Origin of the sequence: Pseudomonas sp. RL_5y_Pfl2_69, from assembly GCF_963970465.1 — a bacterium.
Taxonomy (GTDB): Bacteria; Pseudomonadota; Gammaproteobacteria; order Pseudomonadales; family Pseudomonadaceae; genus Aquipseudomonas.
On the sequence record NZ_CAXAOU010000002.1, the window covers coordinates 55,972 to 112,407 of the forward strand.

Genomic DNA, 56,436 nt, shown 5'->3' on the forward strand with positions numbered 1-56,436 from the left:
CTTTGCGTTGCTCGCTGTTGGGGGTGTCGGAAAACAGCTTTTGCAGGCCCTTGTTGTACCATTCGTAAGACCATGACAAACCGGTCAGGGCCGCCAGCAGGTAAAAGATCATGCACCAGGTGCCTGCGACCGCGTGCAGGTCCCAGTTAAAGCTGCGACCTTTTTTCGCCCAGTCCAGCGTCAACCAGGCACGCCAGTTCAACGCTTTGCGCGGCCAGCGCAAGTACAGCCCCGACAGGCAGAAGAAAATCAGCATCAGGGTACAGGCGCCGGTGATCTGGCGACCGGTTTGGCCCATGGCCAGAAAACGGTGCAGTTGCAGCATCAGGTCGAAAAAGCCCTGGCCGTTGGCCTCACCCTGATAGGTGCCGGTATAGGGGTCGACATAGCGCATCTGGCCACGCCGCTCGCCCGGTGGCGGGGTGAAGAAAATTCGCGCAGCAGTGCCGCTGTCCACGCCCACCCATAGCATTGAAACCTGTTTGCCTTCAGTGGCCTCGACCCTGCGCACCAGCTCGGCGGGTGGCAGCACGCCGCTGTCGAGTTTTTCGACCTTGAGTACCGAAGGGTTGAGCAAGTTCAGCAACTCGTCCTGGAACGACACCGTGGCGCCGGTTATCCCCATCAAGGCCAGAACCAGCCCTGCGGTGATCCCGAAAAACCAGTGCAGCTGAAAAAGTGTTTTCTTAAACACGACGACCGCCTTGCTTGCTCAATTGAATGCTTCACGGCGCATTAGGCCGTGTACGTCATTTAACACACAAAAGCCCCGACCATTGGATGGGCGGGGCTCTGTACAGCTCAACTTCGAATTAGAAGTGGAAGCTGGTGGTCAACAAGGCTGTACGGCCCGCCGCCTGGCTTGCGAAGTGCGAAGCATAGGCTTTGTCGTAGTAGGTCTTGTCGGTCAGGTTTTGCACGTTCAGTTGCAGGTCGATATTTTTGGTCAGTTTGTAGCTGGCCATGGCGTCGTAGCGGGTGTAAGCCGGGACGTAAACGGTGTTGGCAGTGTCGCCGTACACTTCGTCAACATAGAACGCGCCGCCGCCAACGGTCAGCTTTGGCATCACTTCATAAGTTGTCCACAGGCTGAAGCTGTTTTTCGGCGTGTTCGGCATTTCGTTGCCTTTGTCCGACAGGGCAGTGGCGTTGACGCTGCCGTTACGGTTGCCCTTTTTGCCTGGATCAACCAGCTCGCTTTTCAGGTAGCTGTAGCCTGCAAACACTTGCCATTTTTCAGTGATCTTGCCACTGGCTGACAATTCCAGGCCGTCAACGCGGGACTCACCGGCGTTTTCGTAGGTAAAGGAGTCAGTCAGGACCCGAGTGTTTTTCTTCTCGGTACGGAATATTGCAGCCGTCAGCGACAGGCGGTCGTGGAACACATCCCACTTGGTGCCCAACTCGTAGTTAACGGTTTCTTCCGGCTTCAGGTCGCTGGTAATAGTGCTGCCAGGAGCAACCAGAGCGTTGCCTTCAACGCCTTCACCCACAATGCCGCCTGGTGGGGAAGCAGAGGTCGCGTAGGAAACGTAAACGCTACCGTTATCCAGTGGCTTCCAGACCAGGCCGGTTTGCCAGTTGAAGTAGTTGCTGTCGTTAGAGGCTTTAGTACGGCCCGTGGCAGCGTTGGTGTTCGCTGTGGTGCTGAACGAGTCGTAACGCAGACCGGCGTTCAACAGCCATTGTGGATCAAGTTCGATCGTGTCGAAAACGTAAGCTGCCTTGGTCACGCCAACGGTGTTGGTGCCGTTGTAATTGCGCGCCTCAGTACCGGTCCACACGTCGTTTGGATTCGGGTTGGACAGAGAGGTGCACTGGCCGCCGCTGTTGCCGACTTTGTCCAGTGTGCAATTAGGGTTGCTGTTTGGCGAAACGGTATAGCTGCTGGCGCGGGTTTCTTCACGGGTGAACTCGACACCGGTGGAGTAGGTGTTCTTGAAGCCCATGACCTGGAAGTTGCCAAACAGATCAGTCTGGTTAGTCGTGGTTTCGGTGGTCGAAACACGGGTGTTGGCACGACGCCACACAGTGCCGTACTGGTTAACGTTGTGCTGGCTGTCGTCCGGCTGGGTCAGGATGTAGTCCTGGCCGGTGTTGCCGTGACGCAAGGTGTTTTTCAGAGTCATCGCGTCGTTGAAGTCATGCTCGAACGAGATAGTGCTGATATCGACGCGGGTTTTGCGGAAGTCACGGTCTTTCAAACCGTAAAAGTTGCTGCTGTTGCCGCCATCGTCTGGCTTGTCATGACCGTGAACCGCTGTTCTTGAGCTGTTGCTGTAGCCATATGGAATGCCCGAGTCCGGCAGGTCGTTGCTTTCGAGATGGTAGTAGCTGACGTTCAGGCGGTTTTCAGTGCCCAGGCCGAAGGTCAGAGACGGTGCAACGCCCCAGCGGTCGTAGTTGACCGCGTCACGGCCGGATACATTTTGCTCGTGGCTCATCAGGTTCAGGCGAAACGCTGCGGTGTCCAGGAACTGGCGGTTTACATCCACGGTGTAGCGGCGGGTCTGGTCGGAGCCGTAGGTGAAGCCACCGTTGAGGAAGTCACCCATTTTAGGGGTCTTGCTCACCATATTCAGGCTACCGCCTGCCGAGCCACGACCACCAAAGGAAGAGTTGGGGCCTTTGCTGACTTCGATCGACTCGATGTCGAAAATTTCGCGGGTCTGGCCGCCAGCGTCACGCACGCCGTCAAGGTACATATCGGCCTGAGCATCAAAGCCGCGGATGAATGGGCGGTCGCCCTGCGGGTTGCCGCCTTCGCCTGCGCCGAAGGTGATACCCGGAACGGTGCGCAATGCATCTTGCAGCGAAGTGGCTGCAGTGTCTTGCAGCACTTGTTGTGGAATTACGGTGACGGAACGAGGCGTATCGATCAGCGGTGCGGTGTACTTCTGGGAGCTGGCTTTCTCGACCTGATACGACTTTTGATCTTGAGCTTCGCCAGTAACGGTAGTCGCGCCAAGGGAAATACTGTTGCCCTGTGCCTTGCTCTCAGTGCTTTCAGCGGCCTGAGCCATATGGGCTGCAGAGCTCGCAGTGATAGCAACACCGATGGCCGAAGCCAGCAAGCGTGGTGAGCTGACGGGTATTTTTAATTGTTGGCGCGACATTTTAAGATCCCTTCCCCCAGAATTTGAGCCGCGAAATATATGGCAAACAATTCTGACTATCAATTGAGAGGCATTACTATTAGCGCTAAATTTACAATCTTTACAAATTGCCTTTACGGTTTTTTCACACTCGTTCGTCTACAGGGGCGCAACAGGGTTTTACACATTCAATAAGAATCAATACCATTGCCATCCCTTTGCTATCAGGTGCTGCGTAATGTTGCTGCATATCCCCGGCTTGTTCTCCCGTGAAGAGGTGCAGCGCATCCGTGAGGCGCTGCAGCAGACTGAATGGGCTGACGGCAAAATCACTGCCGGCTTTCAATCCGCCAAGGCCAAGCACAATCTGCAACTGCCCGAAGACCATCCGTTAGCCAAGGAAATTGGTGCAGCGATGATGGACCGGCTCTGGAAAAATCCGCTGTTCATGTCGGCAGCGTTACCGCACAAAGTCTTTCCGCCTTTGGTGAACTGCTACACCGGGGGCGGCAGCTTCGACTTTCATATCGACAATGCTGTGCGTCAGCCCAGAGGCAGCCCCGAGCGGGTACGCACGGATCTGTCGGCCACCTTGTTTTTCAGCGATCCCGAAGACTATGACGGCGGTGAACTGGTGATTCAGGACACCTACGGTGTGCAGCAAGTCAAACTGCCAGCTGGCGATATGGTGCTGTACCCCGGCACCAGCTTGCACAAGGTCAATGCGGTTACTCGGGGAGCGCGCTTTGCATCGTTTTTCTGGACCCAAAGCCTGGTGCGTGAAGACAGCCAGCGCACCCTGCTGTTTGAAATGGATGGCGCGATCCAGCAACTGACCCGCGACGTACCCGATCATCCCTCCCTCATCCAGCTCACAGGCACCTATCACAACCTGTTGCGCCGCTGGGCCGAGGTCTAGCCATGAACTTTCAACTGCGCCGTGAAGAAGTGCTCGATGGTGACCAATTGCGCGCCATGCTGGCTGAAAACCCGGCGAAAGCTGCCCAGGCCATCTTGATGGCGGCCAAGGAGGGCATTGTGGACGGTCAGGCCTTGCTGGGTCAGATTCTGCTCGACGGCCAGGGCATTGAGCGCGACCCGGTGCTGGCCAAGCGCTGGTTTCAAATCGCGGCCAATGGCGGCCACCTCATGGCCCGCAACATGCTCGGACGTTGCTGGGAGCATGGCTGGGGCGGGCCTGTGGATTGCACGCTGGCCAGCCTGGAATATCGTCAGGCAGCAGAGGCCGGGCTGGATTGGGCGCTTTACAACTACGCCAACTTGCTGGCTACCGGTCGCGGTGTGGCGCAAGACCAGGGTGCAGCGTTCACCTTGTATGGAGTGGCAGCACAGGCTGGCCATGCCAAGTCGATGAATCTGCTGGGGCGTTATCTGGAAGAGGGCGTGTATTGCCCGGCAGATAAAAAGGCGGCGTGCCTCTGGTACGAACGCTCAGCCCTTGGCGGTGATTTTCGTGGCCAGTTCAGCCATGCCTCGGTACTCGCCGAGTCCGGTCATGTTGATGAGGCCTTGATCTGGTTTGAGCGTGCATTGGCGCAAGGCAACCTGAACTTCTTGCGCGTGAGTTACCTGGCCCTGCAGGAGGCCAGGGAGCCGCGTGTCAGGGCAATGAGCGACCTTTGGCAAGCGCGCATCCATACGCTGCAGGAAAGCGGCGACTGACAGTCATTACGCCGCGGCGGGTAATGCTCGTACGCGGTGTTTTAGAAGATCTGAATGGGCCACGGATTGTTAGGGTACGTATTCTTTTTTGTTTTTATCGTTGTCTTACGAGTTGCCGGGTAATAGTGTAATTGATTGATGCCCTTTGAAGATTGATCCTGTTTTGGCAGGATAATTATTTAAAGGGATTTAATATGCAAGGTGATAATTACGCCCTCTTTGAGAGTGTTGAAGATGCCAGGCCGCTTGAGGAAATGACGTCCTTGGAAGCGGCCATCTACTTGCCCTCGCAATATATTCAGGTGTTGGCGGGTGAAAAGAACGCCGCGGTTTCAAAAAATGAGCTGGGGTTTATTATTCGGCGCAGTGATATACACAGTGTCCGTGCTTATGTGCGTGAATCTCGAACATTACCGGTCGATTACAATAAGATCGTGGCATGGTTCGGGGCGAATACAGAGAGCGTGCCGGGGCTTGAGCCTGCAAGTATCCAGTTGTTTCATCAGCGTGTTGTGCAACACGCCGGTACATGGTCGGCGCTGGAGCGTGATACAAAAGAGCTTAGTCGGCAACTTAACAGGTTTTCGGACAGTTTTATTACAACGGCCAATGGCATTATTGAACTGATCAATAAGATCGAATTCGAGCGCTTTCTTACGGGGACCCTTGATGAGTTGACCGAGTCAGAAGAAGCCGAGTTGAAGGCGATTGTTCTGAACTCAACAGAACTCAAGGCCGTCCGTATTATCAGGGAATACGTACTGCTGATTAAAAAAGACACCGACGCTTATATCAATAAAGCCACGGCGGTGGGTGCCTTGGCAGCCGAGTTTGAGCGGGTGTTGTCTGACGAGTTGATTCACGAAGTCAACGGCAAGCTAGATGCGTATGCCAAGAGAGGGCACTCCAGGGAGCGCGAAGTGCTGGTCGAGCGTATTAAAGAGCTGGACAGTGAAATTGATCAGTTGATCAAGGACTATAAAACCCAAGTGTTGTATGGCCATTCAGGGATTTTTCTGGGGCCTGTAGGCCTGGCCATCACGGGCGGGATATTTGGTGCGAAAGCCGAAGCGACGCGGGCCCGAAAAAACAAGCTGATTGCCGAGCGCGAAGTCGCAAGACAAGGCAGTCATGAGCAGGAAAGGCTGGCCATTGTGCTGGATGCCACTCAGCAGCGCTTTACAGATTTGCGCAGCCGTATGCTCGGCGCCGAACAGGGAGCCAAGCAATTGGCGCAAGTCTGGGGCTACATTGCCAAATACCTCGATGAAGCAGCCTATCAGTTGGAGGGAGTGGATGACCTTGCCCGGCTACACCGGTTCAAGCTGGATTTTTCACAACTGTTGAATCCCTGGACGCGTGTTAAAGACTACAGCGTGCAGATATCCAACGCGTTTAATGAAATTATTGATGGGCGTCATTGAGTAAAGGGACTTAATTCATGAATAGGGACAGTGGACTCATGGTGTTTGAAAATCCTGATATGCCGGGTGTGTTTGCCGGGCTGAGAAAGTTCAATGCGGTGGCGGTGAATCGTGAATACGATTTTATTCCATCTTTACAAGAACGTTTGAACCTGGCCGCCAAAAACCTGAGCAATAGTGCGCGCACTATTGTCGATCAAGTACGCCATCTGGAAGTGGTGGTGGACAGCGCGGGTTTCGATGGGCTGCTGGAACAGTGGGGGGCCATTCATGCTCATACCGAGTTGGCCGTTGAAGTGCAAGCCTCTGCATTAAGTGCGCTCAATGATACCTGTGCCCTGCGGGTCGGTCGCATTGTAAGTGCTGTTGGGGCCGCCAAACATCAAATAGCATTATGGGTCGATGAAGGTGAAGGGCTCAACCTGGAACATTATTCTGATCCCTTGCTGGCGTATGATGCAGCCAGGCTTGATGAGTTGGAACAGCAGGCGGTCATGCTGCAAGTACAAAAAGATAAGTTGAGGGCAGATAAACAGGTTATAGACGCTGCCGTCACTATTCTTCAATCCCGAACCTGGCTGGATCACATAAGGGATTTACTGCCGACCGCCGAGCACATCCAGACGCTTTTAACGTCGGCACTGGTTGGAAAAGCAGAGGCGGATGTGGTCGTGGCGGCTCTTGAGCGCCTGACGCAGTACCTTGGCTTTTTTGACGGTGGCTATCGCTTGTTTGCCTTGACTCAGGCACGCAACAAAATAACCGACACGTTATCTGACGTGAGAGTGCTGCAAAACCAAAACGTGACAGATGCTCGGGTATTGAAAGAGCGTGCAGAGAAAATCAGGCGTCACGCTGAACTGGTTGAGGCTCGGGCGTACTGGGTTGACAACATGAGGTTGGTTGTCAGGGGGCTTGGGGTGTTTATCAGCCGTGCTCATTCGACCACAGAGGTCAACGCTAACGCGATGCAGCAGGCATCGGCAGAGGTGGCAGGGTTTCAGCGTTTCTTGCGGCGGATCAGTCGCTAGACGGTAATGACAGCCCCCCGGACACTTGGCCGGGGGGCCTGTTTTTACAGGTAGAAAGACTTCAGCGGCGGGAAGCCGTTGAACTCAACCGCGCTGTAGCTGGTGGTGTAGGCACCGGTCGATAGCCAGTACAGACGATCACCGATCGCCAGGTTCAGCGGCAGGCCGTACTTGTAGTTTTCGTACATGATGTCGGCGCTGTCGCATGTTGGGCCGGCAATCACGACTTCTTCCATTTCGCCTTTCTTTTCAGTCCAGATCGGGAACTTGATGGCTTCGTCCATGGTTTCGATCAGGCCAGAAAATTTGCCCACGTCGGTGTAAACCCAGCGCTCCACGGCGGTGCGGGATTTACGGGCTACCAGTACCACTTCACTGACCAGGATACCGGCGTTGGCAATCAGCGAACGGCCCGGTTCCAGGATGATTTCCGGCAGGTCGTCACCGAAGTCTTCCTTCAGGAAGCGAATGATCTCTTCGGCGTAGGTTTCCAGGCTGTTGGTGCGGGTGATGTAGTTGGCCGGGAAGCCGCCGCCCATGTTGATCAGCTTGAGAACGATGCCGTCTTCTTCTTTCAGGCGCTCGAAGATCACTTTGACCTTGGCGATGGCCGCATCCCATACGCTGATGTCCCGTTGCTGGGAGCCCACGTGGAACGAAATGCCGTACGGCACCAGGCCCAGGTCACGGGCCAGGATCAGCAAGTCCATGGCCATATCGGTCTGGCAGCCGAATTTGCGCGACAAAGGCCAGTCAGCCGTGGTCGAGCCTTCGGTCAGAATACGAACGTAGATCTTCGAACCTGGAGCCGCCTTGGCGATGTTGCGCAGGTCGGCTTCGGAGTCGGTGGAGAACAGGCGCACGCCTTTGTCGTAGAAGTAGCGAATGTCTTTGGATTTCTTGATGGTGTTGCCGTAGCTGATGCGATCCGGGCTAACACCTCGGTCCATCACTTTGTCCAACTCGTAGATCGAAGCGATGTCGAAGCTCGAACCCTTGTCGCGCAGCAGGTCGATGATTTCGACGGCTGGGTTGGCTTTGACTGCGTAGTACACCTTGGCAAATTCGAAGCCTGCACGCAGGTCATCGTAAGCCTTGCTGATCATGGCGGTGTCGATCACCACGAACGGGGTTTCCTGGGTGTCAGCGAAGGCCTTCATTTTGTTGAAGGTATCGCGCGCGTAATAGTCTTCGACCTTGATCGACATGCTGAGGGACTCCTAGTGGCAAACGTCATAAATAAATGGGCGCAACTGAACATCCTCCGTATCCCCACTTTGGTTCGCCTACTTCCCAAGGCATGTCCGCCGAAAGCAAAAAAGGTAAATGGACCTTGCTGTCTCGTCGTCAGTACTTGAGCCGGATGGATCGTTTCCAGCATGGATGTTCGGCGCGAACTTTAGGGGGTGAGTGCGTTGAGAGCAACAAAAAATGTCGCGTTTTTGTACGCGTTCGTCGTGGGGCCAGGATCAGCTATCTAGGTAACCGACACTGAGGTCAGCGTGACGTTCCCTGGCATTCCTCATTTCATGAACCCAGACGCCTGATTTTGCACCTTAGGACCAATAACTGAGCGTTCGGATGCCATGCGGGGGTGATGCAGTTGCACACCTGCTCCTGAAAGACGAACCCGTGTTTTAGTAACGCATGACAATAGGGAACTACATTGACTTTAAAACTTCATGCCGTAAAGGCGTCTAACGAGTCTTTGTTTATAGCGAATGATTATAGCGTAACTGTTATAAGTGACAGTTTTATATCGGCAATTAGGTTGTTAGTGTGCGGTCATCAAATATGAGGGTTGGAAGTCAAATCTCTGTTTGTAAGGCGCGGGCCTTATATTTTTATTGGGTGAGAAAATTCATCATTTTAAAAAGGATATTTAAGTATGGAAAATGCAGAAGCTTTTATTTTTCGCAACGTTGAGTTTGATGGTCGTGTATATGTAAAAGTCATGGGGCTCTCTCCCGATCAATCCTGCATGGTCACATTATATAAAGAGGGTCAGGTGCTGCGTTCGTTAAGCGGTCAAGTCGTCATGTTTGATAATCAGCAAGCTGGGCGTTATCAGGCTGAGGTGAACTACACCGGGGGGGCAGGTGTTTCCGGCCTGTTAAAGACCCGCGAAATCACTATTTCAGCGGTGGGGAAAACCCTGCCGTCGACGGTGAAACCCACGACCAAATCCACGCCGGAAGTATTCAGTCCTGTTAAAGGGGTAACTCGTTACTATTTACAGATAAAGCTGGATCATGACGATTCCCTGGCGCGTCTGAAGCAGGGCGCGTTAACGCAGTCACCGTTGTTCTCCAGGGTAAGAGGTCGCGCCACCTATGAGAAACTGCCTAATAATAAGTTAATGGGCGATATTATACCCCGTACTTACTATGTCGATCCGGGGTGTACGTTTGACGAGTTGGTAGCCATTGTCACTGAGCTCGAGCAGTTGGACTATGTTGTTTATTGTACTGTCGTCCCGGATACCACAGGAATGGCTGCTCCTGATCTGCCTCCCAGGGAAACCCCTTCATCTTTAACACTAGCCCCCCATGTCACTGAGCCCACGCCCCTGTTTCAGAGTTTGCAGACGTATCTAGGCGATGGTGTATCTAGCCGCCAACTAGGGATGAATGTTTTGGAGGCTTGGGGGATAGGGGAATATGGCAAGGCGGCCACGGTCCGGCACTTGGACTTTGGTGTGTACCGAAATCATGAGGACTTGAGAAACAATATTACAGTGGTCAGCAGCCGTCCGGAAACTGAGGACTGTAATCACGGCACCGCTTCAACGGGTTGTATAGCTGCTAGTAAAAACACGATAGGAGTGGTTGGGATCGCACACGGTTGTCATTTCAATTTCTACGATACCGGTTCTCTTGACTTGATTATCAGAGATGCAGTGCCCGGAGATATAGTGAGCTTGGATATACAGCTTCAGGGACCTTCTAATTTCCTTCCAATGGTGCATAACAGGTCGTGGTGGGACAAAATCAAGTCCTTGGTAGATAAGGGAGTGGTGGTCATAATGGCGGCGGGGAATGGTGGTCTTGATCTCAGTGTGCAGGCTGGGAATATGAATCAATTTGGTGACAGCGGTGGTTTTTTGGCGGGAGCTTGTTATCACACTAACGGGCGAAAGGTGTATTTTTCAAATTATAAATACGCAGGGGCAACTATAAATTCATGGGGGGACTGGAGTGTAGTGACCACGGGGTATGGCTCCTTACAAAAAATGGAGGGCAATAATAGAAACTATTCCAAAGATTATTCGGGCACTTCCAGTGCGACCCCGTTGTGTGCGGGTGCCCTAGCGTTAATTCAATCTTATATGATTACCCATTTTGGCACGTTCCTTAACGCCTCGTGGATGCGGCACGTGCTGTCGGTGACCGGGTACAATGAAGGCAGTGCTGATGCTATCGGTCGTCGTCCAAATGTAATGGCGGCATTGAGGTTTGTACGAACGCATTTCGCTTGAGCGGAACTTGTCAAATAAGAGTGGTGCGCGTTCTGCGTTTGGGTGTTAATCCATGCCGTGCATCGTTATAAAATATCGATCGCGGACTTATATACACCCGCAATTAATCCTGCGGGTGTATATAAGTGCTTGGGTAATTAGTCTATTACGCCAACGCAATATCTGCCGGCGAGACAATGCTGGTCTTGGCCCCACGTGAGCGGCCCGAGCTCAGGTAGGCGGCAATCGATTCTTGCGTCACTTCACCCTGGAACACACGCTCGGTGTCCATGACCGGCAACCACGAACGGTTGAACTCATACATGCGCGACAGCAGGATGCGCAAGTGTTCCTCGGACGCGGCAGTGGCGGTGAATTCGCGCAGGTACTGGCCGCACGTACCGCTCTGGCGGTGCAGGTCACGACGGCGCACATAGCCCAGGGCTTTGTTGTCGGCACATGTCACGACGACATAGCGACGGTCGAGTTCGTCCATCAGTTCCAGCGCTTCGGCCACCGGGGTTTCCGGGCTCACCGACGGCGCGTTGTCCGCCGCGTCTTCGGCCTTGACCAGCAGCAGGCGCTTGAGCGTGCTGTCCTGGCCCACGAAGTTGCTGACAAAGTCGTCGGCCGGGTGGGCGAGCAGGGTGTCGGGATGATCCATCTGCAACAACTTGCCGCCACGGAAGATCGCAATCTTGTCGCCCAGCTTGATCGCTTCGTCGATGTCGTGGCTGACCATGATCACGGTCTTGTTCAGCGCCCGTTGCATCTCGAAGAATTCGTTCTGGATCATCTCGCGGTTGATCGGGTCAACGGCACCAAACGGTTCATCCATCAATAGCAGCGGTGCGTCAGCGGCCAGGGCGCGAATCACCCCGATCCGCTGTTGCTGGCCACCCGACAGTTCGCGCGGATAACGGTTGAGGTACTGCTTGGGTTCAAGCTTGATCATGCTCATCAGCTCGCGGGCACGGTCATGGCACTTTTGCTTGTCCCAGCCCAGCAGGCGCGGCACGACGGTGATGTTTTCCTCGATGGTCATGTTGGGGAACAGGCCGATCTGCTGGATCACATAACCGATATTGCGACGCAGGGTCACCGGGTCGAGGTCGGTGGTGTCTTCGCCGTTGATCAGGATCTTGCCGGAAGTGGGCTTGATCAGGCGGTTGATCATTTTCAGCGTGGTGCTTTTACCGCAACCCGAAGGCCCGAGGAACACACAGATCTCGCCTTCGTTGACGGTCAGGCTTACCGAGTCCACGGCTTTTACGTCTTTGCCGTTGCTTTGGAATGTTTTGCTGAGGTTTTGAAGTTCGATCATTTGAGCAGTCCTTTTGGAGTCAGCGAGCGTTGCAGCCATTGCAGAAGCAGGTCGGCGATGATGGCCAGAACACTGACCAGCACGGCGCCGACGATCAGCATCGACATGTCGCTACGGCTGATTGCAGCAAGAATAAGTACACCCAGACCGCCAGCACCGATGGTGGCGGCGATGGTCATGACGCCGATGTTCATCACCACGGCGGTGCGTACGCCGGCGAGAATCACGGGTACCGCGATGGGCAGTTCAACCATGCGCAGGCGCTGGCCAAAGGTCATGCCGATGCCGCGGGCGGCTTCGCGAATACCCGGTTCCACGCCGGTGAGGGCCAGGAACGTGTTGCGCATGATGGGCAGCAGTGAATAAAGAAACACCGCCGTGATGGCCGGCATCGGGCCCAGGCCCTGGCCGAACTTGGAGTAGAACGGCAACAGCAGGCCGAACAGGGCAATGGACGGAATGGTCAGCAGCACGGTGGCGCTGGCTTGCAGAGGGCCGGCCAGTGTCGGGAAGCGTGTCATCAACACACCCAGCGGCACGCCGATCAGGATCGCCAGAATCACGGCGATGCCGACCAGGCTGATGTGCTGAAGGGTCAGTTGTAAGACTAGCGACCAGTCCATATGGGAAAAGGCGTTCAAAAATTCCATGTCTTTTCCTTAGTTGAGTGGATGCTGGCGCAGGAAATCTGCGGCCACCGTGGAGGGGCTTTCGTGGTTCACGTCGACCCGCGCGTTGAGCTGGCGCATGGTTTCGTCGTCAAACAGATCGGCCAGGGGTTTGAGCAGCGCTTCCAGGTCCGGGTGGGCATCGAGATAGGCTTTGCTCACGACCGGCGCGGCGGTGTAGTCCGGGAAGTAATGCAGGTCGTCGTCCAGCAACTTGAGGTTGAAGGCACTCAAGCGGCCGTCCGTGGTGTACACCAGCCCGGCAAATACCTGGCCGTTTTTCAGCGCGGTGTAGACCAGGCCTGCGTCCATCTGACGGATATTGCGGCGGGTCAGGTCCATGTCGTAGAGCTTGACCATGCCCAGCAAACCATCGGAGCGGTTGGCGAACTCGGTGTCCAGTGCCACCAGTGCGCTTTTGTTTTCCGGGTCACGCAGTGCCTTGTTCAGGTCACTGATGCTGTTGATGTCCGGAAACGCCTCGGCCACTTTCTGTGGCAGGGCCAGCGCGTAGGTGTTGCTGAACTTGGACGGATGCAGCCAGATCAGTCCTTTTTTTGCATCGACCTCTTTAACCCGGTCGTAGGATTGCTGGCTGTCGAGTTTGTCGGTGATGTGGTTGTAAGCCACCAGCGATACGCCGGTGTATTCCCACACCATGTCCAGTTGCCCCGACTCTTGGGCCGAGCGCGCCAGGCTGCTGCCCAGCCCGCCAGTCACCTTGGCGTTGTAACCTTTGCTATTGAGGTATTGGGACGTGATTTCAGCGAGCAGGGTTTGCTCGGTAAACACTCGCGCCCCGATACGAATCAGGGGTTTTTCTGCGGCCTGGACAACTCCTGCGCACAGCAGGATGCAGCCTAGTAAGAAGCTTATTTTTTTCATGGGTATTCCTTTGCTCAGCCGGACCTTAAACAGGTCGCAGACCGCGTTCCAACCATCGGCGGCTGATGAGTATCACCAGGCCATCGAGCAGCAATGCCAGCAGCGCGGTACAGGCTGCGCCGAGGATCAGTTGCGGCTGATTGTTGAGGGCGATGCCGGGGAAAATCAGGCTGCCCAGGCTATTGGCGCCGATCAGGAACGCCAGGGGTGCCGTACCGACGTTGATCGCCAGTGCGACCCGTACACCGCCCATGATGATGGGCACGGCGTTGGGCAATTCGACTCGCCACAGCACCTGGCGTGGGGTCATGCCGATGCCGACGGCGGCTTCCTTGAGCGAACCCTGTACGTTTTTCAAGCCTTCATAGGTGTTGCGCACGATGGGCAGCAACGAGGCCAGAAACAGGGCGAAGATGGCAGGACCGCTACCGATCCCCAGAAAACCCAGGGCAATGGCCAGTACGGCCAGCGGAGGGACGGTGTTGCCGATGTTGAAGACTTGCATGAAGCGTTCCGCACGTCCGGCCATGTTCGGTCGGCTGAGGAAAATGCCGGCGGGTATCCCTACAAGAAGGGCGGCGAGCATTGAAGCGAGTACCAGGTACAGGTGGGCTTGCAGGTAGAACAACAAATCATCTTGATAGTGTTCGATAGTGCTGATGCCGATCCAGTGGACCAACAGGGCCAGGAGCGCGATCACAACCGCACCTCCAATAAGCCCTTTTCCATAGCGATTTGCCACAGACGGACTCCTTTTTTTCAGTCGGCGAACACATCGTCTCGTGGCATTACCATTTCTGGCTGCCGACAATCATGTTCGCGAAGAGCAACAGGGGAGTGCGAAAAGCGCCCTCATCACCTGTCATTAGCGCAGCCTCGTCAGGCTAACTTGCTGATATTTCAGCCCCTGACGGTTTGTCGTATCAGGAGAGTGGACGCCTCCACTGTTTAAAAGGTTCACATTATTTACGGCACATTGCCACCCTTGTCCGACGGGCAAGGGTACCAACGGTGGCTGTAGTGCCCGGTTTTAGGCTATAATCCGCGCCCTTTTTTGAATCAATCGTCAGGCGATTTCCCATGACCAACCAGGCCGCCGAAGTCGCGAAACGCCGCACTTTCGCTATTATTTCCCACCCCGATGCGGGTAAGACCACCATCACCGAAAAGCTCTTGCTGATGGGTAAGGCGATTGCTGTCGCCGGTACGGTGAAATCGCGAAAGTCCGACCGCCATGCCACCTCCGACTGGATGGAAATGGAGAAGCAACGGGGTATTTCGATTACCACGTCGGTCATGCAGTTCCCGTATCGCGACCACATGATCAACCTGCTCGACACCCCGGGCCACGAAGACTTCTCCGAAGACACCTATCGCACCCTGACCGCGGTCGACTCGGCCCTGATGGTGCTCGATGGCGGTAAGGGCGTAGAGCCACGGACCATCGCCCTGATGGACGTCTGCCGTCTGCGTGACACGCCCATCGTCAGCTTTATCAACAAACTCGACCGCGATATCCGCGACCCGATCGAGTTGCTGGACGAGATCGAGGCGGTCCTGAAAATCAAGGCGGCGCCGATCACCTGGCCGATTGGTTGCTACCGTGACTTCAAGGGTGTTTACCACCTGGCAGACGACTACATCATCGTCTACACCGCCGGTCACGGTCATGAGCGCACCGAAACCAAAATCATCGAAAAACTCGATTCCGATGAAGCCCGCGCCCACCTGGGTGACGAGTACCAGCGCTTCGTCGATCAACTGGAACTGGTTCAGGGCGCCTGCCATGAATTCAACCAGCAGGAGTTCCTCGATGGCCAGTTGACCCCGGTGTTCTTTGGTACTGCATTGGGCAACTTTGGTGTCGACCACGTGCTTGATGCCGTTGTGAACTGGGCGCCCAAGCCATTGGCCCGTGTTGCCAACGAGCGCACCGTTGAGCCTGTTGAAGAGAAATTCACCGGCTTCGTGTTCAAGATCCAGGCAAACATGGACCCAAAACACCGTGACCGTATCGCCTTTATGCGCATTTGCTCGGGCAAGTACGAAAAGGGCATGAAAATGCGTCACGTGCGTACCGGAAAGGACGTACGAATCGGCGACGCGCTGACTTTCTTCTCCTCGGAGCGTGAACAGCTCGAAGAGGCGTTTGCGGGCGACATCATCGGTTTGCATAACCACGGCACCATCCAGATCGGCGACACTTTTACCGAAGGCGAGAGCCTGAGCTTTACCGGTATCCCGCACTTCGCCCCGGAATTGTTCCGTCGCGTTCGTCTGCGCGATCCGCTCAAGTCCAAGCAACTGCGTCAGGGTCTGCAGCAACTGGCCGAAGAGGGCGCCACTCAGGTGTTCTTCCCGGAGCGCAGCAACGACATCATCCTGGGCGCAGTGGGTGTGTTGCAGTTCGATGTGGTCGCGAGCCGCTTGAAAGGCGAATACAAAGTGGAATGCTCCTACGAGCCGATCACCGTTTGGTCGGCACGCTGGATCGATTGCAGCGATAAGAAAAAGCTCGAAGAGTTCAAGATCAAGGCTGTGGAAAACCTGGCCATTGATGGCGGTGGTCACCTGACCTACCTGGCGCCGACGCGCGTAAACCTGGCGTTGATGGAAGAGCGCTGGCCGGATGTGAAGTTCCGCGCGACCCGTGAGCACCACTAAGGGCTCAGGCGTCTGGTTGAAAAAAAGCGAAGCCCTTGGGCTTCGCTTTTTTTTGGCCTGCGTCAGGTAGTGAATACACGGCCAGAAAAGTGTCTGTAGCAGTTGACGAGCAGTGCGAGGCTACGTCCGACGATGCAATCGTCGTAAATCCGGTAAGTACTATGCACCTGACACATCACTGCTGATTGGTTTTACGACTGCTACGCAGCCGGACGTAGCCTCGCGTTGCTCGTCAACGGCTACAAGGGGGAGAAGCCCCGCCACAAAGTATCGATTAACGCGGCTGCGTAACTCCGAATGGGTATATCGCAACCTGTGTGTTTCTGGAAAAGCTGAAGGGGGCGGACTAGGTTTAAAGGGTGTTTTTCCCACAACTGGATGGAAATCGCCATGAAGCTTTTTCAACGCATTGTGTTGTTGCTCAAAGTGCTGGTGTTGTTGTCGATGAGTGCTTCTGCAGCTTGGGCCAGTCATCCGGCCGGGTATTCGGCGACTGGCGTGCCGGGACCGACGGTTCATGCCATCTACAAATCGGACTCGGAGCCGGGTGATCAGGGGCAGGGCGGCAGTTCGGGGGATGACGACCAGACGGATGGTGACGGCGGCGCGGATGGCGGTGGCAGCGGTGATAACGGCGATGACGGTGAAGAGGGCGACGAAGGCGATAGCCAGACGTAGTTTCTGAACGGTGGGAGCGAGCAAGCCCGCTCCCACATAAGCGTCAGTCAGTTAGAAACTGCTCCGCGTGATGGCAGGCAACCTGGCGGTTATCGAGCAGACGCAAGATGGGTTCGTCAGTGCTGCACACGTCAGTGGCATACGGGCAGCGCTTGTGGAAGGCGCAGCCTGATGGCGGGTTCAGCGGGTTGGGCAACTCGCCCACGATCTTGATTTTAGGCTTGAGCGGGTCCGGGTGGATGGTGGGTGTCGCCGACAGCAACGCCTGGGTGTAGGGGTGCAGCGGTCGGGTATAGATCTCTTCCTTGGGGCCCATTTCTACCGGGCGGCCCAGGTACATCACCAATACCGTGTCGGCCACATGCCGCACCACCGCCAGGTTGTGGGAAATAAACACGTAGGCGGTGTTGAATTCCTGCTGCAGATCCATGAACAGGTTGAGTACCTGCGCCTGAATCGATACGTCCAGCGCGGAAGTCGGTTCGTCCGCCACCAGCACTTTGGGTTGCAGCATCATGGCCCGTGCCAGGGCAATTCGCTGGCGCTGGCCGCCCGAGAACATGTGCGGGTAGCGATGGTAATGCTCAGGTCGCAGACCCACCTGTTTCATCATGGCCTGGACTTTTTCGCGGCGTTCGCTGGCGCTCAGTGTGGTGTTGATCAGCAGCGGCTCAGCCAGTTGATCACCCACTTTCTGCCGCGGGTTGAGCGAGGCGTAAGGGCTCTGGAACACCATCTGCACGTCTTTGCGCAGTTGCTTGCGCTCGGCCTTGTTGGCCCCCGTGACTTCTTGGCCGGCAATTTTCAATGAACCGGAGGATGGCTCTTCGATCAGGGTCAGGGCGCGGGCCAGGGTGGACTTGCCACAACCTGATTCGCCCACCACGGCCAGGGTTTTGCCCGCTTCAAGTTCAAACGATACGCCGTTGAGTGCGCGCACCAGCGCATGGCCTTTGAACAGGCCACGGGATACTTCGTAGTGACGGGTTAGGTCACGGGCGGTCAGAACAACAGTCATTACGCCACCTCCTGATTCAAGGGGAAGAAGCAGCGCACCTGACTGTGAGCCTTTTGCTCCAGCTCAGGACGTTGTTGACGGCATTGTTCTTGTACGTAGGGGCAGCGTGGCGACAACAGGCAGCCTTTCGGGCGGTCGTAACGCCCCGGCACGATGCCGGGCAAGGTGGCCAGGCGGGCGGCGCCCATGCTGTGTTCAGGGATCGCGGCCAGCAGGGCTTCGCTGTAGGGGTGCGCCGGCACGTCAAACAGCCCTGGCACGTTGCCGACCTCTACCGCTTGGCCGGCGTACATGACGCATACGCGCTGGGCCGTTTCGGCGACCACGGCCAGGTCGTGAGTGATCAGTACCAGTCCCATGTTTTGTTCGCGCTGCAGGTTGAGCAGCAGGTCCATGATCTGGGCCTGGATGGTCACATCCAGTGCAGTGGTCGGTTCGTCAGCGATCAGCAGTTTGGGTTCGCCGGCAATCGCCATGGCAATGGCCACGCGTTGGCTCATGCCTCCTGACAATTGGTGCGGATAGGCGTCCATGCGGCTGGCGGCGCCAGGGATTTCGACTTTTTCCAGCAGTTCGATGGCCCGTTTGCGTGCTTCTTTTTTCGACATCTTCAGGTGCAGACGCAGCACTTCCTCAATCTGGAAACCCACGGTGTAGCTGGGGTTCAGCGCGGTCATCGGGTCCTGGAAGACCATCGCCATGTCTTTGCCGACGATCTGGCGGCGTTGACGGGCGCTGAGGGTCAGCATGTTCTTGCCGTCGAAGTTCAGCGCATCGGCGGTCACGATACCGGGATGCTCGATCAGGCCCATCAGCGCCATCATGGTGACCGATTTACCGGACCCCGATTCGCCAACAATGGCCAGGACTTCGCCTTTATCCACAGACAGACTCAGGCCATCGACGACCGGCACGGCCGTCGCGTCGCCAAAGCGGACGTTGAGATTCTTGATTTCTAACAGTGACATTGGAATCTCCTCAGGCGGCGTTCTTGAGTTTCGGGTCCAGCGCATCGCGCAGGCCGTCGCCCATCAGGTTGATTGCCAGCACGCTGAGCAAAATGGTCAGGCCGGGCAGGCTCACGACCCACCAGGCACGTTCGATGTAGTCACGGGCCGAAGCCAGCATGGTGCCCCACTCAGGGGTTGGCGGTTGTACGCCAAGGCCCAGGAAGCCCAGTGCAGCGGCGTCGAGAATCGCCGAGGAAAAGCTCAAGGTGGCCTGAACGATCAGTGGTGCCATGCAGTTGGGCAGCACGGTGATGAACATCAGGCGCGGCAAGCTGGCGCCCGCCAGGCGGGCAGCGGTCACGTAGTCGCGGTTCAGTTCGCCCATGACGGCGGCACGGGTCAGTCGCACATAGGACGGCAACGAAACCACAGCAATGGCGATGACGGTGTTGATCAGGCCAGGGCCGAGGATGGCAACAATCGCCACCGCCAGCAGCAGGGACGGCAGGGCCAGCATGATGTCCATCAGACGCATGATGCCCGGGCCGAGCAGGCGCGGGAAAAACCCGGCAAACAGGCCCAGGATCACGCCCGGAATCAGGGAGATGACCACGGACGACAAACCGATCAGCAGCGACAGGCGCGAACCTTCGATCAGGCGTGACAGCAAGTCACGGCCCAGCTCGTCGGTACCGAGCAGGAACTGCCACTGGCCGCCTTCAAGCCAGACCGGCGGGGTCAGCAGGAAGTCACGGTATTGCTCGCTCGGATTGTGGGGGGCAACCCACGGGGCAAAGATCGCGCAGAACACGATGATGATCATGAAGATCAGGCCCGCAACGGCGCCCTTGTTTCTGGAGAAGGCATGCCAGAATTCTTTGTAGGGCGATGGATAAAGCAGGCTTTGATCCAGTTCGGTGGTGCTTGGAGTAGTGCTCATGGTCAGGATCTCAGCGCTGGTGACGGATGCGTGGGTTGGCAAAGCCGTAGAGGATGTCGACTACGAAGTTGACCAGAATCACCAGGCAGGCGATTAGCAGGATGCCGTTTTGCACCACGGGATAGTCCCGGGCACCGATGGCTTCGATCAGCCATTTACCGATACCGGGCCACGAGAAGATGGTTTCGGTCAGTACGGCACCGGCCAGCAGGGTGCCGACTTGCAGGCCCACCACGGTCAATACCGGGATCAGGGCGTTGCGCAGGCCGTGCACGAACACCACGCGAGCCGGGGACAGGCCTTTGGCGCGGGCGGTGCGGATGTAGTCTTCGCGCAGCACTTCGAGCATCGATGAACGGGTCATCCGCGCGATCACGGCCAGCGGGATGGTGCCCAGCACAATGGCCGGCAGAATCAAGTGGTGCAGCGCGTCCCAGAAGGCTTCGGGCTGGTCGCTGAGCAGGGTGTCGATCAGCATGAAACCGGTTTTTGGCTCGATGTCGTACAAAAGATCGATACGCCCGGACACCGGGGTCCAGCCCAGGCCTACGGAGAAGAACATGATCAGGATCAGGCCCCACCAGAAGATCGGCATCGAGTAACCCGCCAGGGAGATCCCCATCACCCCGTGGTCAAACAATGACCCTCGCTTGAGTGCCGCGATAACCCCGGCCAGCAACCCAAGGACACCCGCGAACAACAACGCGGCGGTGGCCAGTTCCAGGGTGGCGGGGAACAGCGCGGAAAACTCGGTCCACACGCTTTCGCGGGTGCGCAATGACTCGCCAAGATCACCATGGGCGAGCTTGGTGACGTAGTCGATGTACTGCTCATGCAGTGGTTTGTTCAGACCCAGACGCTCCATGGCCTGGGCGTGCATTTCAGGGTCTACCCGACGCTCACCCATCATGACTTCGACCGGATCACCCGGGATCATGCGAATGAGGGCAAAGGTCAGCAGGGTGATGCCGAAGAAGGTGGGTATCAACAACCCTATTCGGCGGGCAATAAAACTAAACATCGTGTGGTGTTCCTTATCAGCCGGTTAGGCAGGTCCGCCAGGGTTCAGGTAGATCCTGGCGGGTTTTTTATTGTTCTACTTCACCTGGGTGGTGGCGAAGTTGTTGTTGGTCAGGGGGCTCAGGGTATAGCCCTCGACATTTTTGCGCATCGCAGTAAACAGCATAGGATGGGTTACGTTTATCCAGGGTTGATCCTGATTAAAAATCACCTGTGCCTGTTGATAGAGTTCTGCGCGTTGCGAGGGTTCAGTGATGCTGCGGGCCTTGGTGATCAGGGCTTCGAAATCCTCGTTGCACCAGCGTGAGTAGTTCTCGCCGTTTTTGGCGGCCTCGCAGCTGAGCAACGGGGTCAGGAAATTGTCCGGGTCGCCGTTGTCGCCGCCCCAGCCGGTCGAGACCAGATCATGTTCGCCATTTTTGGCGCGCTTGAGCATTTCGCCCCATTCCATGACCCGGATATCCAGTTTCAGACCGATCTTTGCCAGGTCGGACTGTAACAACTGCGCGCCCAGCATCGGGTTGGGATTGGTCGGGCCGCCACCGTTACGGGTGAACAGGGTCAGCACCGTGCCCTCGGGCACGCCCGCTTCCTTGAGCAGTGCGCGAGCCTTGTCCAGGTCCCGGGGCGGGCTTTGAATAGTGGTGTTGTAGCCCAGCATGGTGGGCGGGTACGGGTTGATCGCAATCAGTGCATTGCCTTCGCCGTGCACGGTGTTGAGGTACGTTTGCTTGTCGAAGGCCATGTCGATGGCTTTGCGCACGCGCACATCGTTCAGGTACTTGTGGCTGGAGTTCATGGCGATGTAGCTGGTCATCAGGGCTGCCAGTTCATCGACCTTGAGGTTAGGGTCTTTGCGGATGTTTTTGACGTCATCGGGCTTGGGGTACAACGCGATCTGGCATTCGTTGGCCTTGAGTTTTTGCAGGCGCACGTTGTTGTCGGTGGTGATGGCGAAGATCAGGGCATCACTCGGTGGCTTGCCGCGAAAGTACTCCGGATTGGCCTTGAAGCGTACCTGGGCATCTTTGTTGTAGCGCACGAAAATAAACGGGCCGGTGCCGATGGGCTTGGTGTTCAGGTCGGCGGTTTTGCCGGACTTGAGCAACTGGTCGGCGTACTCAGCGGAATAGATGGACATAAAGGGCATTGCCACGTCGCGCAGGAACGGTGCTTCAGGGTGGTTGAGGGTAACTTTTACCGTCAGGTCGTCAATTTTCTCGACGCTTTTGAGCAGGTCCTTGAAGCCCATGCTTTCAAAGTAGGGGTAACCGACCAACGAGAGTTTGTGCCACGGGTGGTTCGGGTCCAGCTGGCGCTGGAAACTCCAGACCACGTCGTCGGCGTTGAGGGTTCGGGTCGGTTTGAAATAGTCGGTGGTGTGAAACTTGACGCCGGGGCGCAGGTGAAACGTGTATTCAAGCCCGTCCGGGCTGATGTCCCAGCGTTCGGCCAGGGCAGGTTCCACATCCGTGGTGCCGGGTGCAAAGTCGGCCAGGCGGTTGAGGATGGTTTCAGCCGACGCATCGGCGGAAACGGCGGTGGTGAATTGGACGATGTCGAACCCTTCAGGGCTGGCTTCGGTGCAGACCACCAGATTTTTGGCCGAAACACTGACTGCTGTACTCAGCAGTGCCACAGCGATGGCGGTGCGTAGCGGGAGTCTTTTCATGGCAATCATCTCCAATGGGTTGTACCTGCGTAACGACTACGGCTGATTCATGGAATCAGCCGTAGTCGTGATGTGTAAAAGGTGTGTTTACAGAATGTTGAACGGAATGGTGGTGACCACGCGGAACTCGTTGATGTTGCCGTCAGACTGATTTTTGCTGGCGCGGTGCGTGGTGTACGTGGCGCGAATCGCAGTGGCTTTGAGTGGGCCACTCTGGATTGCATAGGACGTGCCAACGCTGTACTCGTAATGGGTTTCGCCGTCCATGTTCTTCACGTCGTAGGCGGTGCCCGTGTACTTGGTGCCGTCAATGTCCCAACCGCGAGCGTGGTAGGCGTTGAACTTCAGGCCCGGAATCCCGTACTGCGCCATGTTGATGCTGTAGGCCAGTTGCAGGGACTTCTCGTTCGGGCCGTTGAAGTCCGAGAGCAGGGAGTTGGCCAGGTAAATGCCGTTGGTTTCGTGCAGGTAGTCGAAGTACTCGTCGCCGCTGACTTGCTGATACGACAGTGTCAGGGTGTGAGCCAGGTGGCTCAGGCCGAAGGCCAGGCTGAAGGTGTCGTTGTTGATATTGCCCAGGGCCTTGCTGCCGGTGTCGAGGGTCTTGTAGTAGTTGAAGTTGGTGTTCAGGCCCAGGGTGGCGTTGTCGCCCATGTCGTGTACTGCACCGAAGTAGTACTGGTTCCAGAAGTCTTCAACATGGGTGGCGTACAGCGTGGTCTTCAGGTTTTTGAGCGGCTGGTAGTTGAGGCCGGCAACGCTGGCGCGGTCAGTCTCCGCCCCGGTTGCGCCGTATTCGCTGCGAAACTTGCTCAGACTGGCTTCGGTACGCGGGGACACGCGGTCAAAGGAGCCGGCATCGAAGGACAGGTTGTTGAACTCTTCGCTGTGCAAACCCACCCCTTGAAAGCTTGAGGGCAGTGCACGGTTACCGATCACATCGATGGTCGGGCTGCTGAAGTTCTGTCGGCCTACGGTCAGCGTGGTGTTGGAGATGCGGGCGCTAAGATTGGCCAGGCCCAGCTTGCTCCACTGGCCAACGGCATCGCCATCGCTGTGGGTCAGGGTCCGGTTGTTTGGCCCGGCAATGTCCTTGGCGTCGCGGTCCAGTGCTACCGCGTTGTAAGCGGCCACTTGGGTGCTAAAACCGACGGTGCCTTCTGTGAAGCCCGAGGTGTAGTTGAGGATCGTGCCCTGTACCCAGTTGATCCGGCGCGGGGTGGATTCACGGGTGCCGTGGTTGTTGTAGCTGAAGCGATCATCGCGACGCTTGAGCTCATTGGCGTACCAGTTGCGGGTGGTGCCGCCCAGGGTCTGATCTTCGAGAAAGCCCTTGGTCTCGCTTTGAGCACTGGTGGCTTTCAATTCGGTGGGCATGAATTCATCGGCATTGGCCATCGCGGTGAGGCTGCTGATGGACAAGGCTAACAACGCGCTGCTGGTAAGTTTCATGGTTGAGGCTCCTCTTTGGTTTCTTTTTTATTGCCGGTCTTTATTTGTTCTGACTCGGCTGTTGTGAAACGTTTTAAAGCGTTGCAAACGTTTGCCTGCTACCCGATAGGCGAAGTTTCAGCGGACCACCTGAAAAGTGGCCTGCTGATACCGCACTGTTGTTCGCTGAAGCGACTTCTGCCTCTATGGGAGCGGGCTTGCTCGTGATGGTCGTTACGATGACGCGTATTTACTGAGTAAATGCGGCGCTCTGAAGACCATCGTGGGCAAGCCCGCTCCCACCTTTGAGCAGCGTTACTGCTGTCGGGGGGAGTTAGTCCTTGAGGCTGACGCCTGAGAACGCGTTACGCCCAAAGGGACTGACCTGGAAACCTTCGACCTTGACACTTAGCGGCTGGTTGACCGTGGAGTGCGCAATGGGAGTGATCGGCACCTGTTGCTTGAGCAACTGCTGGGCCTGTTTGTAGAGCACCGTACGCTGGTCGCGATCGGTGATGACCTTGGCGTTCTTGACCAGCGTGTCGTACTCCTTGTTGCACCACATGGAGTAGTTGTTGCCGCCGATCGCGTCGCAGCTGTACAGCGTGCCGAGCCAGTTGTCCGGGTCACCGTTGTCGCCCGTCCAGCCAATCAGGCTGATGTCATGCTCGCCGTTCTTGGTGCGCTTGATGTACTCGCCCCATTCATAGCTGACGATCTTGACCTTGAGCCCGATTTTGGCCCAGTCCGACTGGAGCATTTCGGCCATGAGCTTGGCGTTCGGGTTGTAAGGGCGCTGTACGGGCATGGCCCACAGGGTGATTTCAGTGCCGTCCTTGACCCCGGCTGCCTTGAGCAGTTCTTTGGCTTTTTCGGGATTGTAGGGGGCGTCGGTGATGGTCTCGTCGTAGGACCACTGCGTTGGCGGCATGGCGTTGACCGCTTTCTGGCCAGCGCCCTGGTACACGGCCTTGAGGATCTCGTCCTTGTTGACGGCCATGTCCAGTGCCTGACGCACCTCTAGCTGATCGAACGGTTTGTGCTGGACGTTGTAGGCAATGTAGCCAAGGTTGAAACCGGGCTTTTCGATGACCTGCAATTTCGGGTCGGCCTTGAGGCCGGCAACGTCGGCAGGACGCGGGTTCAGTGAGACCTGGCACTCGTTTTTACGCAGCTTTTGCATGCGCGCCGAGGCGTCGACGCTGATCGAGAAGATCAGGTTGTCGAGCTTGACCTGGCTTGGGTTCCAGTAGTCCTTGTTGGCGGCGTAACGGATGTTGGAGTCTTTTTGATAGCGCTGGAACACGTACGGACCGGTGCCGACGGGTTTCTGGTTGATATCGCTGGGCTTGCCGGTCTTGAGCAACTGGTCGGCGTACTCGGCCGACAGGATGGCGGCGAAGCTCATGGCCAGGTTTTGAATAAAGGCGGCGTCGACCGAGTTGAGTTTCATGACCACGGTCTGCGGGTCGGTTTTTTCGACGCTGGCGATGTTCTTGTCCAGGCTCATCCCGGTGAAATACGGGAATTCGGTCGGGTAGGCCTTACGGAACGGGTGGTCGGGGTTGAGCATGCGGTTGAAAGTGAAGAGCACGTCATCGGCGTTGAAGTTGCGGGTCGGGGTGAACCACTTGGTGGTGTGGAACTTCACATCGTCGCGCAGGTGGAACGTCCAGGTCAGACCGTCTTCAGACACATCCCAGCTTTTTGCCAGGGCCGGGCCTGCGGCGGTGCCGCCTTTTTCGAATTCGGCGAGGCGGTTGTAGATGGGTTCGGCCGCGTCGTTATCGGTAGCGGTGGTGTACTGCGCGGTATCAAAGCCGGCCGGGCTGCCTTCAGAACAAAACACCAGGCTGTTGGCGGCGATTGCGATCGGGCTGCCGGCAAGTACGCCAGCACTGAGTAATACAGATAAAACCAGAGGGTTGCCCATGGCGTTCCCTATCCTTTTTCTTGTTTTTGAGTCCTGAGCGCGGCCCTGGATAAAGGCGTGCGGTTCAGGGCGTCGATTTCATCAGCTACGGTGCTTCACCCGGCGCAATAGACTGGCGGTGTGTCGACGTTATGACGTCGATACCCCCGCAGTAAATGCGTCAGGCCTGACAACCTTGTAGGAATTGTCTTAGCGTCCTATAGCCTCTGATGTAGTCAGAAGTGGCTTTAGGCTGTAGGTGATTTCCACCGTCCTGGTAGATAAGTGAATGCGGCCTTGTAGCCGCATTCACCGGTCCTTTTATTTGCCGACGCTGACCCCGTAGAAGGAGTTCAGGCCAAATGGGCTGATCTTGAAGTCCTCTACGTTCTTGCGCATGGGTTGATACACCGTCGAGTGTGCGATGGGTGTCATCGGAACCTGGCTTTTGAGTCGTTGCTGCGCCTGTTGATACAGTTTTGTGCGCTCAGCAACATCGGTGGTGGCCTTGGCGGCCTTCACCAGCTTGTCGAACTCGGGGTCACACCACTTGGAGAAGTTGTTGCCTTCCAGTGAGTCGCAGCCAAACAGGGTGCCGAGCCAGTTGTCCGGGTCACCGTTGTCGCCGCTCCAGCCAATCAGCATCGCGCCGTTCTCACCGCCCTTGGAACGCTTGATGTACTCGCCCCATTCGTAGCTCATGATCTTGGCCTTGAGGCCGATCTTGCTCCAGTCCGACTGGAGCATTTCAGCCATCAGCTTGGCATTGGGGTTGTACGGGCGTTGAACCGGCATGGCCCACAGGGTGACTTCGGTGCCTTCCTTGATCCCTGCTTCCTTGAGCAGTTCCTTGGCTTTTACCGGGTCGAACGGTGCGTCCTTGATGCTGGTGTCATAGGACCATTGGGTCGGCGGCATGGCGCCAACGGCCAGCTGGCCTGCGCCCTGATACACAGAGTCGATGATTTGCTGCTTGTTGACCGACATGTCCATTGCCTGACGGACCTTGAGCTGGGCCATCGGGTTGGGTTCGTTGCTGCCCTTGATCTTGTCCATCACGTTGTAGGCGATGTAACCCAGGTTGAAGCCTGCCTGGTGGGGCATCTTCAGGTTCGGGTCTTCGCCAAGGGCCTTGAGGTCAGCCGGGCGCGGGAAGAGGGTGACCTGGCACTCGTTCTTCTTGAGCTTCTGGATGCGCACCGACGGGTCGGTGGTGATGGCGAAGATCAGGTTGTCGATCTTGACGTCTTCAGGTTTCCAGTAGTCCTTGTTGCCGGTGTAACGGATGTTCGAGTCTTTCTGGTAGCTCTTGAATACAAACGGTCCGGTGCCAATCGGCTTCTGGTTGATATCGGCAGGCTTGCCTTCCTTGAGCAGCTTGTCGGCGTACTCGGCGGACTGGATGGAAGCGAAGCTCATGGCCAGGTTCTGGATAAACGCGGCATCGACCGTGTTCAGAGTGAAGCGAACGGTCTTGTCATCGATCTTTTCCACCTTGGCGATGTTTTTATCCATGCCCATGTCGGTGAAATAAGGGAATTCGGTGGGGTAGGCCTTACGGAACGGCTGGTTGATGTCGAGCATGCGGTTGAACGTGAAGAGCACGTCGTCGGCATTGAAGTCGCGGGTTGGCTTGAAGTACGGCGTGGTGTGGAACTTGACGCCATCACGCAGATGGAAGGTCCACGTCAGGTTGTCGGGCGAGACATCCCAGCTGGTTGCCAGGCCCGGCTCTACCTTGGTGCCGCCACGTTCAAACTGGCTCAGGCGGTTGAACATGGTTTCGGCCGACGCATCGAAGTCAGTACCGGTGGTGTACTGGCCCGGGTCAAAACCCGCCGGGCTGCCTTCAGAACAGAACACCAGGTTGGTCGCTGCGTGGGCGAAAGGTGCGCTTGCCAGCAGGCTCGCGCCTACTAAAAACGGAATGACCGCGTGTTTGAACATGGTGGCCTCATGATTTTTGTCATTTTTGGTTTGAGGGCGACCTTATGAGTCGACCCGGCGATACTTATGCACAGCCCATACCCATTGCAATATGTGTAAGCGGCTGAAGACTGAAAATGTGGAACGATCGTACAAGAATGTCGCTTATCTATAAGTTATGACGCATTTGATCGTTTGCGTCGGGATTTTTGACTCATTTGCTTACGTGTTTTGGAAAGTTAAAGGACCTGCACGCACTGTTTTGGTACGGCGTTGTTACTTATCTAGACTCTCGCGTTGGAAAGATGTAAGTCGGTGCTGACAGCGTCTGTAGGCTTTTGCTTTTTAATACTAGGACGGTCTGTAGGTATTTTCCTGAGGGCAAAAAAAACCCCTGAAGCTTCAAGGCTTCAGGGGTTTGTAGGACGTAAAGGCTTACTGCATCTGAACTTCAATCACGCCATCGGCGCTCATGCTGACTTCGCTGGTGCCGGCCTCGACTTCCGGCGTCGGTGCAGAGTCCATTGCCGGCGCGGCGGCTTTCATCATCATTTCGCTGCGCATGTAAGGCTGCGGGTAGCCATTGGTGTTGAGGTTCAGGTTAACAATTTTGTAGCCCTTGCCGCCCAGTGCGTCGGTGGCCAGTTGAGCGCGGGCCTTGAATGCGTTGACGGCATCCTTGAGCAGCGCGTCTTCGCTGGTTTTACGGGTGGCACTGGCGACGGTGAATTGCATGCTGCCCATTTTCAGGGTTTGCATCAGATCCCCGGTAAGTTTGGACAGGGCGGCGAAATCGGTGCTTTCCAGTCGCAATTCGGCGCGCTCGCGCCAGCCGGTGATCTTCTGGGTTTTGTTGTCGTAAATCGGGTAGCTGTTGCGGTTGCCCTGGCGCAGGGTGACTTCCTTGACGGACTTGGCCTGGCCGATGGCCTTGTTCATCGAGGTGGTGATCTCTGCGGCCAGCTTGGCGGCATCGGTATTTTGCGCCTCGGTGTAGAGCGTCACGATCATCAAGTCGCGGGCTACTTCCTGGCTGGCCTCGGCACGCAGGGAAATCTGGTTGTAATGAATGTCGTCGGCCAGGGCTGGCAGGCTGGCCAGTGCACCGATGCTCAGGGTCAAAAGGGCCGCGGTGCGTTGAAAGTTGGACATGGAAGCTCCTTGAATGAGGACAATAATGGCTATATGACTCTAATCAGTGGCCATCAGTTCGCCCGATTACATTTTCGATACATTTGGCGGCTACTTCTGTGTCCACTGTGGGAGCGGGCTTGCTCGCGAAGCAGGCACCAGTGTCTGTCAGCCAGACCGCGTCGAAGCCATCGCGAGCAAGCCCGCTCCCACACAGTTTGCCCAGATGCAGGCCATTAGCCGCTTTTTCACAAAAAACACTGTGGCTCTTTGCCGCACTTTTGCCTGTGGGGCTGCCCGCTTGGTTATACTCTCGGCGATCCGCCTGGAGCGCTCATCAGGAGAGCTCATGCTCGCCCCCGTTCAGTTATTGTCCGCCACTCGCCAGAACCTGTGGCGTCTTACGTTTATCCGCATGTTGGTGCTGGCCGCGCAAGCGGGTTCAGTGGGCTTTGCCTATCTGTTCAATTTGCTGCCGCTGCCCTGGTTTCAGTTGAGCATCACCCTTGGATTTTCCATGCTGTTGTGTGCTTTTACCGCGATCCGGTTGCGCACAACCTGGCCGGTGACAGAGCTTGAGTACGCGCTGCAACTGGCCTGCGACCTGTTTATCCACAGCGCCTTGCTGTACTTCTCGGGTGGCTCGGCCAACCCTTTTGTTTCGTACTATCTGGTACCGCTGACCATCGCTGCGGTCACGCTGCCCTGGCGCTATTCGCTGGTATTGACCGGCATTGCGCTGGCGCTTTACACGCTGTTGTTGATGCAGTTCTACCCCATAGACACCGTGCCGTTTTTCCGCGAAAAACTGCAGATTTACGGGATGTGGCTGAGTTTTGCGCTGTCTGCGGCAGTGATTACCTTCTTCGCGGCCAAGATGGGCGAAGAGCTGCGCCGTCAGGAAGAACTGCGCGCCTTGCGTCGTGAGGAAGGCCTGCGTGACCAGCAGTTGCTGGCGGTGGCAACCCAGGCTGCCGGGGCGGCTCATGAGCTGGGTACACCGTTGTCGACCATGAGTGTGCTGCTTAAAGAGATGCGCCGCGATCACCAGGACCCTGAGTTGCAGGATGATCTGAGCGTGCTTCAGGATCAGGTCAAGCTGTGCAAGGAAACCCTGCAGCAATTGGTGCGTGCCGCCGAGGCCAATCGTCGCCTGGCGATTGAGGTCCAGGATGTCACCCAGTGGCTGGATGAGGCCCTGAACCGCTGGCACTTGATGCGCCCTGAAGCCACTTACCGCTTCCAGTGTCTGGGCCATGCACCGGTTCCGCGCCTGGCGCCGGCTCCGGATTTGACTCAGGCGCTGCTCAATCTGCTCAACAATGCAGCCGATGCCTGCCCTGAAGGGCTGGAAGTGACTGTCGACTGGGATGCAGTGGACCTGACGATCAGTATTCGTGACCACGGTCCGGGTGTACCGTTGGCCATCGCCGAGCAAATCGGCAAACCCTTTTTTACCACCAAGGGCAAAGGCTTCGGTCTGGGCCTATTCTTGAGTAAAGCCAGCGTGACCCGCGCTGGCGGCTCGGTAAAACTCTACAGTCATGAGGATGGCGGAACGCTCACTGAGCTGCGCCTGCCACGTGTCGCCCGAGGAAATGAAAATGAGTGAAGAAATTCAGGTCGAAGGCGAAGAACTGCCGCATTTGTTGTTGGTAGATGACGACGCCACCTTTACCCGTGTCATGGCTCGCGCCATGAGCCGTCGCGGTTTTCGCGTCAGCACGGCGGGTTCTGCCGAAGAAGGGCTGATCCTGGCTCAACAGGATCTGCCCGATTATGCGGCGCTGGATCTGAAAATGGACGGCGATTCTGGCCTGGTCCTGCTGCCCAAGCTGCTGGAACTCGACCCGGAGATGCGGGTGGTGATCCTCACCGGTTATTCCAGCATCGCCACCGCGGTCGAGGCGATCAAGCGCGGCGCCTGCAACTACCTGTGCAAACCTGCCGATGCCGATGACGTGCTCGCCGCCTTGCTGTCCCAGCATGCCGACCTCGAAACGCTGGTGCCGGACAACCCGATGTCGGTTGACCGCCTGCAGTGGGAGCACATCCAGCGCGTGCTGGGTGAGCATGAAGGCAATATCTCGGCCACAGCCCGTGCCTTGGGCATGCATCGCCGTACCTTGCAGCGTAAATTGCAGAAGCGTCCGGTGCGACGCTGAACGGGAGCTGTAGCGTTTGCAGTGCGCCTTGCACGTAAGCGCCAACAGCTTCTAACCTGTATCAAGACGCGTCCTTGCGTCGTGGGCCGGTCGTCCTGACCGGCTTACAGGTTGCTCTTTACTCCCAACGAGCCTGAACCATGAATCAGAACGCTGAGCCTTCTGTAGTGAATGATGCTGTGCGTGGGGATTTCATACCTCGGGTCTGGGGGCTCATAACGCCCTACTGGCGCAGTGAAGAACGCCTCCGGGCGTGGTTGCTGTTGATCGCAGTGATTGCCTTGTCGCTGGTGAGCGTGGGTATCTCCGTGTGGATCAACCATTGGTACAAGGACTTCTACAACGCCCTGGAAAACAAGGACGCCACGGCATTCTGGAGCCTGATCGGCTACTTCGGGATCATTGCGGCGGCAGGCATTGTCGGCGCGGTGTACCGGCTTTACCTGACCCAGATGCTGACCATTCGCTGGCGACGCTGGCTGACCGAGCAGCATTTCGCGCGCTGGCTGGCCCACAAAAACTATTACCAGCTGGAGCAGGGCGGTTACACCGACAACCCTGACCAGCGCATCAGTGAAGACCTCAATTCGTTCACCGACAATACCCTGACCCTGGGCCTGGGCTTGATTCGAAACCTGGTCAGCCTGGTGTCGTTCTCGATCATCCTGTGGGGCGTATCGGGCAGCATCGAAGTCTTTGGCATCACCATTCCCGGCTACATGTTCTGGTGTGCGCTGTTGTACGCCGCGGTCGGCAGTTGGCTGGCCCACTTGATTGGCCGACGCCTGATTGGCTTGAGCAACCAGCAGCAACGCTTCGAAGCAGACCTGCGCTTTTCGATGGTGCGGGTGCGCGAAAATGCCGAGAGCATTGCGCTGTACAACGGCGAGCCCAATGAGCACGAGCGGTTGAGCGCGCGCTTCAATAAGGTCTGGAAGAATTTCTGGACGCAAATGAAGGTGCAAAAACGCCTGACGTTCTTCACAGCGGGCTACTCGCAAATAGCCATCATCTTTCCGTTTGTCGTCGCGGCCCCGCGTTACTTTGCGGGCAAGATCGAGTTGGGTGGGCTGATGCAAATCAACTCGGCATTCAGCAATGTGCAAGAGAACTTCAGCTGGTTTATCGATGCCTACGTCACCCTGGCGTCGTGGCGCGCTACCTGTGATCGTCTGCTGAGCTTTCGTCAGGCCATGACCGAAAACGAACAGCGTCTGCCAGCTATCGATGTGCAACACGTGGGCGAGGACTTGAAGATCAATGACCTGAGCCTGGAACTGGCCGATGGTCGCCCGCTGCTGCACAACGCCAATTTGCAGGTGCAGCCGGGCGAGCGACTGATGCTCAGCGGTCGTTCCGGCAGCGGCAAAAGTACGTTGCTGCGCGCCATGGGCGAGCTTTGGCCGCAAGGGGGCGGGGCCATTCGCTTGCCCCGTGAACGGTCGCTTTTTTTGCCGCAAAAACCGTACTTGCCCATCGGCACTTTGCGTGACGCATTGAGTTATCCACAGACCGGCGATGCCTACGCCCCCGAACGTTATGAACAGGTCCTGCGTACCTGCCGTCTGGAGCAACTGATTCCCAGGCTTGATGAGGTCGATCACTGGCAACGTGTGTTGTCGGGTGGTGAACAACAACGGCTGGCCTTTGCCCGTGTGCTGCTGTTTCGACCACAGTGGCTTTATATGGATGAATCGACCTCGGCAATGGACGAGGAAGATGAGGCCATGTTGTACCAGGCCCTGATTGACCAGTTACCGGGCTTGAGCATTCTCAGCGTGGGCCATCGCAGCAGTCTTGCGCGGTTCCATCCGCGTCACGTGCGCATTGTCGAGGGGCAGTTGATGGCGCAGTAAGTGAGGCGGGCGGGCATCATGCTAGAGTGCGGCTTCCCGCTTTCTGGAACCTGACATGAGCCTTCTATTTCGCAGCGCAGCATTGAGCCTGCTGCTGGCCAGCCTGCCTCTGGCGGCGGCACCGGTTGCAACACCGCTGTTGCACGGGCAGTTTCTGCCTGCCGATGACTTGCAGTTACGCAGCGAAGTACCGGAGCAACAGCAATTGATGCTGGTCACCTCCTATTCGGTGGTGGTGGGGAGCCAGCGTCAATCCAATCAGCAGCCGATCCCGGTGACCTCGCCTTTATTGGTGCGCCTCAAAGGCAAGCCCATGAGCCAGGGCGCGACGGTGCGTCAGGTGCTGATTTCGTTTGATGGCGAAAGCAAAAGCCTGAAAAAGCCCGCGTTTGACAGTAAAACGCGAACCCTGAGCCTTTCTTATCCGCTGTCCCAATACCGCGTCGTGATTGATTTGCTGCGCAACGACACGCTCTATGTACAGTTTCTGACCTATGCCAATGGCCACATTTGGGCCGACTTGCACACCGGTAGCGTGCGCGCACGTTGAGCCTTGGGTAAACTGCGGGCCCGTGAAGTATCAGCAGGCTGGAGCCGGACATGCGTAAAGACAAGAAGCAGTTGATTGGTGATGAGATCGGCGACGAGCAGATCAAGTTGTTCCTGGATTTTGAGCCTGTGGATGCTACTTCGCCTTCGCTGCACAAACTGATCAAAGCCTATCGTGGCCTGCGTATCGATGACTTTGGGCGTTTCCTGACATTCTTCAAGGAAGCCGGTTTTGACCTGGATGGCAAAGACGAGCACGGCCAGACGTTCGTGGACATCATCAAGGATCAGCGCAACGCCGACGAATACATTGAACTGATCAACCAGGCCCGCGGCTGATCAACTCTGTGGGAGCGGGCTTGCTCGCGATCCTGGCGACTCGGTCTTTAACCTGGACCGTGTCGATCTCATCGCGAGCAAGCCCGCTCCCACACAGAACAACAAAAAAGCCCCTCGGCCTGAAACAGGACGAGGGGCTTTTTTTGACGTATCACTACGCCGGTGTTGCGTTACGCGATGCTGGTGTTGGCGCTCTGTGGCTCAACCAGTTCCAGCAACTCGGAGTTGCGGGTGCTGATTTCGCGGTACAGCTCGGCGTCGGTTTCAAGGACGTTTTCCCGTGCCGGGAAGATTTCCTTGAGCTTGGTCGCCCACTCGCCAGTGGCTTTTTGCGCGAAGCAACGCTCGATCAGGTCCAGCATGATCGAAACGGTTACCGAAGCGCCCGGTGAGGCACCCAGCAGAGCGGCCAGCGAGCCGTCCTTGGCCGCAACCAGTTCGGTACCGAACTGCAACACGCCGCCTTTTTTCGGGTCTTTCTTGATGATCTGAACCCGTTGCCCGGCAATCTCAAGACGCCAGTCTTCGGCTTTGGCCTGTGGATAGAAACGACGCAGGGAGTCCAGGCGTTGCTCCATCGATTGGCGCACTTCGCTGACCAGGTACTTGGTCAGGTCCATGTTGTCGCGAGCAACGGCCAGCATTGGCCCGATATTGCCCAGACGGATCGACATCGGCAGGTCAAGGAACGAACCGTGCTTGAGGAACTTGGTGGTGAAACCGGCATAAGGTCCGAACAGCAGCGACTTCTTGCCATCCACCACACGGGTGTCCAGATGGGGGACCGACATCGGCGGCGAACCCACTGCGGCCTGGCTGTAAACCTTGGCCTGGTGCAGTTTGACCACTTCCGGGTTGTCGCAACGCAGCCACTGGCCACTGACCGGGAAGCCGCCATAGCCTTTGCTTTCTTCAATGCCCGAAGCTTGCAGCAGCGGCAAGGCCGCGCCACCAGCGCCCAGGAACACGAACTTGGCATCAACGTGGCGGGTGTTGCCGCTGTTGGTGTCCTTGATGCTCACCGTCCAGCCGCTGCCATTGCGCTTGAGGCCAGTGACCTTCTTGCTGTACTTGATCTGGGTGTCTTCCGCGCTGGCCAAATGCTTGAGCAGTTGCTTGGTCAGGGCGCCGAAGTTCACGTCAGTGCCGTGCAGTACACGGGTGGCCGAGATGTGCTGGTCCGCAGGGCGGCCCGGCATCATCAGGGGCATCCACTCGGTCATTTTGGCTTTGTCTTCGGTGTATTCCATGTCTGCAAACGCATGGTGCTTGCTCAGCACTTCAAAGCGTTTTTTCAGGAAGGACACGCCTTTTTCGCCTTCAACGTAGCTCAGGTGAGGCACCGGGCTGATGAAGGATTTGCACGAACCGAAAGTCCCTTTCTGTGCCAGATAGGCCCAGAACTGCTTCGACACTTCGAACTGGGCATTGATATGCACAGCTTTTTTGATGTCGATCGAACCATCAGCCGCTTGCGGCGTGTAGTTCAGCTCACAAAGGCCAGCGTGACCGGTGCCTGCGTTGTTCCACGGGTTGGAACTTTCCGCAGCACCTGAGTCCATCTGCTCAACAACTTCCAGCTTTAGGCCGGGGTCGAGCTCTTTGAGCAGTACGGCGAGGGTGGCACTCATGATGCCCGCTCCAACCAGTACTACGTCGACTGCTTCGTTATGCGCCATTAACGCGTCTCCAAAATCTACGGCACCAAATTGACGGCATAGCTGCCAGGTGTTCCGGGGGCGTGGTTCTGATTGGCCCCGGGTCACTCATGGCCAGGATCGCCATGTCCGATTCTTCGCAATTTCTTGCAACTTGAGCGCACGCTCCGACCGGGCCTTCGAGGTTCATATGAACGCATTTCAGTACTCGGGAGGCAATTCGACTTAAGGTCTAGAGCGTCCGTTTGTGCAACCAAATCCGTAAGCGGACAGGCTTCAGTCTTGTGCTGTGGAGCCGACTTCGGTCCTGCTTGGTGGGGCAATATCAGACGCTAATGGTGCATGTTCAGACGCAAAACTTTTCATTTGCTCGCCACACTCTTGTGAAGTTGTGAAACCCGTTTTTTTTCACGCTCTCTTGAAGACGTGAACCTCAAAAAAGGGCTGCCGCAAGCCTGGCACCGAACCCGGTGACCGAGCGTTATGGCAGCTCTGGCAGACCATGTAAAAAGTGGGGATTACGCAAAGAAATTCAAGCGCGCCAGCTTCACATGATCTGTGTGGGCGGCTCTCTGTGGGCGGTGCGGGGGAGCTAATACAAGCGCATTAGCGATGCTGCGAGGCCCGATCAGGAGACGTCCTTATAATCGGGGGGAGATTGTAGCGAAGAAACGCGGGCAATTGATCCTGTTAAATGACTTTTATTGGTGCGTTGGTCAAAGTCCCAGCAGGGGTTGCACTGCCGAACGTGGTGCGGGCGAGGCAATACGGGCGGTAGCGGGTAGTACCTGGTGCAACCAGTTGAGGCGGATTTCTTCGATTTCGACCCAGCTGTCGCCGACCGGCGGTTGTTTGCATTGCTTGAAAGCCTGGCAGCGACCCGTCGGGTCGAGGCGGGCGAAGCAGCGGTGAGGGCGATTGAGGCCGAGCAACGATAAGAACATGTTCATGGCAGCTCCTGTTGAGTCAGTCATTCAGACAATGCCCTGTTGACGTGACATCACGATGTAATGGCGATGACAGGGTGGTGACAGCAAGCGGCTAGTTAGCAGGCGCACAGCACCCTATACTGACGGCCTGTGTTACCCAGTCCTGGAGAGATGAGCATGTTGCAACGCCTGTTGTTCGGTTTGATTACTGTGACCAGTTTGACTCTGGTCGGCTGCGCCCACAGCCCGCAACAACTCAGCCCGCAACCCAAACTGACCACCCAGCTTGCGCCAGTGGGTCGTGGCCAGCCGGTAGTGGTACGTGTAGTGGACGGTCGTCCTTCGCCAACCCTGGGCACCCGTGGTGGCATGTACCCTGAGACCAGCGCGATCAGCGTCAGCAGTGCCGACGTGATTCCCAAGCTGCAAGCCCAGGCTGAAGCCGCCGTGCGTTTGCTGGGCTACACGCCGACATCCAACGCAATGAATGCCCCGACATTGACCGTGACCCTGGCCGAACTGAAGTATCAGTCGCCCAAGGACACCATGTACGTGACCGAAGCGACCATTGGCGCGACCTTCCGCTCTGACGTGAAGAACGGTGGCCGTTCTTACAGCGGTCGTTATGGCGCGTCCCTTGATCAGCGCTTCGGCATGGCGCCGAATCAGGAAACCAACACCAAGCTGGTGAGCGATGTGCTCAGTGACGCACTGACCCGTGTGTTCAAGGACCCGACCATCGGTCGTTTGCTCGGCGAGTAAGCGCTGTAAACCAAAAAGCCCGAACTCGGTGAGTTCGTGCTTTTTTGTGTTTGAAGACTTCAGGCGGCTTCGGCATACAGCTCAAGGCGGCTGACGCCGGTGAGCAGGTCCAGCTCAGGCAAATCGGCATGGGTATGGCCGCTCAGGGCGCAATAGACCAGCCAGTGGCGATCCTGAACATTAAAGGCCAAGCCCTCGATCAGTGCCTGCTGTTCGTCGCTGGGGGCGATCAGGTAAAGGCGGTCCTGGTTTTCTGCGTGCAGCATGACAAGCTCCGTGTCGGTGTCGAGGGGCCACAGAGTGGCCTCTCTTCATGACGATACGGTGACAGCAGAATTTAACGGCCCTTTGTAGTCGCTGACGAGGGACGAGGCTGCGATGGGTTGCGCAGCAGCCCTGGCAATCTGAAGGCCCTGCGGGCCTTATCGCAGCCTCGTGCCTCGTCAGCGACTACAGAGTTTTTTACAACGCCAGCCCCGCCTTGATCCGATATTGATTGCGCACCGGCATCGCATATTGCAGCACCAGGTACGGGCGATGCTCGGCCGGGCAGGCCTCCAGGCGGCGCTGCCACTCCTGCTGGGCCTTGGCCAGTTCTTCGGCACCGAAGACCTCGGCAGCCGTCGGCACTTGCAACTCGGGCTCGGCATCAGCCCACTGCGCATACGCCAGGTAGTGCGCCGGGAACAGGCGGTAACCGCTGAGGATATGGCGATCCATTTCTGCGGCCAGCAGTTTGCTGTCCTCGAACAACTCGGTAATGGGGGCGGCAAAGTTCACGTGTACGCGTCCTTTGTAGCCCGTAATGCCGTTGGCGATACTGGTGTCGTCTTCGCCCGGGGCCTTGCTGTAAGTGCCCGTATTGGCGCGGATATACAGCTCGCGAGCCTTGGCCTGATCACAGGGGTCGTATTCGTAGCTGATCGATACCGGGGTCAGGTTCAGTGACTGGATAACCTCGGCAAACGGCTCGTTTTTACGGCTCATGTGGAACATCTTCAGGATCGCCGAGTCGGTACGGTCATCACCGTCCTTGGCCCGGCCTTCAGCCTGGGCGATCCAGATCGACTGGCAGTCGTTGCGGATCGAGTGGTTGATGTAGGCCGACAACAGCTGATAAGCCGCCAGCTTTTCACGGCGTCCGGTGATCGAGCGGTGAACGATGAAGCTCTTGTTCAGGCGCATCAAATCGCTGACAAAAGGCTTTTGCAGCAGGTTGTCACCAATGGCGATCCGCGGCGTTGGCAGGCCCGCGTGATAAACCGCGTAGTTGACGAACGCCGGGTCCATCACGATATCGCGGTGGTTGGCCAAAAACAGATAGGCGCTGCCAGCCTTCAACTGCTCGACGCCGGTATAGGTCACGCCGTCAGTGGCATGTTCGATGGTGCGGTCGACGTAAACCTCGACCTTGTCCTGCAAAGTGGCGACCGAAGTCACGCTGGCGAACTCTTTGCGCAGGCGATGAGCTATAAGTGGTTTTAACAGCCAGCCGAAAGCGCCTGCCAGGCGCGGGAAGCGAAAGTGGGTCAGGATATCTAGAAACGCCTTGTCGCTGAGCAGCCGGGCCAGCACTGCTGGGACTTCGGCGTCGTCGTAAGGTCGGATGGTATCGAATTCGCCCATCATGCTCTCTTGTTGGAAACGGCTAGGGTTGGTACGCAGGGCAGGGCACAAAAATAGCCCTGCTAATAGACAGGCGATTATACGCACAAGTCACTCAGGAGACCGCGATGCTTGAAACTGAGCACTATGAATGCCCCTATTGTGGCGAGCAGGCAGAAGCTGTGCTCGACCTTTCCGGTGGCGATCAGAGCTACATTGAAGATTGCCCGGTGTGCTGTCGGCCGATCCTTTTCCATCTTCAGACCGATGGCCATGAGTGGATGCTCGATGTGCACACCGAGAATGAGTAGCGAGTGACGATCATGCAGCGCATCTACGAGCCCGAAAACCTGATGGAAGCCGAGCTGTTGCTGGGCATGCTTGCCAGTGAAGGGGTGGAGGCGCGGCTTGAGGGGCGCGACCTGATCGGTGCCACCGGCGAGCTGCCCGTGTTCGGCCTGCTCGGTTTGGCGGTTGCCAATGATCGCGCGCAATACGCGCGGGAGTTGATCGATGCGTACAATGCCGCGTCACCGGTGGCGGGCGATGAGCCCGAGAGTTTCCCCGATGTGCTGGACTGCTGAAGCTGGCGACGTTATTTCACTGATCTATAGATGAAGAGTTGTGCTGCCCCATGTGTGGACGTTTTGCCCTGTTTCGTTGGAACCCTGCGTTTGCAGCCTTGCCCGGTTTTCCGGCTGATCAGCAGGCCCAGTGGAATATTTCGCCCAATGATTCGGTATTGATCCTGCGTGCAGGTGCAGGTGCAGAGCCTGGCCAGCGCGAACTGGCACGGGCCCGCTGGGGGCTGACCCCGGCCTGGCTGACCGACCTGTCGCGCACTCCTGCCCATGCCCGGGCTGAAACCGTGGCCGAGCAGCCGATGTTTCGCGACGCCTTGCGCCAGCGGCGCTGCCTGATCCCGGCCAACGGTTTTTACGAATGGCGCGGCACCACTCGTAAACGTCCTTACTGGCTGACTCCGGGAGAGGGTGCTTCGCTGTTTTTTGCCGGTATCTGGGAGGCTTACCCGGTTGAGGGGCATGTGTGGCTGAGTACGGCGGTGATTACCCAGGCCGCGGCCAGCCAGCGCCGTCCATTGATTCTCGATGAGGCGGGCCAGCAGGCCTGGCTTGACCCTGAAACTCCTCTTCATGTGCTGCAGGCGCTGCTGGCCAGCCCGCAGACGCCGCTGCGCGAACGACCATTGGCCAATCTGGTCAATGATCCAAAGCTCAATGCGCCCGAGTGCCTGACGCCGGGTTGAGATACGATGCGCACCCTCTTTATGGAGATCTTCGATGGGTAAGTTAGCGGTAGTGTGCGCGATGGGGGCCGGGTTATTGCTCGGCGGTTGCCAGGCGGTGAATACCACCAATGGTGGTGCGGTCGGTGTCGAACGCAAGCAGTACATGTTCAGCATGCTGTCGAGCCAGCAGGTTGACCAAATGTACGCGCAGTCTTATCAGCAGACAGTCAGCGAGGCGAGCACCAAGGGCGCCCTGGACAAGACCAGCGCCAATGCCAAGCGTTTGCAGGCAATCGCCAACCGACTGATTGCCCAGGCCCCGGCCTTTCGCCCGGATTCCGCGCAATGGAACTGGGAAGTCAATCTGATCAAGAGTGACGAGCTCAATGCCAACTGTGGCCCTGGCGGCAAGATCATCTTTTACAGCGGGATCATCGATCAGCTCAAACTCAGTGATGATGAAATCGCCGCGATCATGGGCCATGAAATTGCCCACGCCTTGCGTGAGCACGGGCGTGAATCCATGTCCAAGGCTTATGGCATCGAGATAGCCAAGCAAGGTGCTGGCGCATTGCTGGGGTTGGGGCAGGACAGCCTGGGGCTGGCCGACACGGTGGTGAACTACAGCCTGACCCTGCCAAACAGTCGCAGCAATGAAAACGAAGCAGACCTGATCGGCCTGGAGCTGGCAGCGCGTGCGGGTTACAACCCGAATGCGGCGATCACCCTGTGGCAGAAAATGGCTCAGCAATCACAGGATGCACCGCCTGAGTTCATGAGCACTCACCCGGCCTCCAGCAGCCGGATTGCAGCGCTGCAAGGGGCGATTCCGAAGGTGATGCCGCTTTACCAGCAAGCCCCGAAAACCCAGTAATTTCGGGCGTTGCGCACTCCTGTAGTCGCTGCCGCAGGCTGCGATAAGGGCCGAAGGACCTTCAGGGTCGCTTCGCACCCCATCGCCGCCTGCGGCAGCGACTACAAGTCATTAAACCCAGCCGCTGATCTGCATCGCCTTGTACACAGCCACGATGGCCAGTACGACAAACGCGGTGGCTGCCAGGCGGCGGATCAGGGTCAGCGGCAGTTTGTCAGCGGCAAAGTTACCCGCCAGAACCACCGGCACGTTGGCAATCAGCATGCCCAGGGTGGTGCCGATAATGACCAGCCACAAGTCCGGGTACTGGGCCGCGAGCATCACGGTTGCCACTTGGGTCTTGTCGCCGATTTCGGCAATGAAGAATGTAATCAGGGTGGTAACGAAAGGTCCGTACTTGCGCGCGGTGCTGGCTTCGTCGTCGTCCATCTTGTCAGGCACCAGGGTCCACAACGCAGTAGCGGTAAAGCTTGCCGCGAGGATCCAGTGCAGCATGGCGTCACTGAAGAAGGTGCTGAACCAGGCGCCTACGGCACCGGCCGCGGTATGGTTGGCCAGGGTCGCGACCACGATGCCGGCGATAATCGGCCAGGGTTTGCGAAAGCGAGCGGCAAGAATGAGGGCGAGCAGCTGCGTCTTGTCGCCGATTTCGGCCAAGGCAACAATTGCGGTAGGAACGAGTAAGGAGTCGAGCATCATCAGGTGGCTTCCAGGGGCGGGTCGACACGGCTATGACACGTACAGCCTTCCCGCCCCGGGTAAGGTGTTCGTGTCATAGGTCTTGTCAAACCCCGGTCCGTCTGTGCGGACACCTGGGTCGCATACGCCATGGTCTGTTGACCAAGTATGTTGACGTATGCCGGACGAGCATGGCGCTCGTGGGAGACTACTCCCCTAGGACGGAGCGGATTCTGCCTAGGCAAATCCGATCCGGCAAGCCCTTATTTCACAATGTGTTTAACGGCGCTTGGCGCTGTAAATCCGGAAACCCTGACCTTCAGCCTTGACCGCACAGGCACCGAAATGCTCTTCGATCAGCGGTTGATAGCGCAGGAAGCTGTTGGCCACAATCCGAAGTTCGCCACCTGTTTTCAGATGTTTGACTGCTTTTTGCAGCAGGTTTTCGGTAGCGTGGTAATCGGTGTGTACCCCGACATGGAACGGCGGGTTGCTCAGGATCGAGTTCAAGCCCATGGGCGCTGCGTCGATACCGTTACCTGTAATCACGTCGCCTTCCAGGCCGTTGGCCGCAAGGGTCAGGCGGCTGCTGGCAGTGGCGAAGGCATCCACGTCGAGCAAGGTGACGGTGTTGTGCGGGTAACGCCGCTTGACTGCAGCGCCCAGCACGCCCGCGCCGCAGCCGAAGTCCAGCACGTGGCCGCTGGGCAGTTTGTCCAGATGCTCAAGCAGCAGGGCGCTGCCGCGATCCAGGCGCCCGTGGCTGAACACGCCCGGCAGGCTGACGACTTTCAGCGGGCCTTCGGCCAGGGGCAGTTCGTAATGTTGCGCCAGCTCTTGCAGAACGGGCACTGGCGGAGCGTTGTCCACCGTCACTTGCCACAGCTGGCAGTGCCGTGCGCTGTCGAGTTTGCGCGGCTTGCCGAACGGGATCAGTTGTTTGGAGGCGCCTTCAATGCCGCCCTTTTTTTCGCCAACCAGAAACACATCGGCATTGGGCAAGCGAGCGGCCACGGCCTTGAGCACGTAGTCGCTCAGTTCCTTGGACTTGGGCAGAAAGACCACGGCGGTGTCGAATGCCCGTTCAGGAATTTCGACACCAAACTGCACACGGCCTTCAAAACGAGCGTCGAGCACGGCCTGGTCACCGGCATGCCAGCACCAGCCGTGGGCATCGGGCAATTCGCCGAGTAGTTCGTCAGCCGGCAAGCCGACCAACAGCACCGAACCTTGAAAGTATTCAGGCTGACGAAGCAGTACTTCACTGCGCGGATCCATAATCTGCTCCTCAAAAAGGGGCGCAGTCTATCAACTGACGACCCGCAGCGCTGTACCGTTGAAGAACGCTTCGGCGTTTTGTGCCAGTTGGCCGACGATGCGCTGGCGCGCCTCGCGGCTGCCCCACGCGCTGTGCGGGGTAATGATCAGGCGCGGGATATCGGCTGACAGCAGCACGTTGCCGTCGCGGGGAGGTTCGACGCTCAGCACGTCGGTCGCCGCACCACCCAGATGGCCGCTGCGCAGGGCGTCGGCCAGTGCCTGTTCGTCGATGATACCGCCGCGTGCGGTGTTGACCACAAAGGCTCCGGGCTTGAGCAGTGCCAGCTCGCGGGCACCGATAAAGTTGCGCGTGTGTTCAGTGAGCGGGCAGTGGAAGGTCAGGGCGTCGACCTGGGGCAGCAGTTCGTCCAGCGGCAGGCGGTCGGCATGGGCCGGGCGGCCCGGGATCTGGCCGATCAATACGCGCATGCCGAAGGCTTCGGCCAGCCTGGCCACCGCACTGCCCAGCTCGCCATGGCCGAACAGGCCCAGAGTCTTGCCTTCCAGCTCCACAATCGGGAAGTCCAGCAGGCAGAACTGTTTGGCTTGCTGCCACTGGCCGTCGGCCACGGCCTTGTTGTAGTCGACCAGGCGTGTCGCCAGTGCCAGCAGCAGGCCCAGGGTGTGCTGTGCAACCGAGGGCGTGCCGTATCCCTGGCAGTTGGCGACGGTAATCCCCTGGGCGCGGGCGGCTTCAAGGTCGACGTTGTTGGTGCCGGTGGCGGCTACCAGAATCAGCTTCAGCTCCGGGCACGCGGCGAGGGTGTGGGCGTTGAGCTGGACTTTGTTGCTGATGGCTACACTGGCGCCTTGCAGACGCTCGATCACATTCCCGGGGGTGGTGTCCGACCACACCTGCAGATCGCCGAAGCTTCGACGCAGCGGGTCAAGGTCGAGGTCGCCCAGATCCAGTGAGGTGTAATCAAGGAATACGGCGCGCTGAGTGTTAGTCATCAACTGTACCTTTTGTGCTGTGAAATGAAGGCGTAATGTGGCGAGCCTAACAGAAGAAACAATTTGTAATGGAGCCGTGCATGTACTGGACAGAATTTTTGACCGTTGCCCTGATTCACCTGTTGGCTGTGGCCAGCCCCGGGCCGGATTTTGCCGTGGTGGTTCGCGAGAGCGTGACCCACGGTCGCCGCGCCGGCATCTTTACCGCCTTTGGTGTTGGCACGGCGATTTTCGTCCATGTCGGTTATTCGCTATTGGGCATCGGGATCATTGTGTCGCAATCCATTGTGCTGTTTAACGCCCTGAAGTGGCTGGCAGCAGCTTACCTGCTGTACATCGGCTTCAAGGCGTTGCGGGCCAAGCCGGCCGATCCGGCAGCACTGGCCGCCGCCTTGCCGGTGGGCGAGCGTACGGCTCGCGGGGCGTTCACTTCGGGTTTTGTCACCAATGGCCTGAACCCCAAGGCGACACTGTTTTTCCTGTCGTTGTTCACCGTGGTGATCAACCCGCATACGCCGCTGTCGATCCAGGCGGGCTATGGCGTGTACCTCGCGGTTGCCACCGGGCTGTGGTTTTGCATGGTCGCCATGCTGTTCAGCCATCAGCGCGTACGCACCGGCTTTGCCCGCATGGGCCATTGGTTTGATCGCACCATGGGCGCAGTGCTGGTGGCGCTGGGCGTGAAGCTGGCGTTCACCGAGATGCACTGATCGCTATGCGTAGTCGCTGCCGAAGGCTGCGAGCTTTTGATCTGATAGCGATTAATTAAAAGCTCGCAGCCTTCGGCAGCGACTACGGGGGTGGGAGTGTTCTTGTCAAAATCTGGATTTGCTTCATCCTTGCGGGCTTATTGCAGTGTGCCCACGGAGAAGTATCGATGTCCTCAGTCAACCGGTCCTGGCGCCGCGCCAAGCTGGCGCTGGCAGTCAGCCTCGCGTCGACGTCCGCCTGGGGCGTAAGCTTCAATATCGGCCCGGTCGAGGGCCAGATCGATTCCGAGTTGTCCATCGGGGCCAGTTGGTCCACTGCCAAGGCCGACCGTAACTTGATTGGCGCCAACAATGGCGGCAAGGGGCAATCCGAAATCTCGGATGATGGCCGCCTCAACTTCAAGCGCGGCGAAACCTTCTCAAAGATTTTTACCGGCATGCACGCGCTGGAGCTGAAGTACGGTGACAGTGGCCTGTACGTGCGCGGCAAGTATTGGTACGACTTCGAGCTGCAAGACGACAGTCGCCCCTTCAAAGCCATCAGTGATCGCGGACGAAAAGCCAGTGCCCAATCTGCCGGTACACAGCTGCTGGATGCCTTCGTGTATCACAACTACGCGATTGCCGATCAGCCTGGCGCGGTGCGTCTGGGCAAGCAGGTGGTCAGTTGGGGCGAAAGCGAATTTATCGGTGGCGGGATCAATGGGATCAACCCCACTGACGCGTCTGCCTATCGGCGTCCCGGTACTGAATACAAAGACGGCCTGGTGCCGGTCAACCTGTTCTATATCTCGCAAAACCTGACCGACAACCTGTCGGCCGACGCTTTTTATCAACTGGATTGGGAGCAATCGGAAGCGGATAACTGCGGGACGTTTTTCTCCCAGTCCGACGTGATGGCTGACGGTTGCAGCGGTAACTATCGCGTGATGAGCAAGCGCTCGGCGCTCGATGTGGCGGACCTCGCGGCCCTCACCGGCGCGGGTGTCGACGTGAACGGCGAGGGCGTGCTGGTGCGTCGCGGAGCCGATCGCAATGCGCGCAACAGCGGCCAGTTTGGCGTGGCCATGCACTATGTGTTTGAGCCGCTGGACACCGAGTTTGGTGCCTACTTCATGAATTACCACAGCCGCGACCCGATCCTCAGCGCGGGCGCTGCGCCGCAGTCGGCCTACAACGCGGCATCGGGTGCAGGGGCGCTGGCGCCGATGATCGTCGCCGGTCACTCCAGCTACTACGTCGAATACCCCGAAGATATCCGTCTGTATGGTTTGAGCTTCGCCACGACGTTATCCACAGGCACGCGCTGGAAAGGCGAGTTGAGCTATCGGCCCAATGCGCCGGTGCAACTCAACAGCAATGACCTGCTGTATGCCAATGTCACGCTGCTACCCGGGCTTGCAGACGCATCGCCATTGACCGTGACTCCCGGCGCGGATGTGCAGGGTTATCGGCGCAAGGAAATTACCCAGTTCCAGACCTCGCTCAGCCATGTTTTCGACAACGCCATGGGGGCCAATCGCCTGACCGTGACCGGTGAAGTGGGTGTGACGTATGTGGGCGGACTGGATAGCCCCTCAGACCTGCGTTATGGCCGTGACCCGGTGTTCGGTTCAGGCGGCAACGACGGCTTCACCACTGCCACTTCCTGGGGCTACCGTGGCCGGGCGGTGTGGGAATACAACAGCGTCCTGCCCGGTGTGAACCTCAAGCCCAATCTGGGCTGGTCCCATGACATCAGCGGCTATTCCCCTGGCCCCAATGCCAACTTCGAAGAGGGTCGCAAAGCCATCACCTTCGGTCTGGACGGCGAATACCAAAGCACCTACACCAGCAGCCTGTCGTACACCAATTTCTTTGGCGGGCGCTACAACACCCTCAGTGACCGGGATTTTGTAGCGTTGACGCTGGGCGTGAAGTTCTGACACCCCCTCTCTCTTTTGCGTGTGAGCGGGCTTGCTCGTGATTCAGACGACGCGGTCTGCCTGCATGACTGCGTGATGCCATCGCGAGCAAGCCCGTTCCCACAAGGAAAGATGTTGTCTGTGGGTGATATATTTATTTTCACGATATTGATTTCTGAAATAATACGTGTCACTTATAGGCGCACACCCTTATGGGTTTTAACCACCGAGCCAGCCCGGATGGCGCCCCTTCAGGAGTCAATAATTTGAAAAAGACAGAACTTCTAGGTGTATTGGCACTTTGCGCTGCGAGTCTTATGGCTCACGCCGATGAAGCGCCGCTGCGCATCGGCATCGAGGCGGCCTATCCGCCATTCTCCTTCAGAACCCCTGAGGGTGAAGTCAGTGGTTTTGACTACGACATCGGCAATGCGCTGTGTGAAGAAATGAAGGCCAAATGCACCTGGGTCGTCCAGGAGTTCGACGGCATGATCCCTTCACTTAAAGTGCGCAAGGTTGATGCGGTGCTGTCTTCGATGTCGATTACCGAAGACCGCCTCAAGTCGGTGGATTTCAGCAAAAAGTACTACCACACCCCCGGCAAGTTCGCGATGAAGGCGGGCAATGTGCTCACCGACCCCAAGGTCGACCTCAAGGGCAAGCGTCTCGGCGTGCAGCGTTCTTCGACGTATGACCGCTTTGCAACCGAACAGCTGGAGCCGGCGGGCGTCGTGGTCGTGCGCTACTCCACCCAGAATGAAGCCTTCCTCGACCTGGCCTCGGGCCGTCTGGACGCCACCCTGGCGGACATCGTCTACACCGACGAGAGTTTTATCAAAACCCCGGCTGGCAAGGATTACGCCCTGGTTGGTCCTGATATCAACGACCCGAAATACTTCGGACGTGGTGCCGGTATTGCGGTGCGCAAAGGCGACACCGCCAACGCTGCACGCCTGAGCGCAGCCATTGATGCGATACGCGCCAACGGTAAATACGACCAGGTCATGGCCAAGTACTTTACGTACGACATCTACGGCCAACGCTAAGTAACCCCGCAACCCTCAAGTCGCCTCCTTTCAGGGGGGCGGCAGGGGTTGGTCTCGCGCTTTTTTTGGCGCTCGCCTGAGGAATTTCATCATGCTCCACGGCTACGGATCGAGCATTCTCGATGGTGCCTGGCTGACCGTGAACCTTGCCCTGACGTCCATGGCCCTGGCGATTGCCCTGGGTCTGGTGGGTGCGGCCTTTCGCCTGTCTCCGGTCAAATGGCTGGCGCGGCTGGGGGAGGGCTATACCACGGTGATTCGGGGTATCCCTGATCTGGTGCTGATCCTGCTGATCTTTTATGGCGGCCAGGACCTGATCAACCGCATCGCGCTGGCGCTGGGCTACACCGGCTACATCGATATCAATCCCTTTATCGCCGGTGTCTGCACGATGGGCTTCATTTTCGGCGCCTATCTGTCGGAAACCTTTCGGGGTGCCTTCATGGCCATCCCCGCAGGTCAGGCCGAGGCGGGACAGGCGTATGGCATGAGCCGTTCACAGGTGTTCTGGCGAATTCTGGTGCCGCAGATGATCCGCTTCGCCCTGCCGGGGTTCACCAACAACTGGCTGGTGCTGACCAAGTCCACGGCGTTGATTTCGGTTATCGGCTTGCAGGACATGATGTTCAAAGCCAAGAACGCAGCGGATGCGACCCACGAACCGTTTACGTTTTTCCTCGCCGTGGCGGTGTTGTATCTGATGCTGACCAGCGTGTCCTTGCTGGTGCTGCGTTATCTGGAAAAACACTTTTCGGTCGGCATAAAAGCCGCCGAACTGTGATTGGGAGCCCCTCATGATGCTCGACTACAACCTGATCTGGGAAAGCCTGCCGCTGTATTTCAGTGGCGCCCTGGTGACTCTCAAAGTTCTGCTGATTTCACTGTTCTTCGGGCTGATGCTGGCCATTCCGCTGGCCTTGATGCGGGTTTCACGCTCGCCCCTGATCAACTTTCCGGCCTGGGTTTACACCTACGTTATCCGTGGCACACCGATGCTGGTGCAGTTGTTTTTGATCTATTTCGGTCTGGCGCAGTTTGAGGCGGTACGCCAAAGCGTGCTGTGGCCCTACCTTTCCAGTGCCACCTTTTGCGCGTGCCTGGCCTTTGCAATCAATACCAGTGCCTACAGCGCTGAACTGTTGGCGGGCAGCTTGAAATCAACCCCCCACGGCGAGATCGAGGCCGGTAAAGCCATGGGCATGTCACGGGCGACCCTGTTTCGCAGGATTCTCCTGCCGTCGGCCCTGCGCCGTGTGTTGCCGCAGTACAGCAACGAAGTGCTGATGATGCTGCAGACCACCAGCCTGGCGTCGATTGTCACCCTGGTCGACATCACCGGCGCCGCGCGTACGGTCAGTGCGCGCTACTACCTGCCGTTTGAGGCCTTTGTGACCGCGGCCATTTTTTATCTGGTCCTGACGTTCATTCTGGTTCGTCTGTTCAAGCTCGCCGAGCGCCGCTGGTTGGCGTATCTGGCACCGCGCAAGCACTAAGGAATATTCATGGAACACATCAAGTACCTTTTGCCGTGGACTGCTTCGGGCACCGAACGCCATTTGTCCCTGTTTCGTTTTGGCCAGGGGCAGCGCAAGGCTTATATCCAGGCCTCTTTGCATGCCGACGAGTTGCCGGGGATGCGGGTTGCCGTTGAGCTCAAGCGCCGTCTGCTCGAGCTTGAAGAGCAGGGCCGTCTGAATGGGGTGGTCGAATTGGTGCCCATGGCCAATCCCATCGGTATTGGCCAGATGTTCCAGGCCACCCATCAGGGGCGTTTCGAGTTTTCCAGCGGCAAGAATTTCAATCGTGACTTTCCGGCCCTGGCCGACGCCGTGGCAGACAGGCTGGAGGGGCAGTTAGGTGCGGATGCTGGCACCAATATCGCGCGGGTGCGCAGCGCCATGCTCGCTGTCCTGGATGAGTTGCCGGCTCCGGCTTCTGAGCTGGATGCCTTGCGTTGCCTGCTGATGCGCCATGCCTGTGACGCTGATGTGGTGCTGGACCTGCACTGTGACTTCGAGTCGATCATGCTGCTGTACGCCATGCCGCAAAACTGGCCGCGCCTGCAGTCACTGGCTGCCCGGCTGCAGGCCGGTGCCGCATTGCTGGCGGAGGATGCAGGCGGCAGCGCGTTTGATGAGGCGTGTGGGATCCCCTGGCTGCAGCTCGCCGGGCGCTTTCCCGAAGCGGATATTCCGTTGGCGTGTGTGGCTGCAACCATTGAGTTGCGCGGCATGGCGGATACCGAGGCCGAGCCGTGTGCACAGAGCGCCGAGGCAATTTTGGGGTATCTCGCGGATCAGGGTTTGATCAATGGCGATTGGTCGACGGCTCCGACCGACTGTTGCGAGGCGACGCCGTTTGCAGGCGCGCAGTACGCCTATGCACCCCATCCCGGAGTGGTGAGTTTTATTCAGCCACTGGGGGCTCGGGTCACGGTGGGCGATCCACTGTTTGAAGTGATCGACCCGATCACTGACCGTCATAGCGTGGTGCGTGCCGACACTGACGGCATCCTCTATGCCCGCGAGCGCCTGCGCTTTGCCCAGCCCGGGTTGTGGCTGGCCAAAGTTGCTGGCAGCACCCTTATTCGCCAAGGCCGCCTGCTGAGCGACTGATCCTGGAGAGTGGACATCATGTACAAACTTGAAGTGCGCGATTTGCACAAAAGCTACGGTTCCCATGAAGTGCTCAAGGGCGTGTCTCTGGAGGCAAAGGCGGGGGATGTGATCAGCATCATCGGCTCCAGCGGCTCGGGCAAGAGTACTTTTTTGCGCTGCATCAACCTGCTGGAACAACCCGACTCGGGCAGCATCGTGCTCAATGGCGAAGCGCTGAAACTGGTGGCCAGCAAGAGCGCAGGGCTGAAGGCTGCCGATCCCAAGCAGTTGCAGCGTTTGCGTTCAAGGCTGTCGATGGTGTTTCAGCATTTCAACCTGTGGTCGCACATGACGGCCCTTGAAAATGTGATGGAGGCTCCGGTGCATGTGCTGGGCATGGGCAAGCGCGAGGCGCGGGAAAAGGCCGAGCACTACTTGAACAAAGTCGGGGTGGCGCACCGCATGAGCGCCTGGCCGGCGCACATGTCCGGCGGCGAACAACAGCGTGTGGCCATTGCCCGGGCGCTGGCAATGGAGCCGGAAGTGATGCTGTTTGATGAGCCGACTTCCGCGCTCGACCCCGAGTTGGTGGGCGACGTGCTCAAGGTCATGCAGGACCTGGCGCTGGAGGGGCGCACCATGGTGGTTGTCACCCATGAAATGGGGTTTGCCCGCGAAGTTTCGAACCAACTGGTGTTCTTGCACCAGGGTGTTGTTGAGGAGCGTGGCGACCCGCGAAAAGTGCTGCTTGACCCTCAGTCCCTGCGGCTGCAGCAGTTTCTTTCGGGCAGTCTGAAATAGGTTTCAGGCCCCGGCTTGCGGGCTGCGCACCCGGGGTGGGCTTGGGATACACTCGGTCGGCCCACGCAAGCCCGCTCGCACCATTGATTGGGCACAGCCCCTTCTTTTATCCACAGGAAATGTTGAGCCGGACATGCCAAGCCCATCCAAAAACACCACTATTTATGCGGCTCCGGTCATGCGCAAGCTGGCAGAGGTCGCGCCCCACTTGCAGCCTTCATTGCGCAAGGTCGCGGACTTTATCCTGCGTCACCCGCTGCGGGCCGCAACGCTGACGATTGAGGAAATGGCCCAGGAAACGGCCACATCCCCGGCCGCGGTCAACCGGTTGGCCAAGGCCATGAACCTGGGGGGGTACACCGGCATGAAGGCCGAGCTGGTGGCGACGTTGCAGCAAGTGGTGTCGCCGGTAGACAAGCTTCGCAACGAGCTGGCCCATCGTCCTGACGGCGCATTTGGCCTGCATGAGCAAATCCAGAGCGCCAGCAGCAACCTCGCCACCGCGGCGACCAACAATCATCCGGATACGTTTGAAGCCTTTGTCACGAGCCTGATCAAGGCGCGCAAGATCTACATCCTGGGCTTTGGCAATAGCGTCTACTTCGCGGGCCTGGCCGCTTCGACCCTGATGCCGTTCTGTGCCGATGCGACGGCCATCAGCATGGAGGGCGGTAATGAAAACGCCGCGTATCGCCTGGCTGCGATCACCGATCAGGACGTCATGCTGGCTATTTCCCTGCCGCGCTACTCCATCGACACCCTGCAGCTTTCACGCTTTGCCAGGGAGCGGGGCGCCTGTGTGCTGGCGATCACCGACTCACCGGCCTCGCCGCTGGCCAGTATTGCCGAGCACGTACTGTTTGCGCCTGCCGACCATCCGGTGATGACCAGTTCCAGCATTGCGGTGCTCGCTTTGATCGAAGGACTGGTTGCAGGGGTGATGGCGCGTAATAAAGAAGCCGTCAAACTGGCAACCGAACTGACCGAAAGCGTGATGTCTTACCTGCATATTCCGGTGAGCAGCAAAGCGTCGAAAAAGTAACTGCAAGTGCGGGTACATGGATTTGTGAGGTGGCGTTCGGGCGGCTATTGTTCGTTGAGTGCGAATGTTTGCGGCCAAAGGAATTTTTACCGTTGGTCGTGTTCCAAGGCTTATAAAGGTCTAACGCCAATAGCCTTTGCCCCCTCAGAAAGTTTGATCAGGAGCGTCACCATGTTCATCTCGCGTCGTTTGATTGTTGCAGCAAGCGCTGTTGCCTTGCTGGCCGGCTGCGCTACGCCTAACCCGTATGACAATCAGGGCCAGGCCTCTTCGGGGACGGGCTTGAGCAAAACGGCCACCTACGGCGGCCTGGGGGCCTTGGCCGGTGCTGTGGCAGGTGCTGCCATCGACCACAACAACCGTGGCAAGGGTGCGCTGATCGGCGCCGCCGTGGCGGGTCTGGGTGCTGCGGGTTATGGCTATTACGCTGACAAGCAAGAAGCGGCACTGCGTGCAAGCATGGCCAATACGGGCGTAGAAGTTCAGCGTCAGGGTGACAACATCACACTGGTGATGCCGGGCAACATTACCTTCGCCACCAACTCCGCCAACATCGCCCCAAGTTTCTATCAGCCGCTGAACAATCTGGCGAACTCGTTGAAGCAGTTCAACAACCAGAACCAGATTCAGATCGTGGGCTATACCGACAGCACCGGTAACTACAACTACAACATGCAGCTTTCGCAGCAGCGTGCGCAAAGCGTGGCGAGCTACCTGACGTCCCAGGGTGTCAGCGGCCAGTACCTGTCGGTACGTGGCGCAGGCCCTGCCGACCCGATTGCCAGCAACGCAACGGCTGACGGCCGTGCGCAAAACCGCCGTGTTCAAGTCACCCTGGCGCCGATCCCGGGCATGCAATACCAGCAGCCAGGCCAGGTGCAGCAGTACCCGTAAAGGCAAGGCACTTCGTAGCAGCTGCTACGGGTTAGTCGCAAGCCGTACAAAAAAAAGCCCCGCGATCCTTGCAGATCGCGGGGCTTTTTATTGAGCGCACTGTTTACTTTTTCAGACCGTAATGCTCATCGAGCATGCCCGGGCCGTTGGGGCTTTTTGGGGCGTAATCCAATGGCGGCTCGGTGCTGTGCGGCGGGGTGATGCGCTCGCGATGCGGTTGTGGCACATCGGAGTGCAAGGCAGCCAGCAGGCGTTGGCGAGTTTGCTCGTCCAGGGCCAGACGGTTGGCGCCCTCGGCGAGGTGTTCTTGCACTTCCTGATAGCTCTGGGTGAGCTTTTTCACCAGATTGGCGGTGGTGTTGAAGTGGGTAACCACTTCACTTTGGTAACTGTCAAAACGTTCCTGGATGTCGTCCAGCTGACGCTGCGTGCGGTTAGGCACGGCATTTGGCAACAGACGGGCAACCAGAAAACCAATGGCGACACCGGCAACCAGGGCTAGAGTCGGCAACAACCAAATCAAGAGCGAGTGTTCCACGAGTCCTTCCTCTATAAACGGCTTTGCTTTACGTTAACGGCTCGGACCTGCGCTGTATACCGCGATGCACTCGCAAATATGTCAGACAGAATCTATCAGCTAGACGAGTCGACCCAATTTGAGGTCACGGAGTTCCTTCTTGCTTACCCGCGAAACCCCCGTAGTAATTGATGGCCCGGTCGGCCAACTGGAAGCCTTGTACCTTGATTCTGCTGAGCCACGGGGCCTTGCGCTGCTGTGCCACCCTAATCCGGTGCAGGGCGGAACGATGATGAATAAAGTGGTTTCGACCCTGCAACGCACTGCCCGTGATGCTGGCCTGATTACCTTGCGATTTAATTACCGTGGTGTCGGCGCGAGCGCTGGCAGTCACGATATGGGCACTGGCGAAATCGACGACGCACTGGCTGCGGCTCATTGGTTGCGCGCCAAACACCCTGAATTGCCCATCACCCTGATCGGTTTTTCGTTTGGCGGCTTTGTCGCGGCCAGCCTGGGTGGGCAACTTGAGGCCGAGGGCGAAAAGCTGTCGCATCTGTTCATGATCGCTACAGCGGTCTCGCGTTTGCGTGACGACTACCCCTTGCCGCAAGGGTGCCCCTTGACGGTTATCCAGCCTGAAGCCGACGAAGTGATTGATCCGCAGTTGGTCTATAACTGGTCAAACCACCTGTCGCGCCCCCATGAGCTGCTGAAAGTGGCAGAATGCGGACACTTTTTTCACGGCAAGCTGCCCGAGCTCAAAGAGTTGGTAGCGCCACGCCTTTCGAATTGATTGCAGCCTGATAAGCGATTACCCATGACCTCTCGTACTCGTATCCTCACCGGTATCACCACTACCGGTACGCCGCACCTGGGCAACTACGCCGGGGCCATTCGCCCTGCGATCGTGGCCAGCCGCGACCTCAATGCCGACTCGTTCTACTTTCTGGCCGACTACCACGCCCTGATCAAATGCGATGACCCGCTGCGCATCCAGCGCTCGCGTCAGGAAATCGCTGCGACCTGGCTGGCCGCCGGTCTTGATGTTGAACGTGTGACGTTCTATCGCCAGTCAGATATCCCGGAAATCCCGGAACTGACCTGGCTGCTGACCTGCGTCGCTGCCAAAGGCCTGCTCAACCGTGCCCATGCCTACAAGGCTTCGGTCGACAAGAACCTGGAAAATGGCGAAGACCCGGATGCGGGCATCACCATGGGGCTGTACAGCTATCCGGTGTTGATGGCGGCGGACATCCTGATGTTCAACGCCAACAAGGTGCCGGTCGGTCGTGATCAGATCCAGCACGTTGAAATGGCCCGTGACATTGGCCAGCGCTTTAACCATCTGTTCGGCAATGGCAAAGAGTTTTTCGCCATGCCTGAAGCGCTGATCGAAGAAAGCGTGGCCACCTTGCCGGGCCTTGATGGTCGCAAGATGTCCAAAAGCTACGACAACACCATTCCGTTGTTCAGCAGCGCCAAAGACATGAAAAGCGCTATTTCGCGCATCGTTACCGACTCCCGTGCGCCGGGCGAGCCGAAAGATCCGGACAACTCGCACCTGTTCACCCTGTACCAGGCATTCTCCACGCCTGAGCAGGCGGCAGAGTTGCGCAGCGAGCTGTTGCAGGGGCTGGGCTGGGGCGAGGCGAAAGAGCGCCTGTTCAAGCAGCTGGACGCCGAACTGGGTGAGTCCCGCGAGCGTTATCATGACTTGATGTCGCGACCTGCCGATATGGAAGACATTCTTCTGGCTGGCGCGCAAAAAGCCCGTAAAACCGCGAGTCCATTCCTTGAGCAACTGCGTGAGGCGGTGGGTCTGCGTTCATTTGTCAGCGTGGCGCAGACCGCCACCGCCAGCAAAAAGAAAGCCGTCAAGGGCCCGCGCTTTGTCAGCTTTCGCGACGAAGACGGCAGTTTCCGTTTCCGCCTGCTGGCCGCAGATGGCGAGCAATTGTTGCTGTCACGCAGTTTTGCCGATGGCAAAGCCGCAGGTCAGGTGACCAAGCAGTTGCAATCCGGTGAGCCGCTGGATGTGCGCACTGATGAGCTGAGCTTCAGCGTCTGGCTGGACGACGCCTGTGTGGCCGACAGCCCGGCGTTTGCCGACAGTTCGTCACGTGATGGGGCAATCGAAGCACTGCGAGTGGCACTGCTGCCCGCGCAAGACTGAGAAAGTGCGACGTTTCGTCTCAGGTTTGATTGCCATTCCCAAGGGCCGTCGCTACAGTGTCGGCCCGTTTTTGTTGCCTTGCTAACGAATTATGACGCCTCTAGAACGATATCAAGTTGATCTGAAACGCCCGGACTTCTTTCACGATGCCGCACAGGAAAACGCCGTGCGCCATCTGCAACGCCTGTACGACGACCTGGTGGCGGCTTCCCAAAGCAAGCCGGGCCTGTTCGGCAAGCTGTTCGGCAAAAAAGAGCTGACGCCGGTCAAGGGCATCTACTTCTGGGGTGGCGTAGGCCGGGGCAAGACGTATCTGGTCGACACGTTCTTCGACGCGTTGCCGTTCAAGCAGAAGATGCGTACTCACTTCCACCGCTTCATGAAGCGCGTGCACGAAGAGATGCGTACCCTCAATGGCGAAAAGAACCCGTTGACCATCATTGCCAAGCGCTTCTCGGATGAAGCACGGGTGATCTGCTTTGACGAATTCTTTGTGTCGGACATTACCGATGCAATGATTCTGGGCACCTTGATGGAAGAGCTGTTCAAAAACGGCGTTACCCTGGTTGCGACGTCGAACATCGTGCCGGACGGTTTGTACAAGGACGGCTTGCAGCGCGCGCGCTTCTTGCCTGCCATTGCACTGATCAAGCAAAACACCGAGATCGTCAACGTCGACAGCGGCGTCGACTACCGTCTGCGTCATCTGGAGCAGGCCGAACTGTTCCACTTCCCGCTGGACGAGGCTTCCGAGAAAAGTTTGCGCGAGAGCTTCAAGGCGCTGACGCACAACTCTACCCGGGCGATTGAAGGCGATGACCTGATCATCGAAAACCGCACCATTCGCGCCCTTCGCACTTGCGATGACGTGGCCTGGTTCGATTTTCGCGAGTTGTGCGACG

At 57.6% G+C, this 56,436-nt stretch carries 53 protein-coding genes and 1 riboswitch (2 of these 54 cut by a window edge); of the genes, 29 read left to right on the forward strand and 24 right to left on the reverse strand.

Going from position 1 to position 56,436, the window contains the following annotated elements; all coding sequences use genetic code 11:
- Both AACY07_RS03480 and AACY07_RS03485 read right to left on the reverse strand, forming a co-directional pair.
- Positions 1-694: the start of a sulfite reductase flavoprotein subunit alpha gene (locus AACY07_RS03480; protein ID WP_339473471.1), read on the reverse strand. Its footprint begins 1,841 nt before the window's first position; 694 of the gene's 2,535 nt are visible here — the first part of the coding sequence; it begins with the start codon at positions 692-694; its stop codon lies beyond the left edge, outside the window.
- A gap of 118 nt (positions 695-812) precedes the next feature.
- The gene (locus AACY07_RS03485) at positions 813-3,116 is read right to left on the reverse strand and encodes a TonB-dependent receptor (protein WP_339473473.1); all 2,304 of its coding nucleotides are present in this window, start codon (positions 3,114-3,116) and stop codon (positions 813-815) included.
- Positions 3,117-3,333: 217 nt separating this feature from the next.
- Here AACY07_RS03485 and AACY07_RS03490 point away from each other — a divergent pair, with 217 nt between their 5' ends.
- The 4 genes from AACY07_RS03490 (at position 3,334) to AACY07_RS03505 (ending at position 7,233) form a co-directional block, all read left to right on the forward strand.
- Complete coding sequence (locus AACY07_RS03490; RefSeq protein ID WP_133078554.1) at positions 3,334-4,014, forward strand: Fe2+-dependent dioxygenase; 681 nt, start codon at positions 3,334-3,336, stop codon at positions 4,012-4,014.
- A gap of 2 nt (positions 4,015-4,016) precedes the next feature.
- The gene (locus AACY07_RS03495) at positions 4,017-4,778 is read left to right on the forward strand and encodes a tetratricopeptide repeat protein (RefSeq protein ID WP_339473476.1); all 762 of its coding nucleotides are present in this window, start codon (positions 4,017-4,019) and stop codon (positions 4,776-4,778) included.
- Between the two features lie 194 nt (positions 4,779-4,972).
- Positions 4,973-6,202, forward strand: a complete 1,230-nt coding sequence (locus AACY07_RS03500; RefSeq protein WP_339473478.1) for an alpha-xenorhabdolysin family binary toxin subunit A — start codon at positions 4,973-4,975, stop codon at positions 6,200-6,202.
- 17 nt (positions 6,203-6,219) lie between these two features.
- Positions 6,220-7,233, forward strand: coding sequence for an alpha-xenorhabdolysin family binary toxin subunit B (locus AACY07_RS03505; RefSeq protein WP_339473479.1), 1,014 nt, complete (start codon positions 6,220-6,222; stop codon positions 7,231-7,233).
- Positions 7,234-7,277: 44 nt separating this feature from the next.
- On the opposite strand, the gene AACY07_RS03510 is transcribed toward AACY07_RS03505, so the two are convergent.
- Positions 7,278-8,441: a type III PLP-dependent enzyme gene (locus AACY07_RS03510; protein WP_133079757.1), complete on the reverse strand. Its 1,164-nt coding sequence runs from the start codon at positions 8,439-8,441 to the stop codon at positions 7,278-7,280.
- 680 nt (positions 8,442-9,121) lie between these two features.
- Here AACY07_RS03510 and AACY07_RS03515 point away from each other — a divergent pair.
- Positions 9,122-10,711 carry a S8 family serine peptidase gene (locus tag AACY07_RS03515; RefSeq protein WP_339473480.1) on the forward strand — a complete coding sequence of 530 codons (1,590 nt, stop codon included), beginning with the start codon at positions 9,122-9,124 and terminating at the stop codon, positions 10,709-10,711.
- 145 nt (positions 10,712-10,856) lie between these two features.
- Here AACY07_RS03515 and AACY07_RS03520 read toward each other — a convergent pair whose 3' ends face one another.
- Genes AACY07_RS03520 through AACY07_RS03535 form a run of 4 tightly spaced genes read right to left on the reverse strand, consistent with a single transcriptional unit; the run spans position 10,857 to position 14,309 of the window.
- Positions 10,857-12,014 (reverse strand): osmoprotectant ABC transporter ATP-binding protein OsmV, encoded by a 1,158-nt coding sequence (locus AACY07_RS03520; RefSeq protein WP_133079756.1) that lies wholly within the window; start codon positions 12,012-12,014, stop codon positions 10,857-10,859.
- On the reverse strand, positions 12,011-12,664 hold the full coding sequence (locus tag AACY07_RS03525) for an ABC transporter permease (protein ID WP_133079755.1): 654 nt from the start codon (positions 12,662-12,664) through the stop codon (positions 12,011-12,013). The genes AACY07_RS03520 and AACY07_RS03525 overlap by 4 nt, the downstream gene beginning before the upstream one ends.
- A gap of 9 nt (positions 12,665-12,673) precedes the next feature.
- Positions 12,674-13,567 carry a glycine betaine ABC transporter substrate-binding protein gene (locus tag AACY07_RS03530; RefSeq protein ID WP_339473482.1) on the reverse strand — a complete coding sequence of 298 codons (894 nt, stop codon included), beginning with the start codon at positions 13,565-13,567 and terminating at the stop codon, positions 12,674-12,676.
- Positions 13,568-13,592: 25 nt separating this feature from the next.
- Entirely contained in the window at positions 13,593-14,309 is a 717-nt protein-coding gene (locus AACY07_RS03535) for an ABC transporter permease (RefSeq protein WP_338649171.1), read from the reverse strand.
- A 338-nt stretch (positions 14,310-14,647) separates the two neighbouring features.
- Between AACY07_RS03535 and AACY07_RS03540 the strand changes: the two genes are divergently transcribed.
- Positions 14,648-16,231 carry a peptide chain release factor 3 gene (locus AACY07_RS03540; protein ID WP_019823908.1) on the forward strand — a complete coding sequence of 528 codons (1,584 nt, stop codon included), beginning with the start codon at positions 14,648-14,650 and terminating at the stop codon, positions 16,229-16,231.
- A 390-nt stretch (positions 16,232-16,621) separates the two neighbouring features.
- Positions 16,622-16,909: a hypothetical protein gene (locus AACY07_RS03545; protein ID WP_133078875.1), complete on the forward strand. Its 288-nt coding sequence runs from the start codon at positions 16,622-16,624 to the stop codon at positions 16,907-16,909.
- A gap of 43 nt (positions 16,910-16,952) precedes the next feature.
- Here AACY07_RS03545 and AACY07_RS03550 read toward each other — a convergent pair whose 3' ends face one another.
- From AACY07_RS03550 to AACY07_RS03590, 9 genes are all read right to left on the reverse strand, one after another.
- Positions 16,953-17,927 carry a peptide ABC transporter ATP-binding protein gene (locus AACY07_RS03550; RefSeq protein WP_219260936.1) on the reverse strand — a complete coding sequence of 325 codons (975 nt, stop codon included), beginning with the start codon at positions 17,925-17,927 and terminating at the stop codon, positions 16,953-16,955.
- Entirely contained in the window at positions 17,927-18,895 is a 969-nt protein-coding gene (locus AACY07_RS03555) for an ABC transporter ATP-binding protein (RefSeq protein WP_133078877.1), read from the reverse strand. Before AACY07_RS03555 ends, AACY07_RS03550 begins: the two co-directional genes overlap by 1 nt.
- Before the next feature lie 10 nt (positions 18,896-18,905).
- On the reverse strand, positions 18,906-19,817 hold the full coding sequence (locus tag AACY07_RS03560; protein ID WP_133078878.1) for an ABC transporter permease subunit: 912 nt from the start codon (positions 19,815-19,817) through the stop codon (positions 18,906-18,908).
- Positions 19,818-19,827: 10 nt separating this feature from the next.
- Complete coding sequence (locus AACY07_RS03565; protein ID WP_133078879.1) at positions 19,828-20,838, reverse strand: ABC transporter permease subunit; 1,011 nt, start codon at positions 20,836-20,838, stop codon at positions 19,828-19,830.
- Positions 20,839-20,913: 75 nt separating this feature from the next.
- Positions 20,914-22,509 (reverse strand): ABC transporter substrate-binding protein, encoded by a 1,596-nt coding sequence (locus tag AACY07_RS03570; RefSeq protein ID WP_338649176.1) that lies wholly within the window; start codon positions 22,507-22,509, stop codon positions 20,914-20,916.
- An 87-nt stretch (positions 22,510-22,596) separates the two neighbouring features.
- The gene (locus tag AACY07_RS03575; protein WP_339473486.1) at positions 22,597-23,961 is read right to left on the reverse strand and encodes an OprD family porin; all 1,365 of its coding nucleotides are present in this window, start codon (positions 23,959-23,961) and stop codon (positions 22,597-22,599) included.
- A gap of 313 nt (positions 23,962-24,274) precedes the next feature.
- Positions 24,275-25,873, reverse strand: a complete 1,599-nt coding sequence (locus AACY07_RS03580) for an ABC transporter substrate-binding protein (protein WP_339473488.1) — start codon at positions 25,871-25,873, stop codon at positions 24,275-24,277.
- A 300-nt stretch (positions 25,874-26,173) separates the two neighbouring features.
- Complete coding sequence (locus tag AACY07_RS03585; protein ID WP_339473490.1) at positions 26,174-27,799, reverse strand: ABC transporter substrate-binding protein; 1,626 nt, start codon at positions 27,797-27,799, stop codon at positions 26,174-26,176.
- Between the two features lie 414 nt (positions 27,800-28,213).
- Positions 28,214-28,930, reverse strand: coding sequence for an SIMPL domain-containing protein (locus tag AACY07_RS03590; protein WP_219260932.1), 717 nt, complete (start codon positions 28,928-28,930; stop codon positions 28,214-28,216).
- A gap of 328 nt (positions 28,931-29,258) precedes the next feature.
- On the opposite strand from AACY07_RS03590, the gene AACY07_RS03595 reads away from it, so the two are divergent.
- From AACY07_RS03595 to AACY07_RS03615, 5 genes are all read left to right on the forward strand, one after another.
- A complete protein-coding gene (locus AACY07_RS03595) occupies positions 29,259-30,521 on the forward strand; it encodes an ATP-binding protein (RefSeq protein WP_133078885.1) in 1,263 nt (420 codons plus the stop codon).
- The gene (locus AACY07_RS03600; RefSeq protein ID WP_019823883.1) at positions 30,514-31,074 is read left to right on the forward strand and encodes a response regulator transcription factor; all 561 of its coding nucleotides are present in this window, start codon (positions 30,514-30,516) and stop codon (positions 31,072-31,074) included. The genes AACY07_RS03595 and AACY07_RS03600 overlap by 8 nt, the downstream gene beginning before the upstream one ends.
- Before the next feature lie 140 nt (positions 31,075-31,214).
- Complete coding sequence (locus AACY07_RS03605) at positions 31,215-32,930, forward strand: ABC transporter ATP-binding protein/permease (RefSeq protein ID WP_326425293.1); 1,716 nt, start codon at positions 31,215-31,217, stop codon at positions 32,928-32,930.
- Between the two features lie 55 nt (positions 32,931-32,985).
- On the forward strand, positions 32,986-33,480 hold the full coding sequence (locus AACY07_RS03610) for a hypothetical protein (RefSeq protein ID WP_133078887.1): 495 nt from the start codon (positions 32,986-32,988) through the stop codon (positions 33,478-33,480).
- Positions 33,481-33,530: 50 nt separating this feature from the next.
- The gene (locus AACY07_RS03615; protein ID WP_133078888.1) at positions 33,531-33,818 is read left to right on the forward strand and encodes a PA4642 family protein; all 288 of its coding nucleotides are present in this window, start codon (positions 33,531-33,533) and stop codon (positions 33,816-33,818) included.
- A gap of 170 nt (positions 33,819-33,988) precedes the next feature.
- Here the strand turns inward: AACY07_RS03615 and mqo are convergent, their stop codons facing one another.
- Together mqo and AACY07_RS03625 are read right to left on the reverse strand one after the other, a co-directional pair.
- Positions 33,989-35,497 carry a malate dehydrogenase (quinone) gene (gene mqo, locus AACY07_RS03620; RefSeq protein WP_339473494.1) on the reverse strand — a complete coding sequence of 503 codons (1,509 nt, stop codon included), beginning with the start codon at positions 35,495-35,497 and terminating at the stop codon, positions 33,989-33,991.
- A 695-nt stretch (positions 35,498-36,192) separates the two neighbouring features.
- Positions 36,193-36,426 (reverse strand): hypothetical protein, encoded by a 234-nt coding sequence (locus AACY07_RS03625; protein WP_339473495.1) that lies wholly within the window; start codon positions 36,424-36,426, stop codon positions 36,193-36,195.
- A gap of 156 nt (positions 36,427-36,582) precedes the next feature.
- Between AACY07_RS03625 and AACY07_RS03630 the strand changes: the two genes are divergently transcribed.
- The gene (locus tag AACY07_RS03630; protein ID WP_133078891.1) at positions 36,583-37,167 is read left to right on the forward strand and encodes a YajG family lipoprotein; all 585 of its coding nucleotides are present in this window, start codon (positions 36,583-36,585) and stop codon (positions 37,165-37,167) included.
- Positions 37,168-37,226: 59 nt separating this feature from the next.
- Here the strand turns inward: AACY07_RS03630 and AACY07_RS03635 are convergent, their stop codons facing one another.
- On the reverse strand, positions 37,227-37,433 hold the full coding sequence (locus AACY07_RS03635; RefSeq protein WP_019823869.1) for a hypothetical protein: 207 nt from the start codon (positions 37,431-37,433) through the stop codon (positions 37,227-37,229).
- 196 nt (positions 37,434-37,629) lie between these two features.
- Positions 37,630-38,796, reverse strand: a complete 1,167-nt coding sequence (locus AACY07_RS03640) for a 1-acyl-sn-glycerol-3-phosphate acyltransferase (protein WP_339473498.1) — start codon at positions 38,794-38,796, stop codon at positions 37,630-37,632.
- A gap of 104 nt (positions 38,797-38,900) precedes the next feature.
- Between AACY07_RS03640 and AACY07_RS03645 the strand changes: the two genes are divergently transcribed.
- The 4 genes from AACY07_RS03645 to AACY07_RS03660 are packed head-to-tail and all read left to right on the forward strand — an operon-like array spanning position 38,901 to position 40,895.
- The gene (locus AACY07_RS03645; RefSeq protein WP_133078893.1) at positions 38,901-39,083 is read left to right on the forward strand and encodes a CPXCG motif-containing cysteine-rich protein; all 183 of its coding nucleotides are present in this window, start codon (positions 38,901-38,903) and stop codon (positions 39,081-39,083) included.
- A gap of 12 nt (positions 39,084-39,095) precedes the next feature.
- A complete protein-coding gene (locus AACY07_RS03650; RefSeq protein ID WP_037032031.1) occupies positions 39,096-39,356 on the forward strand; it encodes a putative signal transducing protein in 261 nt (86 codons plus the stop codon).
- A 50-nt stretch (positions 39,357-39,406) separates the two neighbouring features.
- Positions 39,407-40,039, forward strand: a complete 633-nt coding sequence (locus AACY07_RS03655) for an SOS response-associated peptidase (protein WP_339473501.1) — start codon at positions 39,407-39,409, stop codon at positions 40,037-40,039.
- 34 nt (positions 40,040-40,073) lie between these two features.
- Positions 40,074-40,895 carry a M48 family metallopeptidase gene (locus AACY07_RS03660; RefSeq protein ID WP_326398476.1) on the forward strand — a complete coding sequence of 274 codons (822 nt, stop codon included), beginning with the start codon at positions 40,074-40,076 and terminating at the stop codon, positions 40,893-40,895.
- Positions 40,896-41,006: 111 nt separating this feature from the next.
- Here AACY07_RS03660 and AACY07_RS03665 read toward each other — a convergent pair whose 3' ends face one another.
- From AACY07_RS03665 to AACY07_RS03675, 3 genes are all read right to left on the reverse strand, one after another.
- Positions 41,007-41,591 carry a TMEM165/GDT1 family protein gene (locus AACY07_RS03665; RefSeq protein ID WP_339473910.1) on the reverse strand — a complete coding sequence of 195 codons (585 nt, stop codon included), beginning with the start codon at positions 41,589-41,591 and terminating at the stop codon, positions 41,007-41,009.
- Between the two features lie 90 nt (positions 41,592-41,681).
- Positions 41,682-41,803, reverse strand: a riboswitch (yybP-ykoY riboswitch).
- Positions 41,804-41,852: 49 nt separating this feature from the next.
- Positions 41,853-42,851, reverse strand: coding sequence for a class I SAM-dependent methyltransferase (locus AACY07_RS03670; protein ID WP_219260924.1), 999 nt, complete (start codon positions 42,849-42,851; stop codon positions 41,853-41,855).
- A 30-nt stretch (positions 42,852-42,881) separates the two neighbouring features.
- Entirely contained in the window at positions 42,882-43,847 is a 966-nt protein-coding gene (locus AACY07_RS03675; protein WP_133078897.1) for a 2-hydroxyacid dehydrogenase, read from the reverse strand.
- Positions 43,848-43,927: 80 nt separating this feature from the next.
- On the opposite strand from AACY07_RS03675, the gene AACY07_RS03680 reads away from it, so the two are divergent.
- From AACY07_RS03680 to AACY07_RS03720, 9 genes are all read left to right on the forward strand, one after another.
- Entirely contained in the window at positions 43,928-44,557 is a 630-nt protein-coding gene (locus tag AACY07_RS03680) for a LysE family translocator (protein WP_133078898.1), read from the forward strand.
- Positions 44,558-44,724: 167 nt separating this feature from the next.
- Entirely contained in the window at positions 44,725-46,482 is a 1,758-nt protein-coding gene (locus AACY07_RS03685; RefSeq protein WP_339473504.1) for a DUF1302 domain-containing protein, read from the forward strand.
- 245 nt (positions 46,483-46,727) lie between these two features.
- Positions 46,728-47,507, forward strand: a complete 780-nt coding sequence (locus tag AACY07_RS03690) for an ABC transporter substrate-binding protein (protein ID WP_133078900.1) — start codon at positions 46,728-46,730, stop codon at positions 47,505-47,507.
- A gap of 91 nt (positions 47,508-47,598) precedes the next feature.
- Positions 47,599-48,288, forward strand: a complete 690-nt coding sequence (locus AACY07_RS03695) for an ABC transporter permease (protein ID WP_326425304.1) — start codon at positions 47,599-47,601, stop codon at positions 48,286-48,288.
- Positions 48,289-48,301: 13 nt separating this feature from the next.
- Positions 48,302-49,000 carry an ABC transporter permease gene (locus AACY07_RS03700; protein ID WP_133078902.1) on the forward strand — a complete coding sequence of 233 codons (699 nt, stop codon included), beginning with the start codon at positions 48,302-48,304 and terminating at the stop codon, positions 48,998-49,000.
- Between the two features lie 9 nt (positions 49,001-49,009).
- Positions 49,010-50,122, forward strand: coding sequence for a succinylglutamate desuccinylase/aspartoacylase family protein (locus AACY07_RS03705; protein WP_339473506.1), 1,113 nt, complete (start codon positions 49,010-49,012; stop codon positions 50,120-50,122).
- Positions 50,123-50,140: 18 nt separating this feature from the next.
- Positions 50,141-50,905 carry an ABC transporter ATP-binding protein gene (locus AACY07_RS03710; protein WP_326398470.1) on the forward strand — a complete coding sequence of 255 codons (765 nt, stop codon included), beginning with the start codon at positions 50,141-50,143 and terminating at the stop codon, positions 50,903-50,905.
- A 133-nt stretch (positions 50,906-51,038) separates the two neighbouring features.
- Positions 51,039-51,947, forward strand: a complete 909-nt coding sequence (locus AACY07_RS03715; RefSeq protein WP_133078905.1) for a MurR/RpiR family transcriptional regulator — start codon at positions 51,039-51,041, stop codon at positions 51,945-51,947.
- Positions 51,948-52,118: 171 nt separating this feature from the next.
- Positions 52,119-52,841 (forward strand): OmpA family protein, encoded by a 723-nt coding sequence (locus AACY07_RS03720; RefSeq protein WP_133078906.1) that lies wholly within the window; start codon positions 52,119-52,121, stop codon positions 52,839-52,841.
- 103 nt (positions 52,842-52,944) lie between these two features.
- Here the strand turns inward: AACY07_RS03720 and AACY07_RS03725 are convergent, their stop codons facing one another.
- Positions 52,945-53,379 (reverse strand): YhcB family protein, encoded by a 435-nt coding sequence (locus AACY07_RS03725; protein WP_133078907.1) that lies wholly within the window; start codon positions 53,377-53,379, stop codon positions 52,945-52,947.
- 139 nt (positions 53,380-53,518) lie between these two features.
- On the opposite strand from AACY07_RS03725, the gene AACY07_RS03730 reads away from it, so the two are divergent.
- From AACY07_RS03730 to zapE, 3 genes are all read left to right on the forward strand, one after another.
- A complete protein-coding gene (locus AACY07_RS03730; RefSeq protein ID WP_326398469.1) occupies positions 53,519-54,154 on the forward strand; it encodes an alpha/beta hydrolase in 636 nt (211 codons plus the stop codon).
- 24 nt (positions 54,155-54,178) lie between these two features.
- On the forward strand, positions 54,179-55,534 hold the full coding sequence (locus AACY07_RS03735) for a tryptophan--tRNA ligase (protein WP_339473507.1): 1,356 nt from the start codon (positions 54,179-54,181) through the stop codon (positions 55,532-55,534).
- A 91-nt stretch (positions 55,535-55,625) separates the two neighbouring features.
- Positions 55,626-56,436 carry the 5' portion of a cell division protein ZapE gene (gene zapE / locus AACY07_RS03740; RefSeq protein ID WP_133078910.1) on the forward strand. Its footprint extends 284 nt past the window's final position, so the window shows 811 of its 1,095 coding nt (coding positions 1-811); its start codon is at positions 55,626-55,628; its stop codon lies off the right edge, out of view.

What these genes read in the sequence shown, in the direction of transcription:
- AACY07_RS03485 (WP_339473473.1), bottom strand. Translation starts at nt 3,116, where the DNA reads ATGTCGCGCCAACAATTAAAAATACCCGTCAGCTCACCACGCTTGCTG.
- AACY07_RS03490 (WP_133078554.1), top strand. Translation starts at nt 3,334, where the DNA reads ATGTTGCTGCATATCCCCGGCTTGTTCTCCCGTGAAGAGGTGCAGCGC.
- AACY07_RS03495 (WP_339473476.1), top strand. Translation starts at nt 4,017, where the DNA reads ATGAACTTTCAACTGCGCCGTGAAGAAGTGCTCGATGGTGACCAATTG.
- AACY07_RS03500 (WP_339473478.1), top strand. Translation starts at nt 4,973, where the DNA reads ATGCAAGGTGATAATTACGCCCTCTTTGAGAGTGTTGAAGATGCCAGG.
- AACY07_RS03505 (WP_339473479.1), top strand. Translation starts at nt 6,220, where the DNA reads ATGAATAGGGACAGTGGACTCATGGTGTTTGAAAATCCTGATATGCCG.
- AACY07_RS03510 (WP_133079757.1), bottom strand. Translation starts at nt 8,441, where the DNA reads ATGTCGATCAAGGTCGAAGACTATTACGCGCGCGATACCTTCAACAAA.
- AACY07_RS03515 (WP_339473480.1), top strand. Translation starts at nt 9,122, where the DNA reads ATGGAAAATGCAGAAGCTTTTATTTTTCGCAACGTTGAGTTTGATGGT.
- AACY07_RS03520 (WP_133079756.1), bottom strand. Translation starts at nt 12,014, where the DNA reads ATGATCGAACTTCAAAACCTCAGCAAAACATTCCAAAGCAACGGCAAA.
- AACY07_RS03525 (WP_133079755.1), bottom strand. Translation starts at nt 12,664, where the DNA reads ATGGAATTTTTGAACGCCTTTTCCCATATGGACTGGTCGCTAGTCTTA.
- AACY07_RS03530 (WP_339473482.1), bottom strand. Translation starts at nt 13,567, where the DNA reads ATGAAAAAAATAAGCTTCTTACTAGGCTGCATCCTGCTGTGCGCAGGA.
- AACY07_RS03540 (WP_019823908.1), top strand. Translation starts at nt 14,648, where the DNA reads ATGACCAACCAGGCCGCCGAAGTCGCGAAACGCCGCACTTTCGCTATT.
- AACY07_RS03545 (WP_133078875.1), top strand. Translation starts at nt 16,622, where the DNA reads ATGAAGCTTTTTCAACGCATTGTGTTGTTGCTCAAAGTGCTGGTGTTG.
- AACY07_RS03550 (WP_219260936.1), bottom strand. Translation starts at nt 17,927, where the DNA reads ATGACTGTTGTTCTGACCGCCCGTGACCTAACCCGTCACTACGAAGTA.
- AACY07_RS03555 (WP_133078877.1), bottom strand. Translation starts at nt 18,895, where the DNA reads ATGTCACTGTTAGAAATCAAGAATCTCAACGTCCGCTTTGGCGACGCG.
- AACY07_RS03560 (WP_133078878.1), bottom strand. Translation starts at nt 19,817, where the DNA reads ATGAGCACTACTCCAAGCACCACCGAACTGGATCAAAGCCTGCTTTAT.
- AACY07_RS03565 (WP_133078879.1), bottom strand. Translation starts at nt 20,838, where the DNA reads ATGTTTAGTTTTATTGCCCGCCGAATAGGGTTGTTGATACCCACCTTC.
- AACY07_RS03570 (WP_338649176.1), bottom strand. Translation starts at nt 22,509, where the DNA reads ATGAAAAGACTCCCGCTACGCACCGCCATCGCTGTGGCACTGCTGAGT.
- AACY07_RS03575 (WP_339473486.1), bottom strand. Translation starts at nt 23,961, where the DNA reads ATGAAACTTACCAGCAGCGCGTTGTTAGCCTTGTCCATCAGCAGCCTC.
- AACY07_RS03580 (WP_339473488.1), bottom strand. Translation starts at nt 25,873, where the DNA reads ATGGGCAACCCTCTGGTTTTATCTGTATTACTCAGTGCTGGCGTACTT.
- AACY07_RS03585 (WP_339473490.1), bottom strand. Translation starts at nt 27,799, where the DNA reads ATGTTCAAACACGCGGTCATTCCGTTTTTAGTAGGCGCGAGCCTGCTG.
- AACY07_RS03590 (WP_219260932.1), bottom strand. Translation starts at nt 28,930, where the DNA reads ATGTCCAACTTTCAACGCACCGCGGCCCTTTTGACCCTGAGCATCGGT.
- AACY07_RS03595 (WP_133078885.1), top strand. Translation starts at nt 29,259, where the DNA reads ATGCTCGCCCCCGTTCAGTTATTGTCCGCCACTCGCCAGAACCTGTGG.
- AACY07_RS03600 (WP_019823883.1), top strand. Translation starts at nt 30,514, where the DNA reads ATGAGTGAAGAAATTCAGGTCGAAGGCGAAGAACTGCCGCATTTGTTG.
- AACY07_RS03605 (WP_326425293.1), top strand. Translation starts at nt 31,215, where the DNA reads ATGAATCAGAACGCTGAGCCTTCTGTAGTGAATGATGCTGTGCGTGGG.
- AACY07_RS03610 (WP_133078887.1), top strand. Translation starts at nt 32,986, where the DNA reads ATGAGCCTTCTATTTCGCAGCGCAGCATTGAGCCTGCTGCTGGCCAGC.
- AACY07_RS03615 (WP_133078888.1), top strand. Translation starts at nt 33,531, where the DNA reads ATGCGTAAAGACAAGAAGCAGTTGATTGGTGATGAGATCGGCGACGAG.
- mqo (WP_339473494.1), bottom strand. Translation starts at nt 35,497, where the DNA reads ATGGCGCATAACGAAGCAGTCGACGTAGTACTGGTTGGAGCGGGCATC.
- AACY07_RS03625 (WP_339473495.1), bottom strand. Translation starts at nt 36,426, where the DNA reads ATGAACATGTTCTTATCGTTGCTCGGCCTCAATCGCCCTCACCGCTGC.
- AACY07_RS03630 (WP_133078891.1), top strand. Translation starts at nt 36,583, where the DNA reads ATGTTGCAACGCCTGTTGTTCGGTTTGATTACTGTGACCAGTTTGACT.
- AACY07_RS03635 (WP_019823869.1), bottom strand. Translation starts at nt 37,433, where the DNA reads ATGCTGCACGCAGAAAACCAGGACCGCCTTTACCTGATCGCCCCCAGC.
- AACY07_RS03640 (WP_339473498.1), bottom strand. Translation starts at nt 38,796, where the DNA reads ATGATGGGCGAATTCGATACCATCCGACCTTACGACGACGCCGAAGTC.
- AACY07_RS03645 (WP_133078893.1), top strand. Translation starts at nt 38,901, where the DNA reads ATGCTTGAAACTGAGCACTATGAATGCCCCTATTGTGGCGAGCAGGCA.
- AACY07_RS03650 (WP_037032031.1), top strand. Translation starts at nt 39,096, where the DNA reads ATGCAGCGCATCTACGAGCCCGAAAACCTGATGGAAGCCGAGCTGTTG.
- AACY07_RS03655 (WP_339473501.1), top strand. Translation starts at nt 39,407, where the DNA reads ATGTGTGGACGTTTTGCCCTGTTTCGTTGGAACCCTGCGTTTGCAGCC.
- AACY07_RS03660 (WP_326398476.1), top strand. Translation starts at nt 40,074, where the DNA reads ATGGGTAAGTTAGCGGTAGTGTGCGCGATGGGGGCCGGGTTATTGCTC.
- AACY07_RS03665 (WP_339473910.1), bottom strand. Translation starts at nt 41,591, where the DNA reads ATGCTCGACTCCTTACTCGTTCCTACCGCAATTGTTGCCTTGGCCGAA.
- AACY07_RS03670 (WP_219260924.1), bottom strand. Translation starts at nt 42,851, where the DNA reads ATGGATCCGCGCAGTGAAGTACTGCTTCGTCAGCCTGAATACTTTCAA.
- AACY07_RS03675 (WP_133078897.1), bottom strand. Translation starts at nt 43,847, where the DNA reads ATGACTAACACTCAGCGCGCCGTATTCCTTGATTACACCTCACTGGAT.
- AACY07_RS03680 (WP_133078898.1), top strand. Translation starts at nt 43,928, where the DNA reads ATGTACTGGACAGAATTTTTGACCGTTGCCCTGATTCACCTGTTGGCT.
- AACY07_RS03685 (WP_339473504.1), top strand. Translation starts at nt 44,725, where the DNA reads ATGTCCTCAGTCAACCGGTCCTGGCGCCGCGCCAAGCTGGCGCTGGCA.
- AACY07_RS03695 (WP_326425304.1), top strand. Translation starts at nt 47,599, where the DNA reads ATGCTCCACGGCTACGGATCGAGCATTCTCGATGGTGCCTGGCTGACC.
- AACY07_RS03700 (WP_133078902.1), top strand. Translation starts at nt 48,302, where the DNA reads ATGATGCTCGACTACAACCTGATCTGGGAAAGCCTGCCGCTGTATTTC.
- AACY07_RS03705 (WP_339473506.1), top strand. Translation starts at nt 49,010, where the DNA reads ATGGAACACATCAAGTACCTTTTGCCGTGGACTGCTTCGGGCACCGAA.
- AACY07_RS03710 (WP_326398470.1), top strand. Translation starts at nt 50,141, where the DNA reads ATGTACAAACTTGAAGTGCGCGATTTGCACAAAAGCTACGGTTCCCAT.
- AACY07_RS03715 (WP_133078905.1), top strand. Translation starts at nt 51,039, where the DNA reads ATGCCAAGCCCATCCAAAAACACCACTATTTATGCGGCTCCGGTCATG.
- AACY07_RS03720 (WP_133078906.1), top strand. Translation starts at nt 52,119, where the DNA reads ATGTTCATCTCGCGTCGTTTGATTGTTGCAGCAAGCGCTGTTGCCTTG.
- AACY07_RS03735 (WP_339473507.1), top strand. Translation starts at nt 54,179, where the DNA reads ATGACCTCTCGTACTCGTATCCTCACCGGTATCACCACTACCGGTACG.